This is a genomic window from Brochothrix campestris FSL F6-1037, assembly GCF_000525915.1.
Classification (GTDB): Bacteria; Bacillota; Bacilli; order Lactobacillales; family Listeriaceae; genus Brochothrix; species Brochothrix campestris.
On sequence record NZ_AODH01000009.1, the window covers coordinates 1 to 57,671 of the forward strand.

The following is a 57,671-nucleotide window of genomic DNA, read 5'->3' on the forward strand; positions in this document are numbered from 1 at the left end:
TGAAGCGTCACCCGCAGAAAGCGTCCTTCACATTAGGAATGACTACAAAAAAAAGCAGCTACCAAAAAAGGTAGCTGCAAAAATGACTTGTTTTACTAACTTTTGAATAACAACACTATTTGACATAGAGCCAAAAAAAACCTGAGTCTCTCATGTTTGAGAGACTCAGGTTCAGATTATAGACAAAGTCTAAACAGACTTCATTTTCTTTGTAATGCTATTACAGTGACTTTGGCTACAAAATGACTTGACTGAAAAGAAACGGTGTTATATCCTCTCGTTCTAGTAGGCACGACGAGCGAGTGACGGTGCGCGTACCGATAGTACGTAATCCCGAGCGAGCAAGTCGTAACGACCTAGTACAGCGTTTATCTTCAGTCTCAACCTGAGTCTCTCATGTTTAAGAGACTCAGACTGTCAGGCTATCTTATGAGGCGCTAACTGTCGCTGTTGGTTTATCTGCAGCTTCTTTATCAAAGCTACCATCAACCTTACTTGTGACAACACCAGCCACCATTGAATCGCTGACGTTTAAGGCAGTACGTCCCATGTCGATTAATGGTTCGACTGAGATTAACACACCGGCAAGACCAACAGGTAAGTTTAACGCAGATAAGACGATGATTGCCGCAAATGTTGCACCACCACCAACACCTGCCACACCAAATGAACTAATTGCCACAACGGCAATTACCGTTGCGATGAAGCTAAATGAAGTGACATCTGTTCCAGTTGAGACCGCAATCATAATCGCTAACATCGCTGGATAAATACCAGCACAACCGTTTTGCCCAATCGATAGACCGAACGACGCGGCGAAGTTCGCAATCCCACTCGGAACACCCATCCGTTCTTGAGCTTGAATGTTCAACGGTAAGGCACCCGCACTCGTACGTGAGGTAAAGGCAAACGTTAACACTGGCATCGCTTGTTTAAGGTAGGCTTTAGGACTCATACCCGCAAAGGCTAAAATGACCAAGTGGATGATGAACATCACAATAATCGCTGCATACGAAGCAATAACGAACGTCCCCAGTTTTCCAATCGCTGCTAAATCACTTGTTGCTGTTGTATTAGCAATAATGGCAAACACCCCATAAGGCGTTAATTGAATAATCATTCGAACGATGCGGACGATGATGGCATAAAAGGCATCAATTAAGTTCGCAAAAAAAGCAGCTTCTTTCACCTGTTTGTTTTTGACGCTTGTGTAAGCAATCCCTACAAACAAAGCAAAAACAACAACCCCTAGTGTCGACGTGGCACGAGCACCAGTAAAGTCTAAGAACACATTACTTGGAATAAACTCAACAATTTTTTGTGGTAATGTCAAATCAATTGTGGCTGCCTTGTCTTGAATTTCTTGCGCACGGGCAATCTCTGATGCCCCTTGGGTAATGCTGTTAGCATCGAGATTGAACAGTAAAGCAGCGCCAATCCCAACTGCCGCGGCAATCGCTGCTGAAACGACAAGCACCACAATGATGGTTGAGCCGATTTTAGCAACATTCGCTTTCAATTGTAAACGCGTGAACGCTGCTACAATCGATACAAAAATAAGAGGTATTGCTACCATTTGTAAAAATTTAATGTAACTGTTCCCGATAAGACCTAACCAGTCGGTTGTCATCGTTGTAATTTCGTCGGCCGATCCATAAATAAATTGCATTGCTAAACCGGCAACGACCCCAACTGCTAAGGCTGTTAAGACACGCTTAGAAAAAGACACTTTACGTTTTTGCATCACGATAAACAGACTAATAATAATGGCTGCAATAACTAAGTTAATAATGGTTAATGTAATAGTCATGATTCACACTCCTTGTTTTTATCCCGAGTAAATTGATGAGGATTCGAAATTCATCTTACCGTTTTATGCTATCCTTGTCAACAGGAAAAATCAAAAAAACTCACTTTCAACAATCAAAAGTGAGTTTTAGTAAGGGTGTAGCCTTTCTTATTTTTTAGAAGTAACTAACTTCAAATCAACTGAAATTGTTTTTGCTAATGTTTTACCGTCCGCGATTGCTGTGACAGCTTCCACTGCTTTTTGCCCAATCAATTCTGGTTGTTGAGCAATCGTCGCGGCCATTTTACCTTCTTTAACCGCCTTGAGTCCATCGTCATTGCCATCAAAACCGACGATTAAAATATCTTTGCCGGCTGCTTTCGCTGCTTCAACAGCACCAAGCGCCATTTCATCATTTTGGGCAAAGATGGCAGTAATGCTTGCATTCGCTTGCAACACATTTTCGGCGACATTTAAGCCCTTTGTGCGATCAAAATCGGCTGATTGTTTTTCGACTACGGCCAGCTTCGTGTCGGCAACACTATGAAAGCCTTCGCCTCGTTCGCGGGTTGCAGAAGCACCTGGTGTGCCTTCAAGTTCTGCCACCTTGGCTTGTTGGCCGAGTTGGGCAATGATAAAGTCTGCCGCCATTTTACCACCTTCGCGGTTATCTGAAGCGACGAGTGTTTCAACCTTACCTTTATCAGCTGAACGGTCAATCGCTATCACAGGGATATCAGCATCATTGGCCGTTTTAACAGCGGCTGATATTGCGGCTGAGTCAACTGGATTAACTAAGAGCATATCGACATCTTGTTGAATTAAATCATCGACGTCATTGCTTTGTTTCGACGAATCATTTTGCGCATCTGCAATCTTAACAGTGATTCCAGCCGCTTTTGCTGCTGTTTCGATGCCCTCTTTAACGGAAACAAAGAATGGATTATTTAAGGTTGAAATCGAGACCCCGATGGTAATGTTTTTGGCATCCATCTGCCGTTCTTTTTTAGCCCAACCAGGTGCTTCTAAGGAACAGCCGCTGAGAATGACTAACGTTGCAATGAGCAAGATACTGATTTTTTTCATTACTATTCACCCCTATGCTTTACTTTTTTTTCGATCAATTAAGACGGCAATTACGATAACGACACCTTTAACGACCATCTGATAAAAACTAGACACGCCGAGTAGATTAAGCCCGTTATTTAATGTCCCAATTATAAGCACACCGATTAAGGTGCCGATAATCCGACCTTTACCACCGGCTAAGCTCGTACCTCCTAACACAACAGCTGCAATCGCATCAAGTTCATACGATTGTCCCGCTGTTGGTTGTGCTGAATCAAGGCGTGATGCTAAAATCGCCCCCGCCAATGCGGCTAACAAACCTGTTAACGCATAAATCATAATTTTCACTTTGCTCGTGTTAATGCCAGAAATAATTGCCGCTTTTTCATTGCCACCTAAGGCATACGTTTGGCGGCCGAACGCGGTTTTATTCAAAATAAACCAAAGGATAATGAAGGTAACAATCATCGTAATGGCAGGTACGGGGATACCGAATAAGTAGCCACGACCAAACGCTTGAAAGAGGAAGTTGTCACTTAGACCAGTAATCGGATTTCCATCTGTGTAGACGAGGGTCAACCCCCTAAAAATAGTCATCGTTGCTAAGGTTGCAATAAACGGTGCCATTTTCCCAACTGTAATCAATAAGCCGTTAACAGCACCGAGTACAGCACCGATAACACAGGCTAACACAATCGCGATAATTGGATCGACACCACTCACAATAATACCAGCCATAAAGGCGCTAGAAAGTGCCAAAATCGAACCGACCGATAGATCAATACCACCGGTTAAAATAACAAAGGTCATCCCGAAGGCAATCAATGCATTAATCGACACTTGACGTAATAAGTTCAGTAAGTTCAATGGTTCTAAGAAGGCTGGATTCATAATGGCAACAATCGCCACGAGTAAAATCAAGCCGATAAATGGTACTAGTTTTTCTCCAAAACGTTTGATGCTCATCTTTAGTTCCCCCCTGTTGCTAATGTCATTATTTTTTCTTGCGTTGCTTCTGCTCGACTGAGCTCACCCGTAAGCCTGCCCTCGTGAATAACGACAATACGGTCGCTCATACCTAACACCTCAGGAAGCTCTGATGACACCATGATAATGCCGACACCTCGATCCGTCAGCTCGTTCATCAACTGATAAATTTCACGTTTGGCGCCAATATCGACACCACGGGTCGGTTCATCCATAATTAAAAGTTGCGGTCCAATCCCTATCCATTTGGCAATAACAACCTTTTGTTGATTCCCACCAGAAAGTGATCCTACCGCTAAATCAAGCGAGGCCATTTTGATAGCAAGTCGCTTCGCCAACATCCCGGTAAAGGTGCGCTCGTCTTTTTCGAGCATCACACCATGTGGCGAAAAATCCGCAATACTGGCAAGGGCAATGTTATCATTAATCGAAAAATCAAGAATCAACCCTTCATCCTTACGATTTTCGGTAATAAAACCCATTCCCGCTTTTATCGCTTCTTTTGGCCCTCGTAATTTTTTACGTTCGCCCTTAATGATGACCTCACCGCTATCGTAACGATCCATTGCGAACAAGGCACGCATAATTTCGGTGCGACCCGCTCCCATTAAACCAGCCACACCGACAATTTCACCACTGTCGACCGTCAGTGAGATGTTGTTGAATACACCTTTTTTCGTGAGGTTTTTCACTTCGAGAATGCGCTCACCTCGATGCAGTGTTCGTTGCGGAAAACGTTCGGTCAATTCACGACCGACCATTTGCTTGACCACCGTATCAAATGACGTCGCAGCAATCGCCTCCGTGCTAACAGAAATACCGTCTCGCATAATTGTAATCCGATCACACAGTTGAAAGATTTCTTCCATTCGATGGGAAATGTAGACGATTGATACGCCACGTGCCCGCAGTTGCTGCATCACGCGGAATAAATGTTCGGTCTCTGCTTCTGTCAAAGCAGCCGTTGGTTCATCCATAATGATGACCTTTGCCTCAGTCATTAAACTTTTCATGATTTCTGCCATCTGTTGTTGCCCTACAGAGCAGTCGCCAGCTTCTTTATAGAGCGGCAATTTAATCCCGATTTCAGCACATTTCGCCTCTGCCAACTGTTGCATTTTCTTCGTTTGCAACACGCCAAACTTACTCAGCTGTTTGCCAATAAACAGGTTCTCTAACAAGGTTAAGTTAGGGAAGATATTTAACTCTTGATGAATAAAGGCGATGCCGTCAGTTTCGGCTTCTTGCGGATTTTTATAGTTTTTTGGTTTGCCGTCAACCTTAATGTCTCCTTGATCAAGTTGATGTAAGCCGGTTAAAATATTCATCAACGTCGATTTACCTGCGCCATTCTCACCCATGAGCGCATGTATTTCTCCATCTAACAGCTCGAAATCAACACCTTTTAGCACCTCGTTTTTGCCGAATGCTTTATGAATATTTGTCATTGTAATCTTCATTCTTCGAACCTCCTCTACGAGTAGACATTAAAAGTTAACGCCTGCATGTAAGATGATATTCGCATACGGGGTTGCTTCACCGGTGCGAATGACTGCCTTTGTTTCAGGGAGTGCGGCCTTTAATTGTTCATGACTAACAGTGACAATCGGTATCGCTTCACCAAATAATGCCTGAATCGCTGCATAAACGTCAGGATTTTGCGTGATTATTTCGGTCGCAATCGTCACTTTCTCGATGACGAGATGCTCAGCGACATTTTTCAAAACCGTCATAAAACGCGGAACTCCTTGTTCAATCGCCAAGTCGATTTTTTTGACTTCTGTGGGAATCGGTAAACCACAATCACCGATTGCGATGGTATCGGTATGTCCGATATCAGCCAGCGTTTTACTCATGTCACTATTTAACGGTCCGTATCGTTTCATTTTGCCAACAACTCCTCAACAGCAGCACGTGTTGGCATACCTGATTGTGCCCCTAATTTTTGGACTGAGAGTGCCGCTGCCGCATTGCCGAAACGAACAGCTTCAGCGAGCGATTGCCCTTCAGCGAGACCAACAGCAAAGGCGCCATTAAACGTGTCGCCTGCCCCTGTCGTATCTGTTACAGCCACTTTAAAAGCTGGAACGGTCGTTTCTTTGAAACACACACCGTCTGCACCTAACGTAATTAACAACTCACCTGGAAACGCCCCAAAGCTATCGGCCCGTGATTGTTGACCAAAAATAAGAGCTGCTTCCGATTCATTCGGTGTTAAGTAACTGAATTTCGCTAAGGTTTCAGGCGCGACCGTTGCCGCTGGTGCGGGATTCACGAGTAATGGTGTACCCTCGCTCTCACAGACATCTGCTAAATAGGCAATCATCGGTAACGGAATCTCATATTGTGTCAACACAATATCTGAGGCCGCTATCGTTGCTCGTGCTTCTTCAATTAAACTAGCAGAGACACAGTCATTAGCACCCTTAATGACGATAATACTGTTATCGCCTTCTGCAACGGTAATGTGTGCCGTCCCACTCGTCTGATTAGTAAAACGTTTTACTAATGACGTATCAACCTGTTGTGACGCTAAATTTGCCACAATCATTTCACCATAGGCATCGTCTCCAACACAGCCGACCATCGTTACATCCGCTCCTAGACGTGCGGCCGCCACAGCTTGATTAGCCCCTTTTCCGCCTGGAAACAAGGAAAGATTCGTTCCAATCACTGTTTCACCTGCTAGTGGGCGTTTAGACGCACTCACGACCAAATCCATCGATAAACTTCCAACTACTGTTATTTTTGTCATCTTCGTCCCTCCATCTTCAAGAAAGCGTTTTCATTTCTGCTCTAGTATATAGTAAAACGTTTTACGTTGTCAATCACAAATAAAAAATAAAGCGTTAACAGCCAACTCGAACACCAAATGACGAGTTGACGCTACCGTTTGTGCCCTTAATTACCTTTTTTCTTTCGTTTTTACGCTTTCACGTTCCTTTAACGAAATCGGTAAAATGGTGGTTGCAATTTCCACCGTTTCAGTTTCAATTAAGGCGAGCATGTGACGAGCGGCAATCGCTCCGATACGCTGGGTTGGCTGGGTAATTGTCGTTAACGGTGGCGACATGAAGTGTGCCAAATTAATGTCATCAAAACCGATGACTGAAAGATCAGCTGGCACGCTTAACCCCGCTTCTTCAGCCGCTTTATACACCCCAAACGCCATCAGGTCATTACAGGCAAAGATGGCGCTCACACCTTTGTTGATCAGCGCTTGTGCAGCCAAATAACCACTTTGTTCATTAACAAAACCGGCTTCTTCTAACAATGGGGCCTGTTTGATTGCTTTCATCGCAGCCAAATACCCCTGTGAGCGTTGGTAAATATTACTGAACTGCGGTTTCGTGGTAATACAACCAATGGCCGTATGCCCCTTTTGTAATAAGTGTTCAGTTGCTGTCATACCACCGGCAAAATCGTCAATAAAGACACCATTTGTATCGCTGTAGTCACTCGGACGATCCAACAATAAATAGGGCACACGACGACTCGCCAGTTTGCTAAGCAAATGTTTATTATCCGATACTGTTCCGGCTAAAAAAAACGCCATCGACGAAGCGATATAACATTTCATCAACATAACGCTCTTCACGGGCCAGATCCGATGATGAGTTACAGAGCAGCACCAAATACCCTTGCTCCACCAAAATATCCTCTATCACCTTTGCTAATTCCGCAAAAAAAGGATTGGTAATTTCCGACACGATAAACCCAATCGTTTTACTCTTTGTTTTATTTAAATTTTTGGCGAAATAATGTGGTTGATAATTTAATTTTACAATGGCCTCATTCACCTTCGCATGTGTGTCTGTACTAAAACGCTGTCCTTTTTGATTGATGATTAAAGAAACCGTTGTAATCGAGACATCGGCTTCACGGGCAATGTCTTTAATGGTTACCTTCATAGTCTGATCACCTTCTTTTTTTGTTAGTTTCAGCTGTCGTATTACTCAGCAACAAGCACAGTTTGGACTGGCAGGTCATGTGCCTCAACAGGAAGTTCAGTCACAAGCTGTTCACTAAAGGCCAGTGAGATGGTCGTCCCTCGATAGATGCCCAACAAACGATCATAGTAACCACCTCCAAAACCAATGCGATAGCCTGCCGTATTAAACGCAACCCCAGGGACAATTAGTAAATCAATCGTTGCTGCGTCAATCACAGCCGCTGTCGGTAACGGCTCCTCAATGCCCCTTAGAGACTGTGTCGGTGTCGACTTGGTATAGTTACAAAATAAAAGCAAACGTTCGTTAGACTGTGTTCTAGGGATGACAACACGTTTTTGTTCTGCCCAGGCTTGTTCAATGATTGGCTGTGTCGCTATTTCAGGTGCTTTACTCATTGTGATGCCGATTGTTGTCGCCTTCTGCCAGTTGGGACTAGAAAACAATTGCTGATACAGTTGCTGCTCTTTTAATAAGCGTCTATTCGGTGCCATCGTTGCTAACTTAGACAAAATCCTTTGACGTAACCTTTGTTTCGTCATGCTGGGTAACCCCCTTTTTTAAAAAACAGTATAAAAAAAGACAAAATCAAATTGACTTTGTCCCAGGTGTTATTATTTTGTTTCACGGTGTACTGTTGAAGCTTTGTCACGTGGACAATATTTTTTTAATTCAACACGTTCCGGATTAGTACGTTTGTTTTTTGTAGAAATGTAGTTTTGTTCGCCACATTCAGTACATTTTAATGTAATATTTACGCGCATGATTTTCCCTCCCTATTGTCTGATTAATTCAGCACAAGAATGGTTTCATAATATCATTTATTTCACCCTATTGTCAAGTCGATAACGCACAGTTCCTCTTATTTTCAGTAAATCTTTAAAAAAAATGAATATATGACAGTATTACCGATATGCGATATAATTAAACTAGAATTAACAAAAAAAACTAAAACATAGGTGAAAAGAGGTGTCATTCTACACATGAGTCTTATACTAATCATCATTTTACTCGTTCTCGCAATCGTATCACTCGTTCTTTCTTTTATGAAAAAAAGCGATACTGCTGCCTTAGAAAAAGAAGTTGACGAACGTTCTGTTCATCTTTTAAAAGAAAACAGTGCATTACGTGAACGTATTAATCGGATTGAAGATGTTTTACAGATTGATTCATCACAGTCGAACCATAACTTTGCTACCGAACAAATCAATCTTAACGAGTTATTAAAACAAGAAATCACAGTGCTATACACAACTGGCCTCACGCCAGAAAACATCGCCATCAAAACAGCTACACCGCTTGATAAAGTCGAAAAAATCATTCATGATTATGTTCAAAATGTATAACCAAGGAGGACAAATATGTCTAGAGAAGCCTATCGCTGGTTAGGAATCGGTTTTCTGATTGCAGCCATCCTTGTTCTATCGTTTAAGTTGTTTGGCACTGACTCAGAAGCAACCTCAAAAAAAGCAGTGAAGGTTGCTGAAACCACCACTTCAACTACCCCCTCAAACGAACAAGCTGACTGGAAAAAGAAATACGAGGATTTATTGGCTGAAACTGAAACAGCTAAATTAGCAAGTGAACAAGCAGCTGAAGAAAAGGCTGCCAAAAAGACCGAAACAGCTGCTAATGCTAAGAAAAAAAGTGATTCTAACAAAAACAAAGACAGTGTATCTATTTCAATCGGCGAAGGCGAACCTGCCTCCGACGTTGCTAAAAAGCTGGCTGAGTACGATATGATTAGCGATGCTGATTATTTCACTGAGTTTATGCGTAATAACGGTTATGAAAAATTCATCCGTAACGGCACTTACACGATCAAAAAAACAATGAACCTTGATGATATTGCTAAAACAATTACCGGTCAAAACTAAAAAAAAGCACTGAGCCACACAACTTGTGTGGTTCAGTGCTTTTTCTAGTTGTCTTCTTTTGTTATTTTCAAGGCATTGTCAGTCCCATCAGCCTTTTTAGCCCGCTCTTTTTGCAGGTTAAAGTAGGCATCAAACACACCTTTAGCAATAATCATGTTTAAATGGTTCTCATTGTCGCCCGTGTATGCCCAAGGCACAGCTACTGATACAGCGATTTCTGGATCATCATATGGTGCATAACCAACAAAGGTTGTGTTCCAAACAGCCGGAGCTGCAATACCAGATGTGTAATCCCAGTCAGGTCCAGCATAAAATGATTCTGCTGTTCCTGTTTTACCAGCCACCTTGTAGTCCAAGCCGGCAAAGTAGGATGCACCTGTTCCGCCAGTTGTTCCACCAGCTGTGTTATTCATTACCTCGTAAAAACCTTTTTGCACTTGTTCGAAGTAGTTTTTTGGCAAGTCAATCTTATTTAAAATTCGTGCGTTTGCCTGCGTTTGTAACGCACCAACTTCATCATCTTCATTGGTAGCATCACGCACTTGCCCAAGAATATGTGGTGCAATTCGATACCCATTATTAGCAATCGTCGACACATATTGATTTAATTGTAACGGTGTATAACCATCATACTGGCCATACGATAAATCGAGGTATTTACCTGGTTCTGTCTCGGTTCCAATAATACCGGTTGCTTCACCTGGTAAATCAATCCCCGTTGTCGTACCTAATCCAAACTCCGCATAGACTTTGCGCAGTTTATCAAACGCTGTCGTTGGAATATCGAGCGATCCATCTTTGACATAGGTTGCGCCTGCAATATCGAGCGCTGTTTTCATCATATAAACGTTGGATGATTGACGCAAGGCTGAAATATCATTCATTGCGATTGACCCTGTCCGGTTAAACCATGAACTTTTTTTCTCAGTCCCTTTTAACTCAATCGGCTCATCGATTTCAGTATAGCCTGGTTCTTTACCATATGTGTAACCGGCCATCACTGTTGCACCTTTGATAGCCGAACCCATAACATAAGATGATGTAAAGGTTCCGAGTGAGTCATCTTCAAACTTGCCTTTTTTATATTGTTGACCGGCAAGTGTTAAAATTTCACCTGTTTTCGGATTGGTAATAACGACATAGGCCCGATCTAAAAAAACTGAACCAGCTGTTGTTTTCCCCATTCGAAGAGTATCTTTAATGATTTTATCTGTTTTTGCTTGCAAGTCAGCATCAATCGTTAAGACGACATCGCTCCCTTTTTTACCAGCATAATCTTCAATCGTTGAAATAACATTGCCAGACGAATCAGTCTCACTGCTATATTCTGCTTTGGCTCCTCTTAACAACGCTTCATATTGTTGTTCAACATAACTTTGACCCACTCGGTCATTACGAGCGTAACCAAGCGCCAAATAACTTTGTAGACTCTCATCAGGCAAACCTTGTTTCTCACTTGTAACCGACCCTAAAATCGAGCGTAAGGTTGTATCACTGCGGTATGACCGCACCCAATCTTTCGCGGTGTCTACTCCTGGTAGCTCACTTAAGTTTTCACTTACTTTAGCAATTTCAATATCGGTAACATCTTTACTTTTAACGTTGACTGGTGTCAAAGCATAGCCCGCATTAAATTGACGGTAAATAAAGGCGATATTTTTATCTTCGGTTGTCAATTCAGCCAACTGTGGTTTCGTAACACTCTCAACCTGTTTCGCATAATACTCTGCGTTTCCGATTTTTTCAGCTTCTTTATCAGTGATTTTCGTGTTTGCTTTCGCTTCTTTCGGATGTTTTATAATCCAGTAATCAATCAAATCACGTTCGGTAATATTATCGGTATCAACCGTAATCATCGTTGATAATTTTTTAGCAGTCGCAATCATTTCCGCCGTTTTGGTTGTTGATGAACGTGTATACGTAATGGTATTTTCAGGTTTATTGGCGACTAATTTCTTGAAATTACGATCGTATATTTCACCACGCGGGACATTTTTCGTTACGGTTGTGCTATTCGTTTGTTCCACTTCATTTTTATAATCTTCACCATAGACAATCTGTAAAAAACCTAACCGTAAGATTAGGATTGCAAACAAGGTGAACACAATAAAGAATAAAATATTTAATCGTATAGGAATATGCACCTTACGCTTACTCCGGCTTTTTTTACCATTCACATCAAACAATCCTTCCGTTAAAAAAGTACTTCCTTAATTTTAGTACAAATCCGATAATAATGCTAGACACAAGGGGTGTTTCTCACAATTATTCTTTTTAAACAGGAGTTTTTTGCAATTAGCGACTATCTTCGATATGATAAACAGTAAGTAGCGTACCTCAATGTGCGCAAATCATATATTTTAAGGATAGGTGGTCACAACACACATGAAACTGTTCACACGCTTTATTAAAAGTATTTACTCACCCGATGACATTGCCTCTTATCGCACCGTCAAAACCGGTGGCTTCATCGCACAAATCATTTTAATTGCCTGTCTCGCCTTTATTCCGACGGCGTACTTAGTAGCGACACAGTCCACTGCTCTCTTAGCTGATGTCACTGATGTCGTGAAAAATGATTTCCCCGATTTCACCATCAAAGATGGCACCTTACAGGCAACGAGTGACAAAACCATTATGAAATCGTTAAATCAAGGTGTTCTTGGCTTTGCCACTTCTGATGACAACGCTGAATCCAGTTTATCGCAACTTACTCCTGTCACACAAATTGGTGTTGGCTTTTTCAAAGAAGGACTTGTCGTTGAGTATTTTGGAACCTCTCAAACGATTCCCTATTCAATGATCAACTTGGAAAGCAAGGCTGACTTAGTTAAGATGCTCGACTCGACAAAAGAGTCTGCCACCTATGTTCTCACAATGATTTTCATCTTCATGTTCGTGTTATTACTCGTGATGACAACGATTAAAGTCTTCTTTTACGGCTTGTTTGCCTTCTTGCTTGGAAAATCTGGTCGTAAAAACATCACCTATTTGGCAGCTGTAAAAATTTCAGCTTTCAGTTGGAGCTTGATGACGGTTTTCACCTTCATTACTGATATAGCATCTATTTCAATCTCCTACTTATCGGAGTTCAACATCCTGATTACCATTGTGATTATGTTCCTTGCTGTAAAACGCATCCCAATGGAGAAATAAAAGCGATATCTGCTCGTTCAACAGCGTATAAATTGGAAAGATCGTGCTTGCGATTATTTACCATCGCAAGAAGCGAGCTTGAAATTTACTAGCTGTTAGCTGATTGAGCTAGACTAATAAAAGCGATATCTGCTCGTTCAACAGCGTATAAATTGGAAAGGTCGTGCTTGCGATTATTTACCATGCAAGAAGCGAGCTTGAAATTTACTAGCTGTTAGCTGATTGAGCTAGACTAATAAAAGCGATAGCTAACCGGTAGAAGCAAACAGCTTGGAAGAAAAATGTGAGCGATTATTTACCGTCGCAATCATTTTTCTGAAAGATGAAAGCTTCTGGTTGATTGAGCTAGACTAATAAAAGCGATATCTGCTCGTTCAACTTCGAAGATATTGGAATGGAAAAGCGTAGCGACTATTTACCGTCGCTGCTTTTTTAATGAAATATCACAGAAGTTAGCTGATTGAGCTAGACTAATAAAAGCGATAGCTAACCGATAAAAACAAAAAAGTCCGTTGTGCAAATCAAATGCACAGCGGACTTTTTATTATTCTGCTTTTTCTGTAATATCTAGCTGCAACTCAGCCAATTGTTTCGCACTTACAGCTGAAGGAGCCTGTGTCATCGGATCACTTGCACGACCTGTTTTCGGGAAGGCAATCGTATCACGAATGTTATCACGACCTGTCAATAACATCACCACGCGGTCAAGTCCTAAGGCAATCCCACCGTGAGGCGGTGTACCGTATTCAAAGGCATCCATCAAGAAACCAAATTGAGCACGGGCTTCTTCTTCAGTAAAACCAAGCGCTTTGAACATTTTTGCTTGGATGGCACTGTCATAAATACGCAACGATCCTCCACCAAGTTCATAACCATTTAAAACGACATCATAGGCTTGCGCATAAACAGCTTCTGGTTTTGTATCAAGCAATGCCACATCTTCTTCGTTTGGCATTGTAAACGGATGATGCGCTGCTACAAAACGGTTTTCTTCTTCATCGTATTCAAACAATGGCCAGTTCACAACCCAAAGGAAGGCTAACTCATCTTCGTTAATTAAGTTCATTTCTTTCGCGACTTTGCCACGTAATGCGCCTAATGATGCAGCTACAACACTTGCTTTATCAGCGACAAAGACAAACATATCACCTACATGACCGTCTAGTTTAGCAATTAACTCCGCTTGTTTCGTAGCATCGAAGAATTTAGCGATTGGTCCTTTTAATTCCCCTTCTTCTACTTTTACCCAAGCAAGACCTTTAGAGCCATAAATCTTCACAAATTCACCCATCGCATCGATTTGTTTACGTGAATATGCTGCGCCACCACCGACAATGTTAATCGCCTTAACTTGGCCGCCCATTTCAATCGCTTGTGTGAACACTTTAAAGTCACTCTCTGCCACAACATCAGCCACATCGACCAATTCTAACCCAAAACGAACATCTGGTTTGTCGCTGCCGTAACGCGCCATTGCTTCATCGTATTCCATGCGCGGAAACGGTGTCGGGATATCGATCCCTTTAGCTTCTTTAACGACTGCTTTTAACAACGATTCTGTCATTGTTTGAATTTCTTCAGCACTTTGGAAACTTGTCTCAATATCAATTTGAGTAAACTCAGGTTGACGATCACCACGTAAATCTTCGTCACGGAAACAACGGACAATTTGGTAATACTTATCGAAACCAGCAGCCATTAACAATTGTTTGTTCAATTGCGGTGACTGTGGCAACGCATAAAAATGACCAGGATGTACACGGCTTGGTACAAGATAATCACGTGCCCCTTCTGGTGTTGATTTATTCAACATCGGTGTTTCGATGTCTAAGAAGCCTAAATCATCTAACGTATTACGCACTGCGCGCTTAATATCATGACGTTTACGAATAATATTTGACATTTCCGGACGACGCAAGTCCAAGTAACGGTATTTTAAACGGAGGTCATCACTGACATCAACGCCATCTTCAATGTAAAAAGGTGGTGTTTTAGCTGCATTCAACACTTCGATTGATGAAGCCAACACTTCAACCGCACCGGTTTTAATCTTCGTATTCACTTGCGCTGCGGCGCGTTCAACGACCTTACCTTTGATGGTAATGACATATTCACCACGCACATTTTCAGCAATCGCTAACGCTTCTTTTGATTCGTCAGGATTAAAGACGATTTGAACAGCACCCTCACGGTCACGTAAATCGATAAAAATTAAGCCACCTAAATCACGACGTTTTTGTACCCAACCACTTAAAGTGACTTCTTGACCAACAAAGTCAGTTGTTACTAATCCGCAATACGTTGTACGTTTATCCATTAGTTTGTCTCTCCTTCAGCTTGTTTGCTTTGTAATGTTGCAATGAAATCAGTCATTGCCACTTTCTCTTGCGTCCCGGTAGTCATGTCTTTGATATTGATTAAGCCTTCTGCTAATTCCTCTTCACCAACAACGACAACAAAACGGGCATTTTCACGGTCAGCTGTTTTAAATTGACCTTTAACTTTTTTCGATAAGTAATCACGTTCCGCTGTAAAGCCGGCTTGACGTGCGGCCATCGTTAATTTCAGTGTCACCGGTGATACCGCTTCGCCAACACCTACAACGAAAACATCGAGTGTATTTTCAAAAGGCAAGACAATCTCTTCGGCTGCAAGTGCGGCCAGTAAACGTTCAATACTTAAGGCAAAGCCAACACCTGGTGAGGCTGGCCCACCTAGTTCTTCAACTAAACCATTATAACGCCCACCCCCACAAAGGGTTGTAATCGCGCCAAAACCTTTTGCCTCACTCATGATTTCAAAGGTTGAGTGGTTGTAGTAATCCAATCCTCGTACCATCGTTGGATCTTCGATATAGGCAATCTCCAACGCATCTAAATGACATTTAACCGCTGTGTAATAAGCCAATGATTCTTCATTTAAGAATGAAATAATCGATGGTGCAGATGCGATTAACGGATGTGCGTGATCGACTTTACAGTCTAAAATACGCAGTGGATTTTTTTCTAAACGTGTTTGACAATCCGAACAAAATTCATGAATCGTCGGTTTAAAGTGGGCAATCATCGCTTCACGGTGTGCGAGACGACTGTCTTTATCACCCAGTGAATTAATCACCAATTTCACTTCTTTCAAGCCTAATTCTTGATAGATGGATAAGGCAAGTGCCATGATTTCAGCATCGATGGCTGGATCCTGAACACCAATTGCCTCAGCACCTAATTGTACGAACTGACGTTGACGTCCTTTTTGCGGACGCTCATAGCGAAACATTGGCCCACAATAAAACAATTTTGCTGGTTGATTCACCTGTCCGAACAATTTATGTTCAACATAGGCACGCGCAACTGAGGCTGTTCCTTCAGGACGTAACGTCATTGAACGGTCTTTGCGGTCTTTAAAGGTATACATTTCCTTAGTGACGATATCGGTTGTATCACCGACTCCTTTTTGAAACAGCTCAGTGTGTTCAAAAATAGGTGTGCGGATTTCACTGTAACGCGCACGTTTAAAGAGTTGTTGTGCCACCTGTTCGATGTACTGCCATTTTTCACTTTCTCCTGGCATAATGTCAACTGTTCCACGTGGTATTTGAATTTTCATCGGTCAATGACCTCCTTTATAATTTTAAGTACAAAAAAAGAAAACAAACGTCACCCTGCTCTAACGAACAAGGGACGAGTGTTTTCTTATCACCCGTGGTACCACCCTAATTGAAAACACACTGTGTTTTCCACTCTCAGTTAACGCCTGATAACGTTTCACTCTACTGGCAAGCGTTCGAATGAAAACCTCCTAAGTGTCTTTCAAACAGGGTTTGGTGAAAAACCTTACAGCCACGGGTTTTTCTCTCTGAAACCAAACGATCTCTTTTACTTTTCTTAATCAACGGTATCTCTATGTTTAATATATTTATCCTATGATAAATTAAGAAATAAGTCAATAGAACGATTCCGTTTTTTGAGACTTTTTCAGTAAAAGACGCTTTTTATTAATTAATAGACGTTCGTCGTTAACGGATCAATTGTTTCGACGCTCGTTTTTATCTCCTGTAAAAAACGTCCCGCAACGAGGCCATCTAACACACGATGATCAATTGAGAGGCAGAGGTTCACCATGTCCCGAATCGCAATCATGCCATCTTTCACTACCGGCCGTTTAACGATTGACTCCACTTGTAAAATCGCGGCCTGTGGATGATTGATGATGCCCATCGACTGGACTGAACCGAATGATCCCGTCGAGTTAACCGTGAACGTCCCACCAGTCATTTCGTTAGCACTGAGCTTACCTGTCCGTACTTTTTGCGCCAACGTATTAATCTGTTTACCGATGCCTTTCACACTCAACTCATCTGCCTGTTGAATTACAGGTACGAACAAGGCGTCATCCGTTGCTACCGCAATCGATAAGTTAATCGCTTGGCGTTGGATAATCGCTTCATCAGTCCACGTACTGTTTAACTCAGGGTATTTTTTCAACGCCTGTGCCACCGCCTTCACAAAGAAAGCAAAATAACTAAGACTAAATCCTTCTTTGGCTTTGAACTCATCTTTGAGGCGATTACGTGCCACAACGAGCGCAGTAGCATCGACTTCGACCATCACCCACGCATGAGGAATTTGCTGGACGCTTTCAACCATGTGTTTAGCAATGGCCTTACGAACGGGTGTTAACGGCACTGTTTTATCGCCTGATAATATCGCTGCCGTATGAACTTGCGTCGGTGGTGGCGTCGGCGCAACACGTGGTGCAACGGTTGCTTCAGCTCCACTTGCTGGTGCCACTTCCTTCTGAGGTGGTGCTGTCAATACGTCCTTGCGGGTAATTCGGCCGCCCTTACCAGTACCGCTTAAGTGGCTTAAATCGAGACCACGTTCATGTGCGAGACGGCGTACAACTGGTGAATAACGGCCACGCTCTAACGGATTTATTTTAGCAACGTTCGGTTGTTTTTCTGCAACGTTCGGTTGTTTTTCTGCAACGTTCGGTTGTTTTTCTGCAACGTTCGGTTGTTTTTCCATCATTGCATTGTTGCTTGTTGGTGCGGTCTCAATCGTACAAATTACCTCGTTGATAGGCACTGCCACGTCGATAGCGGCCACTAAGTCTTTAATGACGCCTGTAAATGACGAGGGTATTTCGGCTGTCACTTTATCGGTAATCACTTCTGCAATCGGATCATACTCATTGACTTGGTCACCCGGTTGTACGAGCCAGGCCGTTAATGTACCTTCGGTAACACTCTCACCTAATTGAGGCATTGTGATGTTTTCAATTGCCATGTTTTCACTCCCCTATGTTTATCATTAAAAGGTTGCTAATTCGCGCATTGCTGCTTCGACTTGATCACCGTTCACTAAAAAGGCTTTCTCAATCGAAGACGAAAAGGGCATTGCCGGTGAATCAGGTCCTGCTAAGCGTGCAATCGGAGCATCGAGGTCAAACAGACAATGTTCCGCCACAATCGCAGCCACTTCACCAATAATACTGCCTTGCTTGTTGTCTTCGGTTATGAGTAGTACCTTGCCGGTTTTTTGTGCGGCAGCGATAATACTCGCTTCATCTAACGGATAAATCGTTCGCAAATCAAGCAGATGAACTGAGATACCGTCTTCGGCTAACGTTTTAGCTGCCTCATTGGCTAGCGACACACATAAGCCGTATGTGATAACGGTTAAATCGGTGCCCTCACGAACAACATTGGCTTGACCAATTGGCACCAAGTGTTCGCCTGCTGGCACTTCTTCTTTTAACAAACGATAGGCACGCTTATGCTCTAAAAACAAAACGGGATCATTAGCTCGAATCGCTGCCTTGAGTAGCCCTTTAGCATCGCTTGGTGAAGATGGCATCACAATTTTCAATCCTGGTTGCCCCATAAAGATTTTTTCAATTGACTGTGAATGATACAAACCGCCATGAACACCACCACCATAAGGCGCACGGATAACCATCGGAACAGTCCACTCATTATTCGAGCGGTAACGCATACGGGCCGCTTCTGAAATAATTTGATTGATGGCTGGCATAATAAAATCGGCAAACTGCATCTCGGCCACCGGTCGTTTGCCATAGAGCGCTGCGCCGATACCTACACCGGCAATGGCCGATTCTGCCAACGGCGTATCGATGACCCGTTCCGCCCCATAACGGGCATACAAACCTTCAGTTGCCTTAAACACACCGCCTTTTAGACCGACATCTTCACCAATAACAAACACATTCTCATCGCGTGCCATTTCTTCATCCATTGCTAGCGTAATCGCTTCGATATATGATAAAACCGCCATTTAATCGCCTCCCTGTGATTCATCGTAAACATGTAAACCAAGTGTTTCTATTTGTGGCGCAGCGGCTTCTTCGGCATACGTCGTTGCCGCTTGAATTTCCAAGCGCACACGCTCAGCAATGGCAGCTAAAGTATCCGCATCACTATGACCTTCATCGAGCAACTGTGCCTCAAAAAGGGCTAATGGATCATCGAGACGGGCAGCATCGACTTCTTCACGGCTCCGATACGAACGGTCATCATCATCCGATGAATGTGGGGTGAAGCGGTAGGTGACTGTTTCTATCAACGTAGGCCCCTCACCTGCTCGCGCCCGTGTCACTGCCCGTTGAAATGCTAAATAAACAGCAGCAAAATCATTGCCATCAACTGTTTCACCAGGAATACCATAACCAATCGCACGATCAGACAGTTGTGCGGCCTTATACTGTAATTCTTGTGGCACAGAAATCGCGTACTGATTGTTTTCAATCACAAATACCACCGGCAAGGCATGCACACTTGCAAAATTTATCCCCTCATGAAAATCACCCTGGTTTGAGGAGCCTTCGCCACACGAGGTGTAGGCCACAATCGGGTCATTTGACATTTTGGCAGCTAACGCAATTCCGGCTGCATGCGGAAATTGTGTTGTTACTGGTGAACTTTGCGAAACGATGCGGTGTGCCTTATGCCCATAATGTGCAGGCATTTGTCGCCCACCTGAGTTTGGATCTTCGGCTTTACCAAAGGCGGATAGTAACACCTCTTGCGCCGTCATACCAAAGGCGAGTACGACCGCTAAATCACGGTAATAGGGCAATGTATAATCAATCTGACGATCAAAGGCAAAGGCAGACGCAATTTGCGCCCCCTCTTGACCTTGACCCGAAATATTAAATGGTAATTTGCCGGAACGATTAAGCAACCAAATGCGCTCATCTAAGCGCCTTGCCATTAACATCAGTTCATACATTTCGTGAAGTGTGTCACGTGAGACCCCCATTTCACTTAATGCCGTCGTCTTGCGTGCAGTTTTTAACATCAGCTTCCTCCTTTAGGCATGGATGGCATTGCCATCGACAGCGAGCGCTGCTTCAGCCAATGCTTCAGATAAGGTTGGGTGTGGATGAATCGTCGTGCCAATTTCCCAGGCAGTTGCATCGAGCACCTGTGCTAAACCTGCTTCACTAATTAAATCGGTCGCATGTGGTCCTATCATCGCTACGCCCAACAAATCGTTTGTTGCTTGATCCGCGATGACTTTAACAAAACCGTCGGCCTCACCATAGACGAGCGCCTTACCGTTGCCCTTGAAGTCAAATTTACCGACCTTCACCTCATAGCCACGTACTTTTGCCTCAGCTTCGCTAATACCGACACTGGCAATCTCAGGAGCGGTATAAATACAACGTGGCACCTGTTCATAATTTATCGCAGTCGCTTGTCCATCAACAATATAATTCACCGCTTGTAAGCCTTCATGCATTGCCACATGGGCTAGCTGTAGCGTATTGATACAGTCACCAATTGCAAAAATATGCGGTTCTGCCGTTTGATAATGGTCATTTACGTCAATGTAATCGCGGGTCGTTTTAATTTTAGTGTTTTGCAACCCAATCGTTGTCGTATTCGGTTTTCGACCGACTGCAACCATCATCTTGGCCGCTGTGTAGGTCACGTCTTTGCCTTTAACCGTGGCTGTAATACTGACCCCGTCAGCGGTAGTCTCTAACGTTTCTGCCAGAACGGCCGCCTTGGTCACGCATTTGATGCCCCGTTTCTTGAAAGTTCGGGTTAAAGCTTTGGCAATATCAGCATCTTCAGTCGGAACTAGATGATCCGCGTATTCTAGCACTGTCACCTGTACTCCGAAATCGGCCAACATCGAGGCCCATTCAACCCCAATCACGCCACCACCAACAATCAAAATCGACTCGGGTAAGGACTCGAGTTGCAACATACCATCAGAACTGAGTACCTGTTGTTCGTCACAGGTTAAACCCGGCAATGATGCGGGTGATGAACCGGTTGCAATAATGAGTTGCTTCGGTACAATCATCTCTGGCTCCTTGTCTGAATCATAGACGACTGAAATTGTCCCAGCCGTCGGCGAAAAAAATCGACGGCCCTAAAATCGCACCTGTGCCAGTAAAAAGATCAATCTTACCTTTTTTGATTAAATAGACAATCCCGGCCTCAAGTTGGTCAATCACCGCTTGCTTGCGTGTTTGCACTTGTTTAAAATCGATCGCTGCTGCTGCTAAACCAACAGCATTAACCCCAAACTGTGCGGCTTGTTGCACGGTTGCCAATACTTCTGCTGAGCGCAATAATGCCTTTGTTGGAATACAGCCGCGGTGCAAACACGTGCCACCGAGTTTAGCTTGCTCGACTAACGCAACAGTTTGTCCCTTTTTAGCCGCTTCAAGCGCTGCGACATAACCGCCTGTTCCACCACCTAACACAACCACATCATATTCATTCGCCATCTAACCTGCCTCCTTCGTATGTTTTAGCTTGCTCATCACCATTTAACACGCGCTGAGCTCCTTCATTCAATGCTTCGAGTTCATCCTCACCTGGTTCGATGTAAATCGGTGCTAGCCACTGGCATTTTTTAGAAATCATCGCCGTAAAGAGGGCACTGTTTGCTAATCCCCCCGTTAGGATCACACCATCGACCTCACCATCAAGTACAACCGCGCAGGCACCAATTTCTTTGCTTACTTGATAGGCCATTGCTTCAAAGACGACGTTAGCGGCCATTTCTCCGGCAATTACTCGTTGTTCAACGACCCGTAGATCATTCGTGCCTAAATACGACACCACACCGCCTTGACCGACCAGTTGACGGTAAAAGGCGGCAGACGACAGTTCATCCGCCAAGGCAACAGTTTGCATCATCGGTAAACCACCTGAACGTTCAGGACTGAAGGGCCCATCACCATCAAGGGCATTATTAACATCAATCACTCGGCCATTACGATGGGCACCGACTGAGATACCACCACCTAAGTGGGCAATCACCCAGTTTTTTTGTTCGTAAGCGACACCGATTCGTTTGGCAACTTTTCGTCCCGCTGCCTTATGGTTGAGCGCATGAAAAATACTCTTACGTTCGATGCGCGCATGACCTGATATTCGGGCAATTGGTTGCAGTTCATCGACGACGACCGGATCAACGATGAAAGCAGGAATACTATGCAATTCGCTAATACGGTGAGCCATTAACGCACCTAAGTTTGAGGCATGTTCACCGTATGTTGCGGTTCGTAAATCCGCGAGCATTTGCTCGTTAATCGTATACGTACCGCTCGCCATTGGAGCCAATAAGCCCCCACGACCGACGACAGCATCCAAATCTGACAGTACGAGGTTTTCTTCCGCTAATTTTGTTTTAATAAAGTTCGTACGGTAGTCGTACTGCGCAATAATTGACGGAAACGTTTTCAACTCAGTGGTCGGGTGACTGCCTGTATGTTGAAACAGACAGGTTACTCCACGATAGACCGCCATTTTAGTTGAGGTTGAACCCGGATTGATTGTTAGAATCACGTTACTCATCAGTCAATCCCTCCTTCATTTGCTTACAATTCAGCAATGCTAATTGCAACGAAGCTTCTTTGCTAGCCATTGAATCGCTCCGTGAGGTTAAAATAATTGGCACCTTTGCCCCATAATCGCACCACTTATAACGGAAGGAATAAACCGCGTAATTGTTTTATACATTAAATTGCCACTCTCAATATTGGGCACAATTAACACGTCGGCATCGCCTTGAATCATCCCCGTGTATTTCTTTTGTGCTGCGGATGATGGATCAGTGGCAATATCCATCGACAACGGGCCTTCAACAATCGCTGCACAAGCACTCGCTTTAAAATAATCAGCGACAGCCTTTGCATCGACTGACGACTGCATCTTTGTACTCACTTCTTCGACGGCACTGAGTACGGCTACCCGCGGCTCCTTAATGCCAATAGTTTGAGCCACTGCAATCGCATTGGCCGTAATCGCAATCTTCGTCTTAACATCTGGCATAATATTTAAACCTGGATCGCTTAGCACCCACCGGTGGCTGCCATCCTTGAACGTTATCACGGACACCTGCGATAACACACCTTCAGTACGGAGCTGATTTTCTTTTTGTAAAACGGCCCGTAGCAACGTGCTTGTGTGTATGGCTCCTTTCATGATAATTTGCGCTTTTTGCGTCTGTACGGCGTTAATTGCACCTGTGACTGCTAACGCATCGGTGGCACACGCCACATAATCATATGCGGCAGAGGCTTCTAACTGTTGCTTCGTGCCAAATACGATAAACTGACACAGCCCTTTCGCTTGCATCGGTATCACAAATTCATCAATTAACCGTTGATCGCCACCAGCAATCGCTACTGTTATCGGCATTGTCATCATCCTTTATCTGTTTTGTTTGATCTAAGTTCACGCCCCTGTTACCTTTAATGATGACGTGCTTAAGACTTACGACTAATTGACGAGTGTTCCGTTTGCAAAAAGTTGCTCCGCATCGCCTTAACTTGTGCAATCCGTTGCTCTGCTAATTCATCCGCTGCTATCGCGGGTATAATGTTTTTTGTTTTGGCAATCTCAAACACTTTACCAATTTGATTGTAAATTTCTTTTACCTGCTTTATTGCACGTGCTTCATTATAGCCACTCAATTCATCCGCAACGTTAATCACACCACCTGAGTTAACAATGTAGTCAGGCGCATACAAAATACCACGTGCTTCCAACATTTGACCATGTTTTTCGAGATCCATCAACTGATTGTTAGCACTACCACAAATTGCTTTAACACGCAGGCGTTGAATCGTATCATCATTTAAAATCGCCCCAAGGGCACAGGGTGCAAAAATATCAGCATCCACGTCATAAATCTCATCGATGCCAACTGCTGTAGCATTTAAATTTGTGACAGCACGTGCAACAGCCACCTCATTAATATCAGTCACGATCAGTTTTGCTCCTTCGGCATGCAGTAATTCACATAAGGTATAAGACACATTACCGACACCTTGCACACTGACTTTTTTATCAGCCAACGAGTCGCTACCAAATACTTCTTTGGCGGTTCGTTTCATCGCATAGTATATTCCCAAAGCCGTTTTAGGACTCGGATTACCTGAGGATCCAGCCCCCGCGGTACTGCCTGTCACATAATTCGTTTCATTGTAGATGAAGTTCATGTCATCTTCCGTTGTGCCGACATCTTCAGCAATAATATAACGGCCATTGAGACTTTCAACATAGCGACCTAAGGCTCTGAACAGTGTTTCACTTTTATCGGTACGTGGATCACCGATAATGACGGTTTTTCCACCACCAATATTTAGACCGGCAGCAGCATTTTTATAGGTCATGCCGCGCGATAAACGCAAGACGTCATGCAACGCTTCTTCTTCAGTCGCATAGGGCCACATCCGACAGCCTCCTAACGCAGGTCCAAGTGTCGTATCATGAATCGCGATAATCGCTTTTAAACCTGACGCTTTATCGTGGCAAAACACCACTTGTTCATACCCATCTTGTACCATCGTCTCAAATAACATATTAATTCCTCCTCAAGGTTCATCGCTCCAGTGTCGTTTCATCTAAGGGAGAGTGGCCGGAACGTGATGTGCTGTCGACACTTTTTTGACATATTCGCTTCCCTCACCACTCATTATACAAACAATGTATGCGCTTTCATAGTGAAAGGCGTGCGTTTTGCTTTCGTTTTGAAATGTTCTAAAATTCACTCTTTTCTGACTATTCTGTCTCTCACGTTTTTTTCATATCTTTCCTATTATCTGTTTTTACGATTATCACTAAAAAAAATCATTAAAATCAAAGGACTATTACTATTGATAGACACTAAACTATGCTAAAATTAAAGCATTACTATGCAATTATTCTTTTTTTAAACAGTTTACATTAATCACAGAATGGAAGTGTCTCAATGACCGTAACTAAACGTCCGAGCAAAAAAAAAATTAATGTTCATTTCACTCTTATCCATCCTATTAATAGCAAGTGCGATTGTTTCAACCTACGCTTTAACACAAGCGAATTCTGTCAAAGTAACGGCAGAAGTATTAAACGTCCGCAATGGTCCTGGACTTTCGTATGATATTATTTCACAATCACGTAAAAATGATCGCCTTAAGGTGATTGCAGAAGAAAATAAATGGTATAAAGTGACTTTGACGAGTGGCGAGATTGGGTGGGTGGCCAGTTGGCTCGTTGAAAATGTTGATGTATCGGCCGCAAGTAACTCCAACGGTAAAGTAGTCGCGACTTTAGCAAATGTCCGAGCAAATGCCGACATTAACGCGACTGTACTCGATACGGTCAACAAAAATAAAACAGTCACGGTTGTTAGCTCACAAAACGGCTGGACACAGGTGACCTACGATAAAATAACCGGTTGGATTAAATCAGATTTCATTAAGGTTGAAGGGGCTTCAACCGATGACACAACCGCCTTACAAAAACTAACCATCCGTGAAGCCAATACGAATATTCGCGATGAGGCCTCAATCAGTGGCAATTTACTCGAAACGGCGCAACCAGGGACAACTTATGACATCATCGATTCAAAAGACAGTTGGTATGAGGTCAAAAACAACCGCTGGTACAACTGGCTATGTTGCTAACTGGGTCGTTACTGTCGGTGAAAACGAGCAGGCAGCTACACCAACTGTTACCTCATTATCTGAGGCAACAATTGTGTTAGACCCCGGACATGGTGGTAACGATACCGGTGCCATTGGCAATAATGGCACGTATGAAAAAACAATTGCTTTAAAAACAGCCGCTGCCATCAAGGCTCAAATCGAAACGACCGGTGCTAAAGTCATCATGACTCGAACCGACGATAGCTATATTGGATTGGCAACGCGAGCCAACAGCACAAACAAACATGGGGCTGATGCCTTTCTCAGCATCCACTTTGACTCAACTGAAGAACCAAACACTGCTTCTGGTACTTCAACTTACTATTACAACGATAACGATCAAGACTTTGCCACAACGCTGAATACGCAATTAGAAACGAGCATGCCATTAGAAAACCATGGTATTAAATATGGTGACTTTCAAGTACTGCGTGAAAATACCGCACCAGCGTTGCTGTTAGAACTTGGTTACATTAACAATGGCTACGATGAAACAACCATTGACACTGATGATTACCGTCAAAAAGTCGCACAGGCAGTTACAAATGGCTTAATTAATTATTACGCCAACTAAAAAAGCTAATTCTTATCGAGAATTCGATAAGAATTAGCTTTTTTTATGGTATCGTGTTAACGCATGCTACGTTTTTTTTCTTGGAGTGACGGTAATACGTTTCAATCGCAAAATAGCACACGACTATCATGATAAACACCAACGTCGCTTTTTTCCCAGGATACAGCATCATGAGTGTGAGACCGAAAGCAGTAATTATGAGTTTATAGACAAGTAAAAAAAAGGTTCATTTGCTTCTCCTCTCATCACGTACTATGGTTTTTTAGAATCAATCGTAATTGTCACAGGACCATCATTCGTCAATGACACTTGCATATCCGCTCCAAATTGACCAGTTGCTACCGTTATTCCGGCAGTTCGCAATGCGAGATTGAACGCTTCATATAAAGCGTTTGCCTTTTCAGGCGCTGCCGCAGCGGTAAAGCTCGGCCGTCGCCCCTTTTTCGTGTTTGCAAAGAGCGTGAATTGAGAGATGGATAATACTTGGCCACCCACATCTAACAGTGAGCGATTCATCTTCCCATCCTCGTCTTCAAAAATGCGTAGGTGAATCATTTTATTAATCGTGTAGGCAATGTCTGCCGTTGTGTCATCCTCACCAAATCCGACCAACACAACGAAGCCATAATCAATCGCACCCACTTCTGTGTTAGCAATCGTAACCGATGCCTGTAAGCTGCGTTGAATGATAATTTTCATTGCAATCTAACTCCTTATTTCGTGACACGTTTAACCGTGTACACATCGTAAATTTGTTACAGTTTATCAATAATGCGTTGCATTTCATCCTTGTTACGAATCATGATATTCACAACAAGCGCTGCCATCTCTTTCTTGTCAAGCCGAGCATTAACGCCTTTAATCGTTGTTTGCATGCTGTTCAAGGTTTGAATGACATCGTTGAGTAGTCCATCACGATTAAAGGCATAAATCTCGATGGTGACCTCATATTTAGACTGAACCGTGTTTCAGCCCCAATCCACGACACATCGATTAAGCGATCTTCTTCGCCCTCTAGTTGTGCCACATTCGGACAATCGGTACGATGGATTGAAATACCATGACCTTTTGTAATAAAGCCGACGATTTCATCACCTGGGACCGGATTACAACAGTGAGCTAAGCGTAATAGTAAGTTACCCATCCCACCTGCCACTTGAATACCGAGGTCATTTTTAGCATTGTTTTCGTGTGATTCAATCGGTGCTACTGCACCAGCTCTTGTTTTCCCTTCAACGATAAGGTTATCTGCCTGTTGCTTCAAGGCACGTTCGCGACGGACTTTTTCAGTCAAACGATTCATTACTTGCAATGCAGTGACGCTATTGTAGCCGATAGCAGCATAGAGATCATCATCGTCACGGAAATTAAAGCGATCGATGATGACTGCAAGTGCATCCGTTGTTAAAAACTCTTTCGGATCAAAATCATGCGCCAGTAATTCTTGTTCGAGGGCTACTCGCCCTTTATCAACCGTCTCTTCTTTAACAAGTCGTTTGAAATATTGACGTATTTTATTTTTAGCCTGTGATGATTTCACTAATTTAAGCCAGTCACGACTCGGTGCGGTCGCCGTTTTAGATGTTAAGATATCAACAATGTCACCCGTTTTCAATTTATAGTCTAACGTAACAATCTTACCGTTTATTTTAGCACCAACTGTGCGGTTACCGACCTCGGTATGTACACGATACGCAAAATCGAGTGGGACAGATCCTTTTGGTAATTCAATCACATCACCTTTTGGCGAGAACACATAGACCATGTCTGCGAACAAATCAGTTTTTAATGACGACATAAACTCTTGGGCATTGCTTTCTTCATCTTGAAATTCCATAATTTCACGGAACCATGACATTTTCCGGTCAAGACTGGTGCTAACATTAGCTGAATTGCCCTCTTTGTAGGCCCAGTGAGCAGCCACGCCAAATTCAGCAATTTGATGCATTTCTTCTGTTCGAATTTGAACTTCGAGTGGCTCGCCACCCGGTCCTATTACGGTCGTATGCAACGATTGATACATGTTTGCCTTTGGCATCGCAATGTAGTCCTTAAAACGACCTGGCATCGGTTTAAAGCGTGTATGAATAATACCGAGGACAGCATAACAGTCTTTAATGCTTTCGACGACAACACGAATCGCTAACAAGTCATAAATTTCATTGAACTGCTTATGTTGACTCGTCATTTTATGATAGATAGAAAAGATATGTTTCGGACGTCCTGAAATATCTGCTTTAATATTCAGTTCACCCAAGTTTTCTTGGATGTCTTCCACTAAATCTTCAAGGTAAGCTTCACGCTCACCACGTTTTTGCTTCATCAAATGCACTATGCGATAATATTGTTGCGGATTTATATATCTTAATGCTGTATCTTCTAACTCCCATTTAATCATCGAAATACCTAAACGATGCGCAAGTGGTGCAAAAATATCAAGTGTTTCTTGGGCAATTCGTTTTTGTTTTTCGGGTGGTAAATGTTTCAACGTCCGCATGTTATGCACGCGGTCGGCTAATTTGATTAAGATAACACGAATGTCTTGGGCCATTGCTAAAAACATTTTACGATGGTTTTCAGCCTGTTGTTCTTCATGTGATTTGAATTTTATTTTCCCTAATTTAGTGACTCCATCAACGAGCATCGCCACTTCGGGATTGAATTTATGAGCAATATCCGTTAAAGTGACGTCAGTATCTTCGACGACGTCATGCAAAAAGCCAGCAGCAATTGTATTAGGATCCATATCGAGATCAACTAAAATGCCTGCTACTTGAATAGGATGAATGATATAAGGTTCACCTGATTTACGAAATTGATGTGCGTGCGAATCGCGCGCGAATTCATACGCCTCTGTGATAAATTGAAGATGTTGCTCATTTAAATAGCGCGATGCTTTCGTGATGACCTCTTCAATCGATAAATTTTGCTCTTTTACCATAATGCCATCCCCTTTCAATGGATATGCATAAAGCTGCACCTAACAGCCACGATAATCGACCTTAGGTACAGCTTAATCTTATTACCAATTATAGCAGATTGATCGTACGATAAAAAGAAAATTATATTTTTGGAAGGTCGGTCTCTTTTTTTCGAAAAACCGACCATTTAAATGCCATCAATCGCCTCTGTGTAACTTCCTAAAAAAAACAGTTCGCAGCATCGATTGCTTGTCGAGTGCTCCGAACTGGTTGTTTCGTTTAGTATTCTAATAACACTTTCGTGTCGATGTCGCCTAATTTGGCACGGCCGTTCAACTCAACTAACTCAAGTAAGAAGGCTGCGCCCACTACTTCGCCACCGAGGGCATGCACAAGTTTGATGGTAGCTTCAATAGTTCCACCAGTTGCTAATAAGTCATCGACGATTAAAACACGTTGCCCTGGTTTAATGGCATCTTTATGAATTGTCAATGAATCTTGACCGTATTCAAGGTCGTAAGTCACTTCAATTACTTCACGTGGTAACTTACCGGGTTTACGCACTGGTGCAAAGCCAACACCCATGGCATACGCCATCGGACAGCCGATAATAAAACCACGCGCCTCTGGTCCAACAATGACATCAACTTGTTTATCTTTCGCATAATCAACTAACTGATCAGTTGCAAATTTGTACGCTTCACCGTTACCCATTAATGGTGTGATGTCCCGAAAAATGATACCTGGTTTTGGGTAGTTCTCAATCGATGCAATGTAATCTTTCAAATCTTCTGTTTTCATAATCATTATCCCCTTTAATTAACTTTCACTCCAAAACACATTGTAAAGAGCGGTGTAGTTTGAATAAATAAAACGTTGTTGTAGCGCTTCAATTGCTTCGCGTTTTTTGTATGACGCTGATTCTGCTAATTGATGTTTCGGTGCTTGTTCGTTTATCGTCAAACAATCCTTTTCTATTTTAACAAATTCCAGCTCAAAAAACACCGTTGTCATGAAAAAGAGCTTATTTTTCGAGATGTTTAATTTTTGACAAATCGCTTGATGTTGACGCTTCACATCAACCGGTTGGAATTGCGCAATAAATTTAAAAAAGTCACCGAATTCCTCACGACTTGGCAGTACCACCAACCCTTGTGGATTAGGGTTTTCAAGTCGGGCATAAATATTTTGTGGTTGTGTCACAGCCAGTAAGGCCTCGAGTTGTTCGGCATCGGTGGGTAGATCGACAATCACAAGACTGTTGATGCGCTCACTCGGTAATTCATCCACCGCTAAATTAAGCACGTTGACTTTATCAGCCCATTCGCTCACAAAGGCGGGATGATTAAAAACAACAAAGGCATCTGGTTGATTAAAAGGCGTAACGGTTTTACAAAATTTGCTCCACTCGGCCTCACCACGTAAATCAAACAATTGGTTATTGGTGACTGCAATATCTTTAATTTGCAGCTGCACCATTTGTTGATTACGCCATTCATTCAGTGACAGTTCGCCAACAACATCAATATCGTCACTCATGTTCAAAGTATTTTTGAGAGCACCAATATTAAAACCAATCGCTTCAATCGTCGCCTCATCATCTTTAAAAGTTGCCTTAAGATGGGCGTTATCAGCACCAATTTGACGAATGCTCGCAAGTCGAACGTTGGTAAATTTCACTAGCGGTTTTGGGTTATCGGTTCCGAATGGTTCTAAGCGCTTGACCTCGTCAAGTAGCGCAAGACTTGCCTCGGGTATCGTTAAGTTTAAATCAATCATGAGCGGCAGTTTGGTACTCGTTTCTGCTAATAGTGGTGCTGCATAAGTATTAACAGCTGTTCGCAAAGCAGCCACATTATCGATTGGCAATGTCAGACCGGCTGCACCAGCATGTCCGCCAAAGCGGGTTAATAGCGTCGTACTATCGTTTAAGGCATCATAAAGATTCAAACCAGGAATGCTACGACCTGAGCCTTTGGCCCACTGTTTTTCTTCATTCAATGACAAGACAATCACCGGACGTTGATAGGCTTCAACGAGACGAGAAGCCACAATTCCTAATACACCTTCATGCCAGTCTTTGCCAGCAACAATTAAGACTTTATCTGCTAAAAACGGTTGGACTTGTTCGTCTGCAGCCAACACCAGTTCATTTACAATTGCTTTTCGTTCATTGTTGATCGCAACGAGGTCGCTAGCCAATTGCTTCGCTTCATTCACATCGCGTGTAATTAATAACGCCAATGCTTTCTCAGCAGACCCAAGGCGACCGGCCGCATTTAAATGGGGGGCAATCTTAAACCCAACCATATCGGATGTAACCGTTGATGTATCTAAGTTTAGTTGCCGGTAAAGGGCCTGTAAACCCGGGCGTTCAGTTACTGCTAGTCGCTCTAGCCCTGCTTTAACAAGAAAACGGTTTTCATCGGTTAACGATACCATATCACCAATTGTTCCAAGCGCAAATAAATCGAGTAATTCAACTGGGATTTCACCAAGTAAGGCGTGTGCAACTTTAAAGGCAACACCAACACCAGCTAGCTCTTTGAATGGGTAATTAAAGGCTGGATGTTTCGGATGAACAATCGCATCAGCATCCGGTAATTGTGCTCCGACTTCATGGTGATCTGTACAAATAACTTGCAAACCAATTTCACGTGCATAAGCCATTTCTTCGATGCCAGCAATACCGTTATCAACCGTAATTAAAAGGTCATAGCCATCTTCTTTAATTTTTTTGAAAGCGGCTTTATTAGGACCATACCCTTCAACAAAGCGATTGGGAATAAAACAACTCGGTTCTGCCCCAATGATTTGCAATGCTTCATATAAGACCGCAGTACTTGTTACACCATCCGCATCATAGTCGCCATAAATCATAATTTTTTTATCTTCAGCTAAAGCTTCTTCGATGATTTCAAGCGTTTTCTCCATATCCGACAGTAAAAAAGGATCATGCACAACTGTTTCGGTCGGCTGTAAAAACTGTTCGATAGCTGCTTCTGAACGCAGATTCCGTTCCCATAACAGCGCTGTGATTGGCGTTGATAATTGTGTTGCCTTTGCCAATGCTAATACGTCGGCTTGATTGTTTGTTAGTTCTTGCCAGTCATAGTTAGATGCAAGCACGTCTCTCACTCCTTCTAAATAAAGTTCCACTTCATATCTTACCATAAATCGACCTTTTTAACTGGTGCCACTTGTTTTTTTTGTATAAAAAAAAACTGGCAGACACTCGTCTGCCAGTTCAACTTAACAAATATCACGGAGCGTCTCTACCACTACTTTTTATCCGCTTGTTTAAGCTTGTTTATTTCTGTACGTGTTGTTGCTTGTGCTAAGCGTTCTTTTTTTTTCCGCTTTTTCTGCCTGTTTACGCGTGTTTTTTTCTTTGATTGCGCGCATAAACGAAACACAGATAACGAGGAGCGCACCGAGTAAGGCTGAGCCAATAATCACTAAAATCAATGGCCATTGCACCGTTGTAAAGATGAAGTTCACTTCGACTTTATCGACATTGATAATCGCTAAAATGGCAATTATCAAAACCAATAAAATACTAATAAGTGTTAACCATTGTGCTTTTTTCATTTATCCCCATCCCTTTCTCTCGTTAAACGACAAGTTTATCCTTCTTCGTTTTGTATTTTTTCTCTTTAACCGTTTTAATTTCGCCGTGTTTATTTAATTCGCGAACTTTAAAACTATACCACATTTGCATAACCATAAACATTGAGGTGAAAATGCTTGAAATCAACCCGATCATTAAGGCTAGTGAGAATTCCCAAATTGAGTGACTACCAAAGAGCATTAAGGCAATCACGGTAATTAAAACCGTTGATACGGTTGTAATTGAACGGGTCAATGTTTGGCGTAACCCTTGGTTAACAGCGATTGCCAAATCTTCTTTGTTTTTGTAAACCCGTAGTTTTTGACCGATTTCACGCACACGGTCAGCTGTTACAATTGTATCATTAATTGAATAACCAATAACCGTTAAGACCGCGGCAATGAAGGTTAAATCAACCTTAATTTTGAAGAGACTAAAGACGACGAAAATCACAAAGCCATCGAATAATAACGATACAACAGCTGAAACAGCCATCTTCAATTCAAAACGGAAACCAATGTAGACAATAATTAACAATGAGGCAATGATTAATGCGAAGAAACCATTTTTTGCAAGTTCTTGTCCCACCGTCGGTGTCACTGTATTAATACTTGCTTCATGGCCGTATTCAGCTTTGAAGTGATTGTTGAATTTTTTGATTTCAGCTTGACTAAAGGCACCTTTATAACTGACAACTGCGCTTTTTTGATCCTTACCGGTCAAAACAATATCGCTTGATGGCATCCCGATTGCATCGAGTTCTTTTGATACCTTAGCTGCTGTTAAAGTAGAATCAGCTGTCAATTCAGCACGTGTACCACTTGAAAAATCGATACCTAAGTTCATCTTCAATGTTGCCAAACAAATAATACCGAGAATTGTAATCGCAGCAAAGATTGATAAGAACACTTTGCGGTGTTTCAAGAAATCGATATGGTCAAAGTTAGTCGCAAGCTTAAATGATTCGAAGCCTTCTGATAACTGATGGATACTTTTACGTTTAACCCCAAACAAACCTGGACGTTGATCTAACGAACCACTGTTGACAAGTAAGCCCAGCATAATCCGTGAGCCATAAACAGCTGTCACGAAACTTACGAGAATACTGATGATTAAAATAAGCGCGAAACCACGAATTGAGCTCGTACCGAATACAAATAAGACGGCAGCAACAATAATCGTTGTTAAGTTTGCATCTAAAATTGTACGGAATGACTCTTTTGAACCTTCGATAAAGGCTTTTTTAATCGTGCGTCCGACACGAATTTCTTCTTTAATCCGCTCATACGTAATAATGTTGGCATCGACGGCCATACCAATACCGAGAATCAAACCGGCAATCCCTGGCAAAGTCATCGTTGCACCAACCAGACTAACAATTAATAATACAATGTATGTGTATACGGCTAGCGTTACTGAGGCAATCAGACCTGGTAAACGATAGAAAATCGCCATGAACACGAAGATAACGAGCAGGCCTATTAAGCCAGCAAACATTGTATCTTCGAGTGCTGATTGACCAAAGGCAGCCCCTACTGAGGTAGAATACACTTCAGTTAATTTCACTGGTAATGCCCCTGCATTAAGTAACTCAGCAAGGTTAGTTGCTTCTGCGACTGTGAAACTACCTGAAATTTCTACTTGATTCGTATTGAGTACTTGGCTGACATTTGGTGCTGATAAAAAGGCAGGATTTGCTTTAGCAGATTCATCTAAGAATTTTTGTTTATCCTTATGATCAAGCCAAATAACAAGTTGATTATTTGGTGCTTGGTCTAAAATGTTTTTTGTTACCTTAGCAAATTTAGCACTGTCTTTCAATTTCAAAGTAACGACTGGTTGATTTTGTTGATCGTATGATTGCTTCGCAGCACCTTGTACGAGATCGCTACCATCCATCATGAGCTTATCATTGGCGTCACGGAATGATAATTGCGCGGTTGTTGATAACATATCACGCGCTTCATCTTGGTTTTTAATACCCGCTAATTGGACACGGATACGGTTACCCGATTCGATTGTAATGCTTGGTTCTGCCACACCTAACGCGTTAATACGTTTATCTAAGGCGACAACAGTTGATTTTAATGTTTCAGTTGTAATTTTATCGGATTTTCCGTCTTGGGGTTTAACCTCATATAAGACTTCAAACCCACCTTGCAAATCGAGTCCTAAATTAATATTATTTAATACTGGTTTAATAGTGAACGAGATGACAGCAGCGAATACGGCTATCAAAATAAAAAAACTAACTAATTTACCCTTTTTCATTGTGTTAAACACGACCTTTCTTCTGCCATTTTGTTTGAAGTAATTATTATTAGCTTTTTGAGCTACAAAAATAATCCTCTAGACTGTGAAAATAGTTATCATACGAACATACTAGTTATATGTACTACGTCTGCAGCTTTGCGAATGTTGCGTCTTAAAGTTATTAAACCCTACTTTAACAGTCCTTTAAGGTCACATCATTCTGCGTCAACACATTTCGTTAGCACTTCACAATTCTAGATAATTATACCAGTTTTAGTACTTTTTTTCATTAAAATAAAAAAACCTTTTATGTCCGAAAACATAGCAGGTTTTGGTGTGTTTATTTAGTTGTTATCGTCTGATTCAAACGTTTCAACTGGTGCTTCAGCGACTTCAAGTACTGTACGCACAGCTTGACGGTCAAATGTTAACAATGAACCGTGACAGTCCAAAGTAATTTGTTTTTCGTCAATTGACTCAACAACGCCATGTAAGCCACCGATAGTTGCAATTGTGTCGCCTTTTTTAAGCGCACTTTGCATCGATTGAACTTTCTTTTGACGCTTTTGTTGCGGACGGATTAACATAAAATAGAAAAGCGCAATCATTACGACAATTAGTAACATAGAACTCATGTGTGATAAAACCCCTTTCGTTATTCAATACTTTAAGTATATCAGAAAAAACTGTTAATAGACTACTAATAACTTAAAAATTACGTGGATTTGGCTTATTATAGCCATATTGTTCAAAGAATTCTTCTCTAAATGCCAGTAAACGGTCTTCCATAATCGCTTCACGGACATTTTCCATTAATTTAATGAGGAAGTGAAGGTTATGATAACTTGTTAAACGAATGCCGAATGATTCCTTCGCTTTAACTAAGTGACGAATATAAGCACGCGAATAGTTTTTGCAGACGTGGCAATCACAGTTCGGATCAAGTGGACCAAAGTCTTTTTCATAGATTTTATTTTTAATCACGACTCGACCTTGGCTCGTCATCGTTGTACCGTTACGAGCAATCCGTGTTGGCAATACGCAGTCAAACATATCAATTCCACGGATAACGCCATCAATCAAGGCATCTGGTGAACCGACACCCATTAAATAGCGCGGTTTGTCGGCGGGTAAAAATGGTGTTGTTGCTTCAAGCGCTTCATTCATTAAGTGTTTTTCTTCGCCGACACTTAAGCCCCCAATTGAATAACCAGGAAAATCAAGTGATGCCAATTCCTTCGCATGTTGTTGGCGTAAATCAGCATAAACCCCACCTTGCACAATACCGAAGAGCGACTGTTTATCCATTGTTGTGTGTGCTTTTAAGCCACGCTCTGCCCAACGCGTCGTCCGTGCCATCGATTGAATCATGTATTCACGACTGGCAGGATACGGTGGACATTCGTCAAACGACATCATTATGTCTGATCCGAGTGCTTCTTGAATTTCAATCGCTTTTTCGGGCGATAAGAATAATTTCGACCCGTCTAAATGCGACCGAAAATGAACGCCTTCTTCTTTAATGTCACGAATTTTACTTAAACTGAACACTTGGAAACCACCTGAATCGGTAAGAATCGGTTGATCCCAGTTCATGAATTTATGGAGCCCACCCGCTTCACGGATTAACTCATGACCAGGACGTAACCAAAGGTGATATGTGTTGCTTAAGATGATACCGGCATTCATTTCTTTTAAATCTTCTGGTGCCATCGTTTTAACTGTTGCTAACGTTCCGACTGGCATAAACATCGGTGTCGGAAACGAACCGTGTGGTGTGTGAATAATACCGGCACGGGCACCGGTTGCCTTATCCGTTTTAATGAGTTCATAGGTTACTGCTGGTTTCATAATTTCCCTCTTTCATTTGTTATTATTTTTGTAAAAACATTGCATCACCAAAACTGAAGAAACGATACTTTTCTTCGACTGCATGGTTATAGGCATTAATAATATGTTCACGGCTTGAGAACGCAGACACAAGCATCACGAGCGTTGATTTAGGTAAATGGAAGTTGGTAATTAACGCATCACAGGCCTTAAATTCAAACCCTGGCGAGATGAAAATATCCGTCCAACCATCGTCTGCCTTAATCTCACCATCAAATTTTTGCGTAATCGATTCAAGTGTTCGCATACTTGTAGTACCGACAGCGATGATTTTTTTTACCATTAGCTTTAACTTCGTTTAAGGTTGCAGCCACGTCTTCAGTCATACGATAAAATTCAGAATGCATCTTATGGTTGGTCGTATCCTCCACACTAATTGGACGGAAGGTACCGAGTCCAACATGCAAGGTAATAAAGACGACGTGTACCCCTTTAGCACGGATAGCATCCAATAATTCAGTTGTGAAATGAAGGCCTGCTGTTGGTGCTGCAGCAGAACCATTTTCTTCTGCGTAAACTGTTTGGTAGCGTTCTTGATCCGCTAACTGCTCTTTAATGTATGGTGGTAATGGCATTTCACCGAGGGCTTCTAGCACTTCATAAAAAATCCCCTCGTAGCTGAATTTCAGTTTACGGCCACCGTGTTCAAGTTCTTCAGTGCAGACCGCGGTTAGTTGGCCTTCACCAAATGACATTTTGGTACCGACGCGGACACGTTTGGCTGGCTTCACTAACGTTTCCCATTCATCGTCTAAGAGTTGTTTAAGGAGTAACACTTCAACATGACCACCTGATTCGGTTTTAATCCCATGTAAGCGTGCAGGTAGCACCCGCGTGTTATTTAATACGAGGGCATCCCCTGCTTCAAAGTAATCCAATACATCCGGAAAATGACCATCACGATAAGCACCGGTTGCCCGGTTCACCATTAATAAGCGACTTGCTGTCCGGTCAAGTAAGGGGGTTTGCGCAATTAGTTCTTCTGGTAATTCATAATTAAAATCTTCAACTTTCACGTTTTTCACTCTTTCTCTCTTTAATTGTGTGGTTCTTTGCCTAAATGTTGATAGGCTTTGGCTGTTGCAACACGACCTCGTGGCGTTCGTTGTAAAAAGCCATGTTGTAATAAATACGGTTCGTACATATCTTCAATCGTGAGTCGTTCTTCACCAATACTCGCTGCTAAGGTATCCAAGCCGACGGGGCCTCCATTGAACATATCGATAATGGCACAAAGAATCTTTTCATCAACCTGATCAAGCCCCTTATCATCCACAAGCAGTAACTCCAACGCATATTGCGCGATGGCCACACTGATAGTGCCATCACTGCGTACTTGGGCCACATCTCGCACACGTTTCACTAAGCGGTTGGCAATCCGTGGTGTGCCGCGCGAGCGACGTGCCATCTCATGGGCAGCGTTCCCCTGAATGGGGGTCTCTAAAATAATCGCTGTTCGCTCAACAATCGCTTCTAACTCGCTAATTGTATAATATTCCAAGTGGTTAATGACACCAAAACGATCGCGCAATGGTGCGGTCATGTGACCGGCACGGGTCGTTGCCCCAATCAAGGTAAACGGTGGCAGCTCCATCCGAATGGAGCGCGCTTCAGGACCTTGTCCAATCATAATATCTAAGACGAAATCTTCCATCGCTGGGTATAAGATTTCTTCGATGACACGGCTCAAGCGGTGGATTTCATCAATAAAGAGCACATCCCCAGGCTCTAGCGCTGTTAAAATCGCAGCTAAATCCCCTGGTTTTTCAATCGCAGGTCCACTTGTCGTATGCAATTTCGCGCCCATTTCGTTGGCAATGACAACCGCTAAGGTCGTTTTCCCAAGCCCAGGTGGTCCATATAGTAACACATGATCCAACGCTTCATTACGGAGTCGGGCCGCTTCAATGAAAATTTGTAAATTTTGTTTCACTTTTTCTTGGCCGATATACTGGGCTAAGCGCTGTGGTCGTAAGCTTAACTCAATTGAACCATCAGCGCTGTTTTCTTCTGATGACACAAGACGCTCATCCATTGGCGTCACCCCTTTCAAGTCAATCTCTGACACTCGTTAATTCGTTAATTCGTTAATTCGTTAATTCGTTAATTCGTTAATTCGTTAATAATTTTAAGCCCGCACGAATGTATTCATCCGTCGAACTTAAATCAACTTTTTCTAATTTAGTTTCGGCTTTTTTAATTTCACGTGCACTGTAACCTAGCGCTTCTAAGGCCAGCAAGGCTTCGGCTAAGGCACTGTGTGTTTCGACAACAATCGTTGTTTGTTGCATCGATGGCACTAAATCATTGATTTTCCCTTTTAAATCTAAAATAATTTGGCGAGCGGTTTTTTTGCCAATCCCCGGGAACTTCACTAAATAGCCCTCGTTTTCACCTTCAATTGCTGTAACAAGCAGATTCAAATCACCACGGGCAATGATCGCCATCGCGCCCTTTGGTCCAATCCCTGTAACACTGAGTAGTTTTTGAAATAGAAAGCGTTCTTCGCGACTCTCAAAACCAAACAAGGTAATAGCATCTTCGCGAACATGATGATGGATAAAGATTTTTTCCACCTGACCTTCGCGCGTTGTAAACGTAAAGGGATTCGGTACATGAACCAAATAGCCAATCCCTTGCACATCAACAGTAATGTATAACGGACATATATAGGTAATCTGTCCTTTTAAATATTCAAACACATGAGCCACTCCTTTAGTCGAGGTGAAGTTTGGACGTCAAACTGACGTTACTTCATTTCTTTTCATCTCTACTATAATAGCATATATACGGTCTTAAAATCATCTAAACGGTCAATGTCTCGCTGAATTGCACAGAAAAAAGCAACGGTTATGAAACCGTTGCTTCAGATTGTAGACAAAGTCGAATTAAACTGCTTTTTCTGTGAAAAGTGGTCAAGCGACTTTGTCTACAAGATGATCAGGCTGAATAGAAACGCTGTTATATCCTCTCGTTCTAGTAGGCACGACGAGCGAGTGACGGTGCGCGTATTGATGGTACGTAATCCCAAGCGAGCAAGTCGTAACGATTTAGAACAGCGTTTATCTTCAGTCTCAAGCAGCTAACGTGCTGTCTGCTCTGTTAGTTCGCCATCTTCCATATGGAACACGCGGTCACAATAAGCAAGCATTCGTTCATCATGAGTGACCATAATCGCGGCCTTTTGACGTTTTTTTTGTTTCATTCACTAGTAGTTGCACCACTTCATGTGCTTTTTTCGTATCTAAGCTCGCCGTGGGCTCATCGGCTAATATAACGCTCGGATCATTCATTAAGGCACGGCCAATTGCAACCCGTTGTTTTTGTCCTCCTGATAAATCTGATGGGAAATTTTTCAGTTTATCCGCTAAACCAAGCTCGGTTAATAATTCCTGTGCTTGTTGCTTATCTGCCGCGGTGACCTTCCCTTGCAATTGCTTCACTAACAACAATTGTTCTAACACATTTAAGTATGGTACTAAGTTTGAAGATTGTAAGATAAAACCAATTTCTTGTAAGCGTAAGCGTGACAGTTCTTGTTCATTGAAGCGTGAAATGTCTGTTTCATTGATTTTAATTTGTCCCGTTGTTGGTTGTAATAACGCACCTGCAATCGACAAAAACGTACTTTTACCTGAGCCTGAAGGCCCGACGATAGCAATCAGCTCACCGCTATTAACAGTTAAAGAGACCTTGTTTAAGGCAATGATTTTTTCACCATTGTCATCAACAAATTCTTTTGTAATATTTTTTAAAAATAAGTTACTCATTATTCCACTCTCCCTAATGCAATTAATGGATCGATTTTTAAGATTTTGCGCACTGAGAAAACCGAACTTAAAACGCTGATAATAAATAGTAACACGGCATACAGCACGATCATTTTAATATCTAAGGCAAAGGGCATTCCAGCTGGAAATACGAGTGCCGTTAAATATGTTAAGGCAATACCTGCCACAATACTAATTAACGAAATAATGCTTACTTGTGAAATAATCATCCGGCTAATAAAACGGTTGTTGGCACCGATTGCTTTCATCACGCCAAATTGATTCACTTTTTGCATCGTAATGACAAAGAAAAACACACCAATAACGAAGGCCGATATGACAATCAAGAAGGCTAACATCATCAAAATGGTACCGTTTTCTTCGGCATAACCAGGCATCGCTTGTACTGCTTGAGCACGAGTCACAACTTCTGTGTCCTTAACCTTTTTTTCAACTGCTTCAGCTGAAAAAGCAGACGTCGTATCAACGACAATCGCATTGGCCGCTGCTTTCACTCCATCATCACTACCTGGTGTTGTAAAGCGATAGTCGCGCCATTCGGTAATATTATAAATTATCGTTGGCAAATGATTGAACGTTTCACCTTTGACAAAACCAACGATTTTGTAATCACGTTTAAAACCGCTCAATTGAATCGTATCACCGAGCTTGTATCCAGCTTCTTTAATCGAAGCGTCAACAATAATGTCCCTTTTATTTGCGGTTAAGGCTTTTCCTTCAACGACCTCAGGTTCGATGAACGATCCTGGGATAATTCCCATTAACGTAATATCGGTTTTTTTATCATCTTTTTGTGATTCATTAATGACTGAGGCAATTGACGTACCTAAGGGTGTCGCACGTTTAACACCTGGCTGTTTTTCAATTTCTGCCACTTTAGTCGCCGTTATTAATGATTTAGAAAATTTATGTTCCGCCTCTGCTTGATAAACGAGATGTGAAGCTGGTAAGTTTTTAATCGTGGCCGCGTTCAAGGTCGATAGGCCATTACCTAGGCCACTTAAGATAAATACCAACCACGTAATCAGTAAGATGATTAGACCAATCATGACAAACCGCATCTTATTTCTGCTTATTTCTTTCCATGCTAACTTCATTTTTTTCCTCCTAAATAAATAAGTTACGATAAAGTTACTATACCGTAACTTTATCGTAACCTATTTTTAGAAAGATGTCACGTTCTTTTACTCGTACCATATAAAACAAGTTGGGTGAGCATCGTGAGCCACTCTTCTTTTGAAGCGCTTTTCAAATCGACCGTTTCGATAATGCCCATTATAAATTGCGTAATCAGCTCCGTACTCAAGCCAGTATCAAATACCCCTATGTGCTTGCCCTTCGTAATAATGGCATCGACGGTCGCTGAAAAACGCCGGTGTTGTTGTTTTAGCTGATCGAGATTGTCACCGATAGAAGTTGCTTGCTCGTATTCAATGCGATATAACGATGACATCATTCGATGTAGTTCACTAAAAGAAATTAATACCGTTAAGAGGTTTTCAAACAGTCGCTCGAACGAAGCGCTCATGTCAGTCGGTAACTGCTCGCTTATTTGAAGCATTTCACTCACCATCAACGCAGTAATCATCTCATCTTTATTGGTGAAGTGTTTATAAAGGGCAGGTCGTGTGACACCTAATCGTTTGCCTAGTTCGGCAAAGGTTAAACCATCGTAGCCACTTTCTAACAACACCATTTTGCTCTCACGGTAGATATCAGCTGTCGTTATTTTCATCAAACCCCCCCTTTTTTCATTCTTATTTATTTTACCATAGGCGGTTGCGAGAATGTAGTGCCATAGCCGTTAACAGTATCTTGCTGTTTGCCGGTCTTTATTGCTTTCCTCCGAAAGCTCTTTACGTTAAACTATGGGTAACTCCTCGGTGGCTGGCGATACCCTACATATAGTTTAACAGCCACTATATGTAATTTAATTGAGGAGTGATGCAATGAACGCGATTACAATCATGATTGGTTCAATTTGTCTTTTAGCTTTAGCTTACCGCTTTTATAGTTTATTTTTTGCCAAGAAGGTGCTTCGTTTACGAAACGATACGCCAACACCAGCTGAACAACTCGATGATGGACAAGATTATGTGCCCACCAATAAGTGGGTTACCTTCGGTCATCACTTTGCCGCTATTGCTGCCGCCGGCCCATTGGTTGGCCCCGTCTTGGCCGCACAGTTTGGCTATTTACCCGGCTTAATCTGGCTCTTGATTGGGGCCGTCTTAGGCGGCGCCGTCCACGATGCCGTCGTGCTGTATGCCTCAATGCGTCATCAAGGGCAGTCACTGAGCGAGGTCGCTAAAAAAGAAATGGGTCCGATTGCTGGCTTTTGTGCTGGGTTAGCGATGCTCTTTATTATTACGATTACGATGGCTGGTCTTTCGATGGTCGTACTTAATGCGTTAACACATAATCCGTGGGGAACATTTACGATTGCGATGACGATTCCGATTGCAATGGCCGTCGGGCTCTACTACCGCTTCACCGGACAATTAAAACTGGCAAGCACTGTCGGTTTCAGTTGTATCTTAGTAGCAGTCGGCCTAGGCCCTTGGATTGAAACGACCGTCTTAGGCACATGGCTCAGTTTAGATTATCAAACGCTCGCCCTCATCTTACCTGTGTATGCTTTTTTTGCAGCGGCGCTCCCCGTTTGGCTCTTGCTGACACCGCGTGACTATTTAAGTAGTTTTATGAAAATCGGCGTTTTTTTTGGCCTTGATCATCGGTGTCTTTGTCATTAATCCCGCCATCCGCATGCCCGCTTTAACCGAATTCACAAGCGGAGGTGGACCGGTAATTGCTGGACCGGTTTGGCCTTTTATTAGTATTACAATCGCCTGTGGTGCGATTTCTGGCTTCCATGCCTTTGTCGGCTCGGGCACAACACCGAAAATGATTAACAAGTGGCGGGATATTCGCATGGTCGCCAGTGGTGCGATGCTTGTCGAATGTTTAGTCGCAATCATGGCCTTGCTTGCTGCCACTGCGCTTCATCCAGCTGATTATTTCGCCATCAATGCTACGCCTGAAGTCTTTCGTACGTTAGGGATGTCGGTCGTTGACTTACCACATCTCAGCCAAGAAATCGGGATGGATTTAGAAGGACGAACCGGTGGTGCGGTGACACTCGCAGTTGGGATGACCTCTATTTTCACTCGTTTGTCCTTCTTTGACACGATGGCTCCTTATTTTTATCAATTCGTCATCTTATTTGAAGCCGTCTTTATTTTAACCGCAATCGATGCAGGAACACGTGTTGCCCGTTACCTCATCCAAGATTTCTTTGGTGAGCTTTACAAACCGCTTAAACAGGTCAATTGGCTTCCCGGTACTATCTTCGCCAGTGTTCTTGCCTGTTTTGCTTGGGGCTATCTGCTCTATTCGGGCGATATTAGCTCGATTTGGGTCTTGTTTGGGGTCTCGAATCAGTTAATGGCCGTTATCGGCCTCATTATCGGTGCAACGGTCATTTTAAAAATGGCGAGCAACAAACATTATTGGCTCACCTGTTTGATACCGTTAGCCTATTTATATGTGACGGTCAACACCGCCAGTTTTTGGATGATGAAACAGGTTTACTTCAATCCCGCTAATGCCGGTTTTAGTATCGTCAATGGGATACTTTCGCTGATCATGCTCGTACTAGCCGTTATTATTTTAGTGACTGCCATTAGACAATGGCGTCACTTGTGGCAGCAACGACGGACACCGCTAGGCATAGAAGGAGAAGCGTTGGCAACCGCTAAAAACACCCTCCTCTAGACAGCTAAAAAAGACGCTAAAGTCGTGTAAACACATCACTTTAGCGTCTTTTTCGGTCTTTTATGCAATCAAAGGAATAACCACACTGGCAACAATTGCGGTTCCTGCCATTGTAATCAAGGCAATTGCACCTTCTTCTTTATTGAGTAACATTGAACGTGAAGCCCCCATAATATGAGCAACAGCAGCCATCGCTACCCCACGAGCGATGCGATGATGAATGCCCATCGCGTTCAGGATGCGGTCGCCAAACGCGGCCCCTAAGCAACCAGATAAGACGACCCCAATTGCTACGAGCGATGGCGATGCTGCAATATCATCGGCTATTATTAAGGCCACGGGTAAGGTGACATTTTTGCTCCAAAGTGCGGTTACAACCGTTGCTGATAAGGGCAATACGTGTGAAAACAGCAGTGTCATTCCTAACGACACCGTTACGCCGATAATAATACCGAGAATGACAAACGGCAGATAACGATAAATAATACTGCGAACAGCGTACATTGGCACAGCAAAGGCCACGATTGCTGGCCCCATCATAAAACTAAAAAAGGCGCGCGCCCCTGCATAGGCATCATAGCTCAAATCAAGACTGACTAAAAAAACAATCATCAGTGCTGAAGCTGTAAATATCGGCAATGTGAAGAACGAGGGAAAACGCCGATTAATGACATAGCCAATGCAAAAAAAGACAATTGTCATCACAACGAGTCCGAGATTTAAAATCATTTTCCCACCTCATTTCGCGACCGTTTTTGCCATAAAACGATGAGGTGTTGAATTGCCCAACCAGTCACAAAGAAAATCACAAAGGCTGAGATGACAATGTCGAGCACAATAAATACCCCTGCATGTAGAAAGAGTGAGCCGTATGCCATGACTCCTGTCATCGATGGAATGAAAAAGAGTGGCATAATCAACAATAAGAAGCTGGCACCGAGATTAACCCAACTGACTGGAATGATTTTCAAACTTAAGCACGTAAATAATAGCACAAGCCCAATCAGACTGCCAGGAACGATGAGGTGGAACAATTGTTGCAGTTGTACTCCCACTAAATAAAAACTAATCAAAAAGCAGATTTGAACGATGACTGTAGCAAGCCAACGTGCAAACTGCTTTATTTTTAACAGACGCATTTTTCTCACGATCCTTATCCTTTAATACCACTTATTGTACCTCTTTTAGCTCTCTTTGTATAGGATGGTTAGACGAGTAAATTGTAGAGCATCGCATTATCGTTGACCGACATATACTGCGGATCGAACACTTGTAGACGCTCAATCATCGCTGCGTAATCGTTCGTTTGACCGAGTAATACGCCAATAATAACAGGACCTTGCCCGCGATTGACTTTCTTCGTGTATTCAAATTTCGTAATGTCATCATTCGGACCCAACACTTGACTGACGAACTCTTTTAGCGCTCCTGGTCGTTGGGGAAAATTAACGATGAAATAATGTTGTAAGCCTTCAAACATGAGTGAGCGTTCTTCCATCTCTTTCATCCGATTGATATCGTTATTGCCACCACTGACGACGCACACTACTGTTTTCCCTTTAATTTCAGCACGCATCTGCTCCAATCCCGCAACGCTCATCGCACCGGCTGGTTCAGCGACAATCGCCAGTTTTGTGTACATTTCGATCAAGGTTGTACACACCTGACCTTCATGCACGGTGAGGACGTCATCGACTACGGTTTGACAGTAGTCAAAGGTGATTTTGCCCACCTCGGCGACAGCAGCCCCGTCTACAAACTTATCAATCTTCGGTAGTTTGACAACTTGACCAGCAGCGCGGGCACTTTTCATCGAGGCTGCCCCAAGCGGTTCAACTCCAATCACCTTTGTTTGAGGACTCTTTGCCTTAAAATAACTGCCTAACCCTGCAATGAGACCACCACCACCAATCGTCGCAATAACATAATCAATCGGATCTGGCGCATCACCTAAAATTTCAACGGCGACTGTCCCTTGACCAGCGATAATATTTTCGGAATCAAATGGTGGCACAAAGGTCATACCCTCTTGAGCAGTATACGCTTGGGCCGCCTCAGAACACGCATCAAACGTATCGCCAACGAGTTTAATTTCAATGTCAGAACCACCAAAAAATTTCACCTGTGCAACCTTTTGATTGGGTGTTGTCACTGGCATAAAAATAACTGCCTTCATTTTTAAACGATCACACGTATAGGCGACACCTTGCGCGTGATTGCCCGCACTGGCACAGGTGACACCTTGCGCCCGTTGTTGATCGCTTAATTGACTGATAGCATAATAAGCGCCCCGCAGTTTAAAGGAGCGCACAATTTGTAAATCTTCACGTTTTAAATACACACGACAATCGTATTTTTGTGATAAGTATGGATCATATTCGAGCGGTGTATGTCGTACGACTCCAGCTAATTGTTCAGCTGCTTCTTCAATGTTAGTTGCGTGCATAACTGTCGTCATTTGTTGTCCCCCGTTCATCAACCCGTTGTTCATACGCGCGAATGACATCTTCGTGCGTCAATGTTAGGGTGATATCATCTAAGCCCTCAACTAGTTTTTCCTTCACTTTTTGATTAATCTCAAACGGGTAGACATCCCCGTCAGCTTCAATCACTTGATTAACCAAGTTAATCGTCACCACTACATCACCCGCTAAGGCTGCCAACTGTTGGCGCTGTTCGAGTGGTAAAACAATCGGTAACAGGCGGTTTTTAGTACAATTGCTAAAGAAAATGTCGGCAAAACTACCGGCGATAATACAGTCGAAGCCATAATCAGTTAAAGCCCATGGTGCATGCTCACGACTTGAGCCACAACCAAAGTTATCCCCACTAATTAAAATTGAAGCACCTTGACGATCTTTGGCATTCAAAGGGAAGGCCGGATTCGGTTGATGACCGGGTAAATAGCGCCATTCATCGAATAAAAACCGTCCAAAGCCGGTTCGTTCAATCCGTTTTAAAAATTGTTTTGGAATAATTTGATCCGTATCAATATTATCATTCATCAAGGCGACGACTGTCCCGCGATGTTGTTTAAACGGTCTCATGTGCAATCCCCTCCTCCAAACGGACATCCACAAAATGTCCATGTATTGCTGCTACTGCCGCCATCGCTGGTGACACAAGATGTGTGCGTGCACCTTGACCTTGACGTCCTTCGAAATTACGATTGGAGGTTGAGGCACAATGTACACCATCCGGTACTTGATCGGGATTCATTCCGAGACACATCGAACAGCCGGGTTCGCGCCATTCAAAACCTGCCTCTTTAAAAACCTTATCGAGACCGACCGCTTCGGCCGCCTTGCGTACACCACGCGAGCCCGGTACGACCATCGCTCGAATGTGTTTCTGCACTTTGCGGCCACGTATCATTCGCGCAGCTTCGATTAAATCCGACAGCCGAGCATTCGTACACGAACCGATAAAGACGTAGCCAAGTTCGATTTCAGCAGCTGTTTGACCGGGTTGTAAATCCATGTAATGGTATGCTCGTTCATGATTAACGTTTTCAATCGGCGGAAAAGATGCTGTAACAGGTACGCCCATTTCAGGGTTGGTCCCCCAGGTTACGTATGGCACGAGACTAGCCGCATCGAGTTCGATTATTTTATCAAACACTGCATCAGCATCTGTGTACAGGGTCTCCCAGTCTGCGATTTTTTCAGCCATGTCAGTCGGAGCATAGTCGCGTCCGTTCACATAGGCATAAGTTGTTGCATCCGGTGCCATCATCCCCATCTTCGCACCGCCCTCAATTGCCATGTTACAGATTGTCATCCGTTCATCCATCGTCATTCGTTCGACTGTATCGCCATAAAATTCAACCGCATGTCCATTACCAAATGACACACCATTTTGAGCGATAAGCGCAAGGATGATGTCTTTAGCGTATACGCCTGGTTGCAGCTCACCTGTTATATGAACCCCCATCCGTTTCGGCTTCGTTTGCCATAAAGACTGCGTCGCAAACACATGCTCAACCTCACTGCTGCCGATTCCGAACGCTAGGGCACCAAACGCACCGTGTGTCGCCGTATGACTATCGCCACAAACAATTGTTTTACCAGGTTGTGTCAAACCGGTTTCTGGTCCAACCATGTGTACAATTCCTTGGCGGTCATTGCCCATTTCGGCTAATTCAATCCCAAACTCGGCACAGTTTTTGCTGAGGGCATCAATTTGTTTTTTTGCTACCAAATCTTGAATGTTAAAAATGTCGGAGGTCGGCACATTATGGTCCATCGTGGCAAACGTTCGATCAGGTCGTCTTACGGTCCGTTGCGTCATGCGTAGCCCTTCAAATGCTTGTGGCGATGTCACCTCATGAATGAGGTGCAAATCGATGTATAATAACTGCGGTTCACCTTCTTTTCCATACAATACGTGACGTTCCCAAAGTTTATCAAACAATGTTTGTTGTGACATTCGCCCCACTCCTTTCAATCAGTTCACTTATTTTTGCACCAAATGCGCGCGTACTCGTTTGTCCCCCTAAATCCTTTGTTAAAAAGCCTGCTGCCAATGCGGTTTCGACGGCTGTCTCAATTTGAGTCGCCTCCGCTTCGAGTTGAAATGACTGCCGTAACATCATAGCCGCTGACAGTAACATCCCGATTGGGTTAGCACAATCTTGACCTGCAATATCCGGTGCTGAACCATGAATCGGTTCGTATAGCGCCGCCCGACCAGCTTGCGCATGCGAGCTTGATGGTAATAAGCCCAGCGAACCGCCAAGCACACTCGCCTCGTCACTTAAAATATCACCAAACATGTTCTCAGTCACAATCACATCAAATTGCGCTGGCCGTTGAATCAAATGCATCGCGGCCGCATCGACATATAAGTGAGTGACGCGTACCTCTCGATAAAGCGGTGCAATCTCTTCAACAGTTTGACGCCATAATTTACTCGATGCCAACACATTTGCCTTATCGATACTCGTTAATTCACCTTTACGTGTGGCTGCGAGTTTAAAGGCGTAATGCACAATCCGTTCGATGCTCGCCTTGTCATAACGTAAGGTATCGACGCCTTCTTTTTCGTTGAAGTACTTCGGTTCACCGAAATATAAGCCGCCTAGTAATTCACGCACAACGACGAAATCGACAGCCTCTAAACGTTCTTCACGTAAAGGAGATAAATGTTTTACCGCCGAAAAAATTTTAACGGGACGAACATTGGCAAATACACCCATTTGTTTACGTAAGGCGAGTAAGCCTTGTTCTGGTCGTTCAGTGGCTTCATCCCATTTCGGGCCACCGACCGAACCAAGCAGAACTGCATCAGCCGTTGCTACGGCCGCCTGTGTCGCTGGCGGAAACGGCGAACCTGTCACATCAATCGCCGCGCCACCAAACAACTGCGCGTTAAATTGAATCTGCTGCTCTGATTGTGCGAGTACTTGTGTTAAAACGGTTTGCGTGACGGCCATGATTTCTGGTCCAATGCCATCACCTGCTAAGACGGTTACGTTATATCCCATTACACCTCAACCTCACTTGTGTTTAATGTCGCATGACGCTGTTTTGAAAAAGCTTGTATATAAGCTCGAGCAGAGGCGTTCAATACATCATGATCGATGCCAACACCATGATAAATGCTACCGTCCGCCGTTGCAATCACTGTATGTACTTCAGCCTGTGCATCCATTCCTGGTGAGATTGACTGAATACGATAATCTTTTAAGGTCACCGATTCGCCCATTAACTTATCAATCACATTGTAAACCGCTTCGATACTACCAGCACCTGTGGCTGAACCACTGAGACGCTCACCCTCGGCTGTTCTAATTGTAATATCGGCTAATTGTTGCGCAGCAGAATTATAATGCACATCCAACGACTCTAAGTGACAAAAACTCTCGTCACTGTATAGATGGCCTGACATCATTGCTCGGAGATCGTCATCGCTGACTTCTTTTTTAACATCAGCTAATTGTTTAAAACGTTCAAACAGTGGTTGTTGCTCCTCTTTTCAATTGAAAACCAATATCCGCGAGTCGTGTAAAGAGCGCATGACGTCCAGAGAGTTTTCCGAGTACAAGGGTTGATTGTGAAACACCAACAAGCTCAGGTGTAATAATTTCGTAAGTGCTTGGATTTTTCAAGAAACCATCCTGGTGAATGCCCGATTGGTGTGCAAACGCGTTGCCGCCAATCACTGCCTTATTTCGTGGTACCGCCATGCCCGATAAATGACTGACGAGATCACTGCTGCGTTTCAGTTGATTGAGCACAATGTTTGTTTCTGCTTGATAATGGTCTTTACGAATATGAAGAGCCATCGCGACTTCTTCCATTGCAGTATTGCCCGCACGCTCGCCAATCCCATTAATCGTACATTCAATCCGTGATGCCCCGTTTTCAATTGCAGCTAAGGCATTAGCGACCGACATCCCTAAGTCATCGTGACAATGTGATGAGAAAATCACCTCATCAAACCCACGAATCTCTTGGCGTAAATAGCGGAATAACGCACCGAACTCGGTTGGATTCGTATAGCCGACTGTATCGGGTACATTAATTACTTTGGCGCCGGCATCAATGGCTGTTTGGATTGCCTTAACTAAAAAGTCTGGTTCAGTTCGGGTTGCATCTTCAGGTGAAAATTGCACCATATTGACAAATTGCTTCGCATAGCGCACATGATGATCAATCGAGGCGAGTACTTCGGCTTGCGTCATTTTGAGTTTGAATTCACGATGAATCGGGCTTGTCGCTAAAAAGGTATGGATTTGGGGTGCAACCCCACCTTTAACCGCTTCATAAGCCCGACTAATGTCCGCTTCGACGCAGCGGGCGAGACCCGTAACCGCACTTTCTTTTACAATCTCAGCAATGGTTTTGACACAGTTAAAATCACCCGGGGAAGCGATTGGAAAACCAGCTTCAATGACATCGACACCAAGGGTTTCAAGCTGCTGTGCCATTTGAATTTTTTCTTGTAAGTTAAAGCTCACCCCCGCTGTTTGTTCGCCATCTCGTAATGTTGTATCAAATATTTGGATTTTTCTCATGCCTGACACCCCTCTCATTATTTTATTAGTAACGCAATTATGTTCAAATTTAAAGTGAGGCACACCTCAAATTGAGATGTGCTCACTGGTCATTCTTTTAGTTAATAGCTGCTAACACAATGTTAGTCTTTTATAACAGTAAGTTTTATCGCTTGTCACTTTATTGTATCGCTACTTTTTTCATCGAAGTGCTTGCTACTTAACGTTTACCCTTTTAGTTGCCTTTTGCCTTTTGCAAGTTGTATTCACTTTCTATTCTCCAGTTACTCCAACTAAAGGCTGTCTAAATTTCGCTGTTTCGTTCCGACAAAAAGCGTCGAACCCTCAACACCTCCAATTTAGTTGCCTTTTGCAAGTTGTATTCACTTTCTTTATTTGTTTTGATCAATAAACGGCATCATATCACGGAGTTTATTACCGACTTCGGTAATTTGATGACCTTTTTGCTCTGCACGCATACGATGGAATTCTTTAAAGCCATTGTTGTTATCATCAATGAAGCCTTTAGCAAAGTTACCGTTTTGAATATCAGTTAACACGTCTTTCATATGCGCTTTAACATCACTTGTTACGACGCGTGGGCCTGATACGTAATCGCCATATTCGGCTGTGTTCGAAATCGAGTTACGCATTTTTTCCATGCCACCTTCGTACATAAGATCAACAATTAATTTCAATTCATGTAACACTTCAAAGTAGGCCAGTTCTGGTTGATAACCCGCTTCAACTAATGTTTCAAAACCAGCTTGTACTAAATGCGTCGTGCCCCCACAAAGTACCGCTTGCTCTCCAAATAAATCAGTTTCTGTTTCTTCTTTAAAGGTTGTTTCAATTACACCTGCACGGGTACCACCCACACCTTTAGCATAAGACAGCGCGTTTTGAGTCGCCTCTCCAGTTGCGTCTTGATAAACCGCGAATAAACAAGGTACCGCACTACCTTCAACAAAGGTACGACGAACAAGATGACCTGGACCTTTTGGTGCCACTAAGAACACATCAACGTCTGCTGCCGGCTTAATGACATCGTAATGAATGTTAAAACCATGGGCAAAAACAAGTGAATTGCCGGCCTCTAAGTTATCCTTAATTTCAGCTTCATAAATCGTCCCTTGGTTTTCATCTGGTAAAAGTACCATGACAACATCTGCTTGTTTACTTGCTTCTGCTACCGAGAATACATCAAATTGATCTGCTTTGGCGTTATCAGCTGATTTACCTGCACGAATACCGATAATCACATCGTGACCATTGTCGCGTAAGTTTTGCGCATGAGCATGGCCTTGTGAACCATAGCCAATCACCGCGATTTTTTTGCCTTTAAGTGTATCCTCTTTTACCGAATCATCATAATATACTTTTACCATTTTCATTACCCCCTGTTTTATGTGTGTTATTTATAGATAAGCCTTGCGGCGAAATCATCAGTTATGCTGTTTTGACAAAACCGGCAATGCCGGTTCGTGTTAATTGTGTGATGTTGTATGGTTTTAACAGTTCAATAAAATCATCAATTTGATGATGCGATCCGGTTGCTTGAATGACTGTGTGATCGGCTGCCTCGGTTAAAATCGCGACTTGGAAAGAAACCAACAGGTCAGCTACCGCCGAATAATCAACTGCCACATCGACAATTGCCAATTCACGTGTTACCACATTTTCATCGGTAATGTCACGTGCTTCCATCACATCGACCTGCTTATTCAGCAGTTTGACCAAGTGTTCACAAGAGCTAATGTCGTCAACATGCACGACTAAGGTGAGCTGTGACTGATTGACTTCGGCCGTTTGACCGACCGCGATACTTTCAATATTAATAAAACGTTTTGAAATAGCATTGATGGCCCGGTTCAAAACACCGGGTGAATCGGATAAACGAGCAATTAAGATACGTTTCATTGACCAACAACCCCCTCCATTTGATGAATGCCTTTCCCCGGTGGTACCATCGGTGTAACGGTCTCCATCTGAGCAATATGAACATCGACGACAACTGGACCTTCGATCGCAAACACCGCTGCCAGTTGCTCAGCAAGTTGCTCGCTTTGTGTAATCCGCTCGCCCTGAATACCGTACGCTTCGGCGAGTTTCACAAAATCAGGTTGGCCGTCAAACACGGACTCGCTGTATCGCTCATCATAAAACTGTGTCTGCCATTGTTTCACCATTCCGAGTGAGGCATTATTGAGAATAATCACTTTTATATCTAACTTAAATTCTGTTAATAACGCTAATTCTTGCAACGTCATTTGAAAGCCACCGTCACCAACAATCGCAACCACCTGACGATTAGGTTGGGCAAACTTCCCACCAATTGCAGCCGGTAAGCCGAATCCCATCGTGCCCAAACCACCACTTGAGATGAGCGCATGTTCTTCTTTAAACTGATAATATTGAGCCGTCCACATTTGATGTTGCCCGACATCGGTGGCTACAATCGCTCGGCCCTCCGTTAAGCTACTAATCATTTCAATCACCTGTTGTGGTTTTATCGCGACGCTATCATTGGTCGTATAGCCATGTGGATGCTGTTGGGCATACGCTTGTAAACGACTGACCCACGCTGTATAATCAGCGGGTTGCTCAACTGCAGCCAACAAGGCTTGTAGGCTTACCTTGGCATCAGCGACAATCCCGATGTCAGCTGTAAACACTTTGTTGATTTCTGACGGATCAATATCAATATGGACAATATTAGCATCCTTCGCGAAATGCGCTTGTGCCCCGACTAAGCGGTCATCAAAACGAGCACCGATGGCGATTAGGAGGTCGCATTCATATATCGCACGATTGGCCGCATAGCCCCATGCATTCCCGCCATGCCAAACGCTAACGGCTCAGATGGGCTAATGTTCCCTAAGCCTAACAGTGTGTTCACGACCGGAATGTTCATTTTGTTAGAAAATTCGGTCAATTCAGATTTGGCAGAGGCAAAATTAATGCCTGCACCCGCTAAGATTACCGGTTGTTTGCTCGTTGCTAACAGTTGTGCCACTGCTGCGATTGCTTCCACAGGTGGTGTTGTTGCCACCTCATAGGTCGCTAACGCTTGCACCTGTTTAATCTGTGAGACGACTGCGGTCATCATATCTTTTGGAAAATCAATTACGACTGGCCCTTTCCGTCCGGTTTCAGCAATCGTAAACGCCTGTGCCACAATTGTTGGAATATCGGCAGCGTCACGGATTTGAAAACTATGTTTCGTAATCGGTGAGGTCATATTCACAACATCGGCTTCTTGAAAAGCATCAGTGCCAATGACTGAGGTTGCCACCTGACCAGTAATAACGACGAGTGGTAAGGAATCAGCTAAGGCATCCGCTAAGCCGGTGACGACGTTAGTTGCCCCTGGTCCACTTGTGACGACGACAACACCGGCCTTGCCCGTAATACGAGCATAACCTTCAGCGGCGTGGATTGCACCTTGCTCATGTCGGGCTAAAATGTGTTTCACACCACTATCATAGAGGGCATCATACAAGGGTAAGACTGCACCTCCCGGATAGCCATAGATGATGTCAACCTCTGCTTGTTTAAGACTCTCGATGAGCCATTGCGCTCCATTTTTCAGCTTTACTGCTTGCTCAGCCATTTATTTCACCCTCTCTTAAAGTAGTTCATCCGGAATCTTCATGATGCCTCCGGTACTGGCACTCGTTGTTAGTACTGAGTAACGTGCTAACCAACCGGTTTTCACCTTTGGTTTAAATGGTTTTAGCTGTGTGCGACGTGCCGCTAACTCATCTTCTGAAACGAGTAGTTCCATCGTCCGTTCCGGTAAATCAATCACAATCGTATCGCCATCTTTAATGAGGGCAATCGGGCCACCTGCTGCCGCTTCAGGCGATACATGACCAATCGCAATACCACGTGTTGCACCAGAGAAGCGACCATCCGTAATGAGGGCGACATCTTTGCCTAAGCCTCGTCCAACAATTGACGATGTCGGTGCTAACATTTCTGGCATTCCAGGCCCACCCTTCGGTCCTTCGTAGCGAATAACAACAACGTGCCCTTCACCGACACGGTGATCATCAATCGCCGCCACTGCTTCATCATGTGAGTCAAAACAAATGGCCTCGCCGACAAACTTAGTGACACTCGGATCAACACCGCCGACCTTAATCACAGAACCATCTGGCGCAATATTACCGTAAAGAATTGATAATCCACCCGTTTTACTATACGGATTCTCTTTAGAATGGATCACGTTTTCGTTTAAAATTTTCGCATCCGCCACATTCTCTCGTAATGTTTTACCCGTTACAGTAATGCGGTCGGGATGAATCGCATCGCCTTTATCAACCAACTCTTTAATGATTGCTGAAATGCCACCGGCTTCATGCACATCATGCATCGAGTATGCTGAACTTGGAGCGATTTTTGATAAATACGGAATGCGTTCGGCAATCTCATTGACCGATTTCAAATCGTAATCAATGCCTGCTTCATTCGCGATTGCTAATGTATGTAGTACTGTATTAGTTGAGCCACCCATTGCCATATCGAGGGCAAACGCGTCATCGATGGCTTCTTTGGTAACGATATCCTTTGGCTTAATGTCTTTTTTTACTAAGTCCATTAAGTGAAAGGCTGATTTTCGAATTAATTCGCGTCGTTCTTCTGAGACAGCTAGTGTAGTGCCGTTTCCTGGTAGGGCCAGTCCGAGCACTTCCATCAAACAGTTCATTGAGTTGGCCGTGAACATCCCTGCACAAGAGCCACAGGTTGGACATGCCTCTGCTTCAAGTTCTAAAAATTCTTCTTTACTCATTTTCCCTGATTTAAAGGCACCAACCCCCTCAAACACTGACGATAAGGTGAGCGCTTTACCAGTTGAAGATAGGCCTGCTTTCATCGGACCACCTGAGCAAAAGATGCCCGGTACGTTCGTCCGCATGGCCGCCAATAACATTCCTGGTGTGATTTTATCACAGTTTGGAATATAGAAAACACCATCAAACCAATGAGCGTTAATAACGGTTTCAGCCGCATCAGCGATAATCTCACGACTCGGTAATGAATAGCGCATGCCGATGTGTCCCATCGCAATCCCATCATCAACACCAATCGTATTGAACTCAAATGGAATACCGCCAGCCTCTCGAATCGCTTCTTTGGCAACATCGGCTAGTTCACGCAAGTGTACATGTCCTGGCACAATATCAATATATGAATTACAAATTGCAATAAAAGGCTTACGCATGTCATTATCGCTTCTTACTTGTCCAGTTGCTCTAAGGAGGCTACGTGCCGGGGCACGATCGTCACCTTTTTTGATTTCATCACTTCTCATCATTAACACTCCTTAGCTCTTCTGTAATTTTCCAATTAAAAACCCCATTCAAGGAATGGGGTTTGAAGCCCCAGTCAAACGCAATCGGGACTCAAGTAACAATCGCACAAGACGATGTTCCGAGTCCTAGCTAAGTAATAAAATGACTAAGCGTGATTGGTTTGACTGGCTACGTTTCATAATGAAAAACTCCTTTTGTTTTTTTATTTAATAAGATAATTTATATATTATAGGACATTTATCGATTAGTCAATTGAATATTCAGAAAATTCTAATTATGATATTGTTTCGTTTGTTTTTTTATTAAATCTATCTCATATCGATATAAAAAAAAACGAAACCGGTTAATGGTTTCGTTTCAGCTTGTGAATCATCTTCAATTCTGTCTCATTCTATTACAGTAACCTCACTATTCGTTTAATTCAGGAAATAGTTTCATGAGCAACAACTGGGCTAATGGTCGGCCTGTCCCTTGATAAGGAAACATGTGCATGTGAATGGCTGGGTTATAATTAGCCTCAATAATCCCGTAGTTAGTAGCTGCTTTCGTCGACGGCACCCTGTTATCAGTGATCATCAAATCGATACCTGACACAAACGCACCCAGTGCGGCAACAGCTTCAACTGCAATTTGTTTATAACTTTCATCCATTTCATCAGTCATATCAATCGAATCACCACCAGTACTAACATTCGAGTTTTCCCGTAAATAAATACGTTGCTCCTTGGCAGGAATATCATCTTCGCTGTAACCTTGTGT

General features: G+C 43.1%; 46 protein-coding genes, 7 pseudogenes and 1 other annotated feature (1 of these 54 running past the window's edge). Of the genes and pseudogenes, 6 read left to right on the forward strand and 47 right to left on the reverse strand.

All coding sequences use genetic code 11. From position 1 onward, the window contains the following. Positions 1-427: 427 nt before the first annotated feature. The 10 genes from BCAMP_RS02010 to rpmG all read right to left on the reverse strand — a co-directional run bounded on the left by BCAMP_RS02010 (position 428) and on the right by rpmG (position 8,558). Positions 428-1,810 carry an L-cystine transporter gene (locus BCAMP_RS02010; RefSeq protein ID WP_035313264.1) on the reverse strand — a complete coding sequence of 461 codons (1,383 nt, stop codon included), beginning with the start codon at positions 1,808-1,810 and terminating at the stop codon, positions 428-430. A 147-nt stretch (positions 1,811-1,957) separates the two neighbouring features. Next, on the reverse strand, positions 1,958-2,875 hold the full coding sequence (locus BCAMP_RS02015; RefSeq protein ID WP_035313265.1) for a D-ribose ABC transporter substrate-binding protein: 918 nt from the start codon (positions 2,873-2,875) through the stop codon (positions 1,958-1,960). Between the two features lie 12 nt (positions 2,876-2,887). Continuing rightward, positions 2,888-3,823: an ABC transporter permease subunit gene (locus BCAMP_RS02020; protein ID WP_035313266.1), complete on the reverse strand. Its 936-nt coding sequence runs from the start codon at positions 3,821-3,823 to the stop codon at positions 2,888-2,890. A gap of 2 nt (positions 3,824-3,825) precedes the next feature. Beyond that, positions 3,826-5,304, reverse strand: coding sequence for a sugar ABC transporter ATP-binding protein (locus tag BCAMP_RS02025; RefSeq protein ID WP_035313267.1), 1,479 nt, complete (start codon positions 5,302-5,304; stop codon positions 3,826-3,828). 27 nt (positions 5,305-5,331) lie between these two features. Further along, positions 5,332-5,730, reverse strand: a complete 399-nt coding sequence (gene rbsD, locus BCAMP_RS02030) for a D-ribose pyranase (RefSeq protein ID WP_035313269.1) — start codon at positions 5,728-5,730, stop codon at positions 5,332-5,334. After that, a complete protein-coding gene (gene rbsK, locus BCAMP_RS02035) occupies positions 5,727-6,599 on the reverse strand; it encodes a ribokinase (protein WP_035313270.1) in 873 nt (290 codons plus the stop codon). Before rbsK ends, rbsD begins: the two co-directional genes overlap by 4 nt. Positions 6,600-6,749: 150 nt before the next feature. After that, positions 6,750-7,424: a LacI family DNA-binding transcriptional regulator gene (locus BCAMP_RS02040; RefSeq protein ID WP_232217889.1), complete on the reverse strand. Its 675-nt coding sequence runs from the start codon at positions 7,422-7,424 to the stop codon at positions 6,750-6,752. After that, positions 7,366-7,755: a LacI family DNA-binding transcriptional regulator gene (locus tag BCAMP_RS14230; RefSeq protein WP_232217890.1), complete on the reverse strand. Its 390-nt coding sequence runs from the start codon at positions 7,753-7,755 to the stop codon at positions 7,366-7,368. Before BCAMP_RS14230 ends, BCAMP_RS02040 begins: the two co-directional genes overlap by 59 nt. 41 nt (positions 7,756-7,796) lie before the next feature. Further along, a complete protein-coding gene (locus BCAMP_RS02045) occupies positions 7,797-8,336 on the reverse strand; it encodes a 5-formyltetrahydrofolate cyclo-ligase (RefSeq protein WP_035313272.1) in 540 nt (179 codons plus the stop codon). A gap of 72 nt (positions 8,337-8,408) precedes the next feature. Continuing rightward, positions 8,409-8,558, reverse strand: a complete 150-nt coding sequence (gene rpmG / locus BCAMP_RS02050) for a 50S ribosomal protein L33 (protein ID WP_035313274.1) — start codon at positions 8,556-8,558, stop codon at positions 8,409-8,411. Between the two features lie 219 nt (positions 8,559-8,777). Between rpmG and BCAMP_RS02055 the strand changes: the two genes are divergently transcribed. Continuing rightward, positions 8,778-9,140: a hypothetical protein gene (locus tag BCAMP_RS02055; protein WP_035313276.1), complete on the forward strand. Its 363-nt coding sequence runs from the start codon at positions 8,778-8,780 to the stop codon at positions 9,138-9,140. Between the two features lie 15 nt (positions 9,141-9,155). Then, positions 9,156-9,671 carry an endolytic transglycosylase MltG gene (locus BCAMP_RS02060; RefSeq protein ID WP_035313281.1) on the forward strand — a complete coding sequence of 172 codons (516 nt, stop codon included), beginning with the start codon at positions 9,156-9,158 and terminating at the stop codon, positions 9,669-9,671. A 44-nt stretch (positions 9,672-9,715) separates the two neighbouring features. Here the strand turns inward: BCAMP_RS02060 and BCAMP_RS02065 are convergent, their stop codons facing one another. Next, positions 9,716-11,848 carry a peptidoglycan D,D-transpeptidase FtsI family protein gene (locus BCAMP_RS02065; RefSeq protein ID WP_232217891.1) on the reverse strand — a complete coding sequence of 711 codons (2,133 nt, stop codon included), beginning with the start codon at positions 11,846-11,848 and terminating at the stop codon, positions 9,716-9,718. Between the two features lie 208 nt (positions 11,849-12,056). Between BCAMP_RS02065 and BCAMP_RS12355 the strand changes: the two genes are divergently transcribed. Then, positions 12,057-12,827, forward strand: a complete 771-nt coding sequence (locus tag BCAMP_RS12355) for a DUF1189 domain-containing protein (RefSeq protein WP_051456806.1) — start codon at positions 12,057-12,059, stop codon at positions 12,825-12,827. Positions 12,828-13,371: 544 nt separating this feature from the next. Here the strand turns inward: BCAMP_RS12355 and aspS are convergent. From aspS to BCAMP_RS02115, 9 genes and pseudogenes are all read right to left on the reverse strand, one after another. Then, positions 13,372-15,144: an aspartate--tRNA ligase gene (gene aspS, locus BCAMP_RS02075; protein ID WP_035313283.1), complete on the reverse strand. Its 1,773-nt coding sequence runs from the start codon at positions 15,142-15,144 to the stop codon at positions 13,372-13,374. After that, positions 15,144-16,430 carry a histidine--tRNA ligase gene (hisS, locus tag BCAMP_RS02080; protein ID WP_035313285.1) on the reverse strand — a complete coding sequence of 429 codons (1,287 nt, stop codon included), beginning with the start codon at positions 16,428-16,430 and terminating at the stop codon, positions 15,144-15,146. The genes aspS and hisS overlap by 1 nt, the downstream gene beginning before the upstream one ends. Before the next feature lie 67 nt (positions 16,431-16,497). Continuing rightward, positions 16,498-16,725, reverse strand: a binding site (T-box leader). 97 nt (positions 16,726-16,822) lie between these two features. Next, positions 16,823-18,112, reverse strand: a complete 1,290-nt coding sequence (locus BCAMP_RS02085) for a dihydrolipoamide acetyltransferase family protein (protein ID WP_035313287.1) — start codon at positions 18,110-18,112, stop codon at positions 16,823-16,825. A 24-nt stretch (positions 18,113-18,136) separates the two neighbouring features. Continuing rightward, complete coding sequence (locus tag BCAMP_RS02090) at positions 18,137-19,120, reverse strand: alpha-ketoacid dehydrogenase subunit beta (protein WP_035313289.1); 984 nt, start codon at positions 19,118-19,120, stop codon at positions 18,137-18,139. Further along, complete coding sequence (locus BCAMP_RS02095; protein WP_035313291.1) at positions 19,121-20,143, reverse strand: thiamine pyrophosphate-dependent dehydrogenase E1 component subunit alpha; 1,023 nt, start codon at positions 20,141-20,143, stop codon at positions 19,121-19,123. Positions 20,144-20,155: 12 nt separating this feature from the next. Continuing rightward, positions 20,156-21,590 (reverse strand): annotated as a pseudogene (gene lpdA, locus BCAMP_RS02100) (dihydrolipoyl dehydrogenase). Continuing rightward, the gene (buk, locus tag BCAMP_RS02105) at positions 21,580-22,665 is read right to left on the reverse strand and encodes a butyrate kinase (RefSeq protein WP_035313292.1); all 1,086 of its coding nucleotides are present in this window, start codon (positions 22,663-22,665) and stop codon (positions 21,580-21,582) included. The pseudogene lpdA and the gene buk overlap by 11 nt, the downstream one beginning before the upstream one ends. Before the next feature lie 87 nt (positions 22,666-22,752). Then, entirely contained in the window at positions 22,753-23,511 is a 759-nt protein-coding gene (locus BCAMP_RS02110) for a phosphate acyltransferase (RefSeq protein WP_051456807.1), read from the reverse strand. Positions 23,512-23,579: 68 nt separating this feature from the next. Further along, complete coding sequence (locus tag BCAMP_RS02115; protein ID WP_035313294.1) at positions 23,580-24,677, reverse strand: Glu/Leu/Phe/Val dehydrogenase dimerization domain-containing protein; 1,098 nt, start codon at positions 24,675-24,677, stop codon at positions 23,580-23,582. 426 nt (positions 24,678-25,103) lie between these two features. On the opposite strand from BCAMP_RS02115, the gene BCAMP_RS14235 reads away from it, so the two are divergent. Further along, positions 25,104-25,763, forward strand: coding sequence for an SH3 domain-containing protein (locus BCAMP_RS14235; RefSeq protein WP_232217892.1), 660 nt, complete (start codon positions 25,104-25,106; stop codon positions 25,761-25,763). After that, on the forward strand, positions 25,690-26,358 hold the full coding sequence (locus BCAMP_RS14240) for an N-acetylmuramoyl-L-alanine amidase family protein (protein ID WP_232217893.1): 669 nt from the start codon (positions 25,690-25,692) through the stop codon (positions 26,356-26,358). The genes BCAMP_RS14235 and BCAMP_RS14240 overlap by 74 nt, the downstream gene beginning before the upstream one ends. Before the next feature lie 252 nt (positions 26,359-26,610). Here the strand turns inward: BCAMP_RS14240 and dtd are convergent, their stop codons facing one another. The 15 genes and pseudogenes from dtd to BCAMP_RS12360 form a co-directional block, all read right to left on the reverse strand. After that, a complete protein-coding gene (gene dtd, locus BCAMP_RS02125) occupies positions 26,611-27,057 on the reverse strand; it encodes a D-aminoacyl-tRNA deacylase (protein WP_035313295.1) in 447 nt (148 codons plus the stop codon). A 56-nt stretch (positions 27,058-27,113) separates the two neighbouring features. Then, entirely contained in the window at positions 27,114-27,296 is a 183-nt protein-coding gene (locus tag BCAMP_RS14955; RefSeq protein ID WP_408605175.1) for an ACT domain-containing protein, read from the reverse strand. Continuing rightward, the gene (locus BCAMP_RS02130; protein WP_408605172.1) at positions 27,239-29,299 is read right to left on the reverse strand and encodes a RelA/SpoT family protein; all 2,061 of its coding nucleotides are present in this window, start codon (positions 29,297-29,299) and stop codon (positions 27,239-27,241) included. The genes BCAMP_RS14955 and BCAMP_RS02130 overlap by 58 nt, the downstream gene beginning before the upstream one ends. A 259-nt stretch (positions 29,300-29,558) precedes the next feature. Beyond that, positions 29,559-30,080: an adenine phosphoribosyltransferase gene (locus BCAMP_RS02135; protein ID WP_035313297.1), complete on the reverse strand. Its 522-nt coding sequence runs from the start codon at positions 30,078-30,080 to the stop codon at positions 29,559-29,561. A gap of 18 nt (positions 30,081-30,098) precedes the next feature. Beyond that, on the reverse strand, positions 30,099-32,453 hold the full coding sequence (recJ, locus tag BCAMP_RS02140; protein WP_035313299.1) for a single-stranded-DNA-specific exonuclease RecJ: 2,355 nt from the start codon (positions 32,451-32,453) through the stop codon (positions 30,099-30,101). A gap of 126 nt (positions 32,454-32,579) precedes the next feature. Then, complete coding sequence (locus tag BCAMP_RS02145; protein WP_051456808.1) at positions 32,580-32,870, reverse strand: LapA family protein; 291 nt, start codon at positions 32,868-32,870, stop codon at positions 32,580-32,582. Between the two features lie 22 nt (positions 32,871-32,892). Beyond that, on the reverse strand, positions 32,893-35,160 hold the full coding sequence (secD, locus tag BCAMP_RS02150) for a protein translocase subunit SecD (protein WP_035313416.1): 2,268 nt from the start codon (positions 35,158-35,160) through the stop codon (positions 32,893-32,895). Positions 35,161-35,486: 326 nt separating this feature from the next. Continuing rightward, on the reverse strand, positions 35,487-35,777 hold the full coding sequence (yajC, locus tag BCAMP_RS02155; protein WP_035313301.1) for a preprotein translocase subunit YajC: 291 nt from the start codon (positions 35,775-35,777) through the stop codon (positions 35,487-35,489). 73 nt (positions 35,778-35,850) lie between these two features. Next, on the reverse strand, positions 35,851-36,993 hold the full coding sequence (gene tgt, locus BCAMP_RS02160) for a tRNA guanosine(34) transglycosylase Tgt (RefSeq protein ID WP_035313302.1): 1,143 nt from the start codon (positions 36,991-36,993) through the stop codon (positions 35,851-35,853). A 22-nt stretch (positions 36,994-37,015) separates the two neighbouring features. Beyond that, positions 37,016-38,048 (reverse strand): annotated as a pseudogene (gene queA, locus BCAMP_RS02165) (tRNA preQ1(34) S-adenosylmethionine ribosyltransferase-isomerase QueA). A 20-nt stretch (positions 38,049-38,068) separates the two neighbouring features. Continuing rightward, positions 38,069-39,067 (reverse strand): Holliday junction branch migration DNA helicase RuvB, encoded by a 999-nt coding sequence (ruvB, locus tag BCAMP_RS02170; RefSeq protein WP_035313304.1) that lies wholly within the window; start codon positions 39,065-39,067, stop codon positions 38,069-38,071. Positions 39,068-39,143: 76 nt separating this feature from the next. After that, positions 39,144-39,734 carry a Holliday junction branch migration protein RuvA gene (gene ruvA / locus BCAMP_RS02175; protein WP_035313305.1) on the reverse strand — a complete coding sequence of 197 codons (591 nt, stop codon included), beginning with the start codon at positions 39,732-39,734 and terminating at the stop codon, positions 39,144-39,146. A gap of 380 nt (positions 39,735-40,114) precedes the next feature. Beyond that, positions 40,115-40,802, reverse strand: a pseudogene (locus tag BCAMP_RS02180) (ABC transporter ATP-binding protein). After that, complete coding sequence (locus BCAMP_RS02185) at positions 40,802-41,920, reverse strand: ABC transporter permease (RefSeq protein ID WP_035313306.1); 1,119 nt, start codon at positions 41,918-41,920, stop codon at positions 40,802-40,804. Before BCAMP_RS02185 ends, BCAMP_RS02180 begins: the two are co-directional and overlap by 1 nt. Positions 41,921-41,997: 77 nt before the next feature. Then, positions 41,998-42,558: a TetR/AcrR family transcriptional regulator gene (locus BCAMP_RS12360; protein WP_051456809.1), complete on the reverse strand. Its 561-nt coding sequence runs from the start codon at positions 42,556-42,558 to the stop codon at positions 41,998-42,000. 214 nt (positions 42,559-42,772) lie between these two features. Between BCAMP_RS12360 and BCAMP_RS02195 the strand changes: the two are divergent. Beyond that, positions 42,773-44,597 (forward strand): annotated as a pseudogene (locus BCAMP_RS02195) (carbon starvation CstA family protein). Positions 44,598-44,657: 60 nt separating this feature from the next. Here the strand turns inward: BCAMP_RS02195 and BCAMP_RS02200 are convergent. The 12 genes and pseudogenes from BCAMP_RS02200 to gshAB form a co-directional block, all read right to left on the reverse strand. Further along, entirely contained in the window at positions 44,658-45,326 is a 669-nt protein-coding gene (locus tag BCAMP_RS02200) for an LrgB family protein (protein ID WP_035313308.1), read from the reverse strand. Continuing rightward, positions 45,323-45,736: a CidA/LrgA family protein gene (locus tag BCAMP_RS02205; protein ID WP_051456810.1), complete on the reverse strand. Its 414-nt coding sequence runs from the start codon at positions 45,734-45,736 to the stop codon at positions 45,323-45,325. The genes BCAMP_RS02200 and BCAMP_RS02205 overlap by 4 nt, the downstream gene beginning before the upstream one ends. 68 nt (positions 45,737-45,804) lie before the next feature. Continuing rightward, complete coding sequence (gene ilvA, locus BCAMP_RS02210; RefSeq protein WP_156921096.1) at positions 45,805-47,055, reverse strand: threonine ammonia-lyase IlvA; 1,251 nt, start codon at positions 47,053-47,055, stop codon at positions 45,805-45,807. Beyond that, entirely contained in the window at positions 47,030-47,644 is a 615-nt protein-coding gene (gene leuD / locus BCAMP_RS02215; protein ID WP_051456811.1) for a 3-isopropylmalate dehydratase small subunit, read from the reverse strand. The genes ilvA and leuD overlap by 26 nt, the downstream gene beginning before the upstream one ends. Continuing rightward, positions 47,631-49,025: a 3-isopropylmalate dehydratase large subunit gene (leuC, locus tag BCAMP_RS02220; protein WP_035313311.1), complete on the reverse strand. Its 1,395-nt coding sequence runs from the start codon at positions 49,023-49,025 to the stop codon at positions 47,631-47,633. Before leuC ends, leuD begins: the two co-directional genes overlap by 14 nt. Continuing rightward, complete coding sequence (gene leuB, locus BCAMP_RS02225; protein ID WP_051456812.1) at positions 49,003-50,082, reverse strand: 3-isopropylmalate dehydrogenase; 1,080 nt, start codon at positions 50,080-50,082, stop codon at positions 49,003-49,005. Before leuB ends, leuC begins: the two co-directional genes overlap by 23 nt. Next, positions 50,082-51,615 (reverse strand): annotated as a pseudogene (locus tag BCAMP_RS02230) (2-isopropylmalate synthase). Before BCAMP_RS02230 ends, leuB begins: the two are co-directional and overlap by 1 nt. A 324-nt stretch (positions 51,616-51,939) precedes the next feature. Continuing rightward, positions 51,940-52,982, reverse strand: a pseudogene (gene ilvC, locus BCAMP_RS02235) (ketol-acid reductoisomerase). Positions 52,983-53,043: 61 nt separating this feature from the next. After that, the gene (ilvN, locus tag BCAMP_RS02240) at positions 53,044-53,514 is read right to left on the reverse strand and encodes an acetolactate synthase small subunit (protein ID WP_035313315.1); all 471 of its coding nucleotides are present in this window, start codon (positions 53,512-53,514) and stop codon (positions 53,044-53,046) included. Then, positions 53,511-55,207 (reverse strand): annotated as a pseudogene (gene ilvB / locus BCAMP_RS02245) (biosynthetic-type acetolactate synthase large subunit). The gene ilvN and the pseudogene ilvB overlap by 4 nt, the downstream one beginning before the upstream one ends. A 15-nt stretch (positions 55,208-55,222) precedes the next feature. After that, complete coding sequence (gene ilvD, locus BCAMP_RS02250; protein ID WP_035313317.1) at positions 55,223-56,911, reverse strand: dihydroxy-acid dehydratase; 1,689 nt, start codon at positions 56,909-56,911, stop codon at positions 55,223-55,225. A gap of 409 nt (positions 56,912-57,320) precedes the next feature. Then, positions 57,321-57,671: the 3' end of a bifunctional glutamate--cysteine ligase GshA/glutathione synthetase GshB gene (gene gshAB / locus BCAMP_RS12365; protein WP_051456813.1), read on the reverse strand. 1,497 nt of this gene lie beyond the right edge of the window; 351 of the gene's 1,848 nt are visible here — the last part of the coding sequence; its start codon lies off the right edge, out of view; it ends in the stop codon at positions 57,321-57,323.

Excerpts from the sequence above, each read along its gene's own strand:
- BCAMP_RS02010 (WP_035313264.1), bottom strand. The coding sequence starts at position 1,810 with ATGACTATTACATTAACCATTATTAACTTAGTTATTGCAGCCATTATT.
- BCAMP_RS02045 (WP_035313272.1), bottom strand. The coding sequence starts at position 8,336 with ATGACGAAACAAAGGTTACGTCAAAGGATTTTGTCTAAGTTAGCAACG.
- secD (WP_035313416.1), bottom strand. The coding sequence starts at position 35,160 with ATGAAAAAGGGTAAATTAGTTAGTTTTTTTATTTTGATAGCCGTATTC.
- BCAMP_RS02015 (WP_035313265.1), bottom strand. The coding sequence starts at position 2,875 with ATGAAAAAAATCAGTATCTTGCTCATTGCAACGTTAGTCATTCTCAGC.
- BCAMP_RS02085 (WP_035313287.1), bottom strand. The coding sequence starts at position 18,112 with ATGGCAATTGAAAACATCACAATGCCTCAATTAGGTGAGAGTGTTACC.
- BCAMP_RS02060 (WP_035313281.1), top strand. The coding sequence starts at position 9,156 with ATGTCTAGAGAAGCCTATCGCTGGTTAGGAATCGGTTTTCTGATTGCA.
- BCAMP_RS02145 (WP_051456808.1), bottom strand. The coding sequence starts at position 32,870 with ATGAAAAAAGCACAATGGTTAACACTTATTAGTATTTTATTGGTTTTG.
- rpmG (WP_035313274.1), bottom strand. The coding sequence starts at position 8,558 with ATGCGCGTAAATATTACATTAAAATGTACTGAATGTGGCGAACAAAAC.
- BCAMP_RS02205 (WP_051456810.1), bottom strand. The coding sequence starts at position 45,736 with ATGCGTCTGTTAAAAATAAAGCAGTTTGCACGTTGGCTTGCTACAGTC.
- dtd (WP_035313295.1), bottom strand. The coding sequence starts at position 27,057 with ATGAAAATTATCATTCAACGCAGCTTACAGGCATCGGTTACGATTGCT.
- aspS (WP_035313283.1), bottom strand. The coding sequence starts at position 15,144 with ATGGATAAACGTACAACGTATTGCGGATTAGTAACAACTGACTTTGTT.
- buk (WP_035313292.1), bottom strand. The coding sequence starts at position 22,665 with ATGAGTAACGTGATTCTAACAATCAATCCGGGTTCAACCTCAACTAAA.
- BCAMP_RS02090 (WP_035313289.1), bottom strand. The coding sequence starts at position 19,120 with ATGGCGGTTTTATCATATATCGAAGCGATTACGCTAGCAATGGATGAA.
- BCAMP_RS02040 (WP_232217889.1), bottom strand. The coding sequence starts at position 7,424 with ATGAAATGTTATATCGCTTCGTCGATGGCGTTTTTTTTAGCCGGAACA.
- ilvN (WP_035313315.1), bottom strand. The coding sequence starts at position 53,514 with ATGAAACGTATCTTAATTGCTCGTTTATCCGATTCACCCGGTGTTTTG.
- yajC (WP_035313301.1), bottom strand. The coding sequence starts at position 35,777 with ATGAGTTCTATGTTACTAATTGTCGTAATGATTGCGCTTTTCTATTTT.
- BCAMP_RS02110 (WP_051456807.1), bottom strand. The coding sequence starts at position 23,511 with ATGCCGATAACAGTAGCGATTGCTGGTGGCGATCAACGGTTAATTGAT.
- leuB (WP_051456812.1), bottom strand. The coding sequence starts at position 50,082 with ATGGGATATAACGTAACCGTCTTAGCAGGTGATGGCATTGGACCAGAA.
- ilvD (WP_035313317.1), bottom strand. The coding sequence starts at position 56,911 with ATGAGAAGTGATGAAATCAAAAAAGGTGACGATCGTGCCCCGGCACGT.
- BCAMP_RS02020 (WP_035313266.1), bottom strand. The coding sequence starts at position 3,823 with ATGAGCATCAAACGTTTTGGAGAAAAACTAGTACCATTTATCGGCTTG.
- BCAMP_RS02095 (WP_035313291.1), bottom strand. The coding sequence starts at position 20,143 with ATGTTAAAAACTGCACGCAAGACGACGGCATTAAGTGAAATGGGGGTC.
- BCAMP_RS02185 (WP_035313306.1), bottom strand. The coding sequence starts at position 41,920 with ATGAAGTTAGCATGGAAAGAAATAAGCAGAAATAAGATGCGGTTTGTC.
- leuD (WP_051456811.1), bottom strand. The coding sequence starts at position 47,644 with ATGAGACCGTTTAAACAACATCGCGGGACAGTCGTCGCCTTGATGAAT.
- BCAMP_RS02025 (WP_035313267.1), bottom strand. The coding sequence starts at position 5,304 with ATGAAGATTACAATGACAAATATTCATAAAGCATTCGGCAAAAACGAG.
- BCAMP_RS14235 (WP_232217892.1), top strand. The coding sequence starts at position 25,104 with ATGTTCATTTCACTCTTATCCATCCTATTAATAGCAAGTGCGATTGTT.
- tgt (WP_035313302.1), bottom strand. The coding sequence starts at position 36,993 with ATGAAACCAGCAGTAACCTATGAACTCATTAAAACGGATAAGGCAACC.
- rbsK (WP_035313270.1), bottom strand. The coding sequence starts at position 6,599 with ATGACAAAAATAACAGTAGTTGGAAGTTTATCGATGGATTTGGTCGTG.
- BCAMP_RS12360 (WP_051456809.1), bottom strand. The coding sequence starts at position 42,558 with ATGAAAATAACGACAGCTGATATCTACCGTGAGAGCAAAATGGTGTTG.
- leuC (WP_035313311.1), bottom strand. The coding sequence starts at position 49,025 with ATGTCACAACAAACATTGTTTGATAAACTTTGGGAACGTCACGTATTG.
- BCAMP_RS02130 (WP_408605172.1), bottom strand. The coding sequence starts at position 29,299 with ATGGTAAAAGAGCAAAATTTATCGATTGAAGAGGTCATCACGAAAGCA.
- ilvA (WP_156921096.1), bottom strand. The coding sequence starts at position 47,055 with ATGACGACAGTTATGCACGCAACTAACATTGAAGAAGCAGCTGAACAA.
- BCAMP_RS12355 (WP_051456806.1), top strand. The coding sequence starts at position 12,057 with ATGAAACTGTTCACACGCTTTATTAAAAGTATTTACTCACCCGATGAC.
- ruvB (WP_035313304.1), bottom strand. The coding sequence starts at position 39,067 with ATGGATGAGCGTCTTGTGTCATCAGAAGAAAACAGCGCTGATGGTTCA.
- recJ (WP_035313299.1), bottom strand. The coding sequence starts at position 32,453 with ATGGTAAGATATGAAGTGGAACTTTATTTAGAAGGAGTGAGAGACGTG.
- BCAMP_RS02135 (WP_035313297.1), bottom strand. The coding sequence starts at position 30,080 with ATGAAAACAGAAGATTTGAAAGATTACATTGCATCGATTGAGAACTAC.
- BCAMP_RS02115 (WP_035313294.1), bottom strand. The coding sequence starts at position 24,677 with ATGTTATTTGAGACGATGGTACAAGATGGGTATGAACAAGTGGTGTTT.
- BCAMP_RS14230 (WP_232217890.1), bottom strand. The coding sequence starts at position 7,755 with ATGAAGGTAACCATTAAAGACATTGCCCGTGAAGCCGATGTCTCGATT.
- hisS (WP_035313285.1), bottom strand. The coding sequence starts at position 16,430 with ATGAAAATTCAAATACCACGTGGAACAGTTGACATTATGCCAGGAGAA.
- BCAMP_RS14240 (WP_232217893.1), top strand. The coding sequence starts at position 25,690 with ATGACATCATCGATTCAAAAGACAGTTGGTATGAGGTCAAAAACAACC.
- BCAMP_RS02200 (WP_035313308.1), bottom strand. The coding sequence starts at position 45,326 with ATGATTTTAAATCTCGGACTCGTTGTGATGACAATTGTCTTTTTTTGC.
- BCAMP_RS02055 (WP_035313276.1), top strand. The coding sequence starts at position 8,778 with ATGAGTCTTATACTAATCATCATTTTACTCGTTCTCGCAATCGTATCA.
- rbsD (WP_035313269.1), bottom strand. The coding sequence starts at position 5,730 with ATGAAACGATACGGACCGTTAAATAGTGACATGAGTAAAACGCTGGCT.